Here is a 56589-nt window from a genome sequence, read left to right on the forward strand (position 1 = left end):
TTGGGCCGTCAGTCGCAGCAACAACCAGGATCGCGCCGTCCATCTGCGCAGCACCGGTGATCATGTTTTTAACATAGTCGGCGTGGCCTGGGCAGTCTACGTGTGCGTAGTGGCGAGTCGGGGTGTCATATTCAACGTGGGAAGTGTTGATGGTGATACCACGAGCTTTTTCTTCTGGTGCGTTATCGATCTGGTCGAATGCACGAGCAGAACCACCGTAGGTTTTTGCCAGAACGGTAGTGATTGCAGCAGTCAGGGTAGTTTTACCATGGTCAACGTGGCCGATAGTACCAACGTTGACGTGCGGTTTTGTACGTTCAAATTTTTCTTTAGACACGGCTATATTCCTTACTATAGTGCTCTCCCCTGTGGAGAGAGCACGGGACTTAGGTTTTAATCCTGTGGATTACTTACCACGGGCTTCAATAACGGCCTGAGCAACGTTGTTAGGCGCATCATCATACTTCAGGAATTCCATGGTGTATGATGCACGACCTTTGGTCAGAGAACGCAGCTGAGTTGCATATCCGAACATTTCAGACAGCGGAACTTCAGCGTGGATCTTAACGCCAGTTACTTCGGATTCCTGACCACGCAGCATACCGCGACGACGGCTCAAGTCACCGATAACGTCACCGGTGTTCTCTTCAGGAGTTTCTACTTCAACCTTCATGATTGGCTCAAGCAGAACTGGTTTTGCTTTCTTAAAGCCTTCTTTAAAGGCAATAGACGCAGCCAGTTTAAACGCCAGTTCAGAGGAGTCAACGTCGTGGTAAGAACCGAAGTGCAGACGAACACCCATGTCAACAACCGGATAGCCAGCCAGAGGGCCCGCTTTCAGCTGTTCCTGGATGCCTTTATCAACGGCTGGGATGTATTCGCCAGGAATTACACCACCTTTGATGTCGTTGATGAACTCGTAACCTTTCGGGTTAGAGCCCGGCTCCAGTGGGTACATGTCGATCACAACGTGACCGTACTGACCGCGACCACCAGACTGCTTAGCGTGTTTACCTTCAACATCGGTAACTTTCGCGCGAATCGCTTCGCGGTAAGCAACCTGAGGTTTACCCACGTTCGCTTCAACGTTGAATTCACGCTTCATACGGTCAACGATGATGTCCAGGTGCAGTTCACCCATACCAGCGATGATGGTCTGGTTAGATTCTTCATCAGTCCATACGCGGAATGATGGGTCTTCTTTCGCCAGACGGCCCAGAGCCAGACCCATTTTTTCCTGGTCAGCTTTGGTTTTTGGTTCAACTGCGATGGAGATTACCGGCTCAGGGAATTCCATACGCTCCAGAATGATCGGGTGATCCGGGTCACACAGGGTGTCACCAGTGGTCACGTCTTTCAGACCGATAGCTGCAGCGATGTCGCCCGCGCGAACTTCTTTGATCTCTTCACGTTTGTTAGCGTGCATCTGTACGATACGGCCAAAACGTTCACGCGCCGCTTTCACGGAGTTCAGGATGGTGTCACCGGAGTTAACCACACCAGAGTAAACGCGGAAGAAGGTCAGGTTACCCACGAATGGGTCGGTAGCAATTTTGAACGCCAGTGCAGAGAATGGCTCTTCGTCGCTTGCGTGACGCTCAGCCGGAGTATCTTTACCGTCGTCCAGGATGCCGTTGATCGCAGGAACGTCAACCGGGGATGGCAGGTAGTCAACTACCGCATCCAGCATCGCCTGAACACCTTTGTTCTTGAACGCAGAACCACAGGTTACCAGGATGATTTCGTTGTTCAGAACGCGCTGACGCAGAGCTTTTTTGATCTCTTCTTCAGTCAGTTCTTCACCACCCAGGTATTTCTCCATCAGCTCTTCAGAAGCTTCAGCAGCGGATTCGATCAGGTTCTGGTGCCATTCGTCAGCCAGGTCCTGCATTGCAGCTGGGATATCTTCGTATTCGAAGGTAACGCCCTGGTCTGCATCGTTCCAGTTGATGGCTTTCATTTTCACCAGGTCGATAACGCCGGTGAAGCCTTCTTCAGCACCAATTGCCAGCTGCAGCGGAACAGGGTTCGCGCCCAGACGGGTTTTGATCTGGCCAACAACTTTCAGGAAGTTAGCACCCATACGGTCCATTTTGTTAACGAACGCGATGCGTGGAACTTTATATTTGTTCGCCTGACGCCATACGGTTTCAGACTGTGGCTGAACACCACCAACTGCGCAATAAACCATTACCGCGCCGTCAAGAACACGCATGGAACGTTCTACTTCGATGGTGAAGTCAACGTGCCCTGGGGTGTCGATGATGTTTACGCGATGCGGTTCGTACTGCTTAGCCATACCTGACCAGAATGCAGTAGTCGCTGCGGAGGTGATAGTGATACCACGCTCCTGCTCCTGTTCCATCCAGTCCATGGTGGCAGCGCCGTCATGAACTTCACCGATTTTATGGTTTACACCGGTGTAGAACAGAATACGTTCGGTAGTAGTGGTTTTACCGGCGTCGATGTGCGCACTGATACCGATGTTACGGTAGCGTGCGATGGGTGTTGTACGAGCCATTTGATTCCTCGTTTATATCTTTAGGCGTTCAGTTAAGTTACCCAGAGCGGGCGGCTTCTCTGAAGCGCCCGCCTGGTGACTAAGACTCCGAAGGGATTACCAACGGTAGTGTGCGAACGCCTTGTTGGCTTCTGCCATACGGTGAACGTCTTCACGTTTCTTAACTGCAGTACCTTTGTTGTCTGCAGCATCAGAAAGTTCGTTCGCCAGACGCAGAGCCATGGATTTATCACCGCGTTTACGAGCAGCTTCAACGATCCAACGCATTGCCAGAGCATTACGACGAACCGGACGAACTTCAACTGGAACCTGATAAGTAGAACCACCAACGCGGCGGGACTTAACTTCTACGGTTGGGCGAACGTTGTCGAGAGCGACTTCGAAAGCTTCCAGTTCATTTTTACCAGAACGCTGAGCCAGGGTCTCAAGCGCGCTGTATACGATTGCTTCTGCAGTAGATTTTTTACCATCTACCATCAGGATATTTACAAATTTTGCCAGCAGTTCTGATCCGAATTTCGGATCTGGAAGAATTTTACGCTGACCAATGACGCGACGACGTGGCATGGGAATACTCCGTTGTTAATTCAGGATTGTCCAAAACTCAAAGAGTTTAGTGTGACATTAAGATAAATCAGTTTGGCCTTACTTAACGGAGAACCATTAAGCCTTAGGACGCTTCACGCCGTACTTGGAGCGAGCCTGCTTACGGTCTTTAACACCTGAGCAGTCCAGCGCACCACGAACGGTGTGGTAACGAACACCCGGAAGGTCTTTAACACGACCGCCACGGATCAGGATCACGGAGTGCTCCTGCAGGTTGTGACCTTCACCACCGATGTAGGAAGTCACTTCGAAACCGTTAGTCAAACGCACACGGCATACTTTACGCAGTGCGGAGTTTGGTTTTTTAGGAGTGGTGGTATATACACGAGTACATACGCCACGTTTCTGCGGGCAGGCTTCCAGCGCAGGCACGTTGCTTTTCGCAACTTTGCGTGCACGTGGTTTGCGTACCAGCTGGTTAACTGTTGCCATTAAATAGCTCCTGGTTTTAGCTTTTGCTTCGTAAACACGTAATAAAACGACCTCATACAATATGAGGACGCGAAATTTTAGGGCTACGTCGAAAAGGTGTCAAGAAATATACAGCGATCTCAAATCACCAGTTCATTTGACTGGCGTGCGTCACAGTAAGATTGACGAAATCAGTATAGCCAACCACGTCAATTTTGGCTGAAATTTGACCAGAAAGACCCCGCGCATCCAGATCGTCCTTCAGCGCAGAGACTGTTATGGGGGCATTCGTGAGAATTTCAACGAAACGACTGCCTTCCAGTGCGGCAAGCACGCCATCCTGAATCAGCAGCAGGTCATCACCTTCGCGCAGCATACTCAGTAACGCGTCGATATCACATTGCCACGGTGAATGGCTCAGAGTATGGAGCATGTCAGCCTCAGAAAGTCAGAACGGTGTCGTAGTGGGAAAGGTGCTCGCGCAATGCAGCAGAAGACAGGACTGTCACATCCATCACGAAAGGCGTTGCCTCGTTTAAACCGCGCGCGGCCAGGGAGTCGGCACAGACATAGAAGGTTTCGATATCGTAAAGCGGTAATACTTTGAACGTCGCGATGTAATCACGCGCCAGAATGGCCTGAGGCTGTTGCCCCGCCAGAAGCTGGAATACGCCGTCGCTCAAAAAGAAGACACCGATATCTTCGGTCAATGCTGAGGTCGCGAGCAGCGCATCCAGCCCTTCTCTGCCGGACGCATTGCCGTGCGGTGCGGAGGAAAAAACAAACGCGACACGCTTCATTAGAATTGCACCACTCTGTCGCAGGTTAACGCCGCCTGTGCCAGCGCGCCCAGGCCACTTAACGAAAAGCCGGGCTGCAGGTTAGAACCCGATAAACCAAGACGCGCGGCTTCGGTTGCATCGGTCACGCCACGGCGCAGTGCCGCCGCCACGCAGATGTGCAGTTCTACGCCCTGCTTTTCGTTTAATGCCTGCCAGGCGCGCACCAGATCGAACTCGTCGCTCGCCGGTGACGTAAACTGATTCGCGTTATACACCCCTTCCCGATAGAAGAAGACGCTCGCCAGCTCGTGTCCGGCCGTCAGTAGCGCATGCGCAAACTGCAGCGCGCTGCTGGCCTGCTGAGTGCCGTACGCCGGGCCTGTCACCATTAAAGCAAAACGCATTACTTGTCTTGTCCCAGGAAATCGCCGCTTTTGAACTGGCGAATATAGAGGTAGACCGTGTGCTTGGAGATGTTCAGACGATCGGCCACCTGGTTGATGGCGTCTTTAATATCAAAAATCCCTTTTTCATAAAGATTGAGCACGATCTGACGATTCTTGGCGTTGTTCGAGACGTTGCGATCGGCATTCACCTCTTCAATCGTAAACTCAAGCGTCTGGGTCACCAGATCTTCAACGGAGGAGGCAAAGTTAACAGAAGAGCCAACGTCCGGCGTTTCTGGCGGAATAAAGGTGCTCATGATTTGCGAGAATGGCACATCAAGGTTCATGTTGATGCACAGCAGCCCAATAACACGATGCTCGCGGTTTCGAATCGCGATGGTTTCTGACTTCATCAGCACGCCGCTTTTGGCGCGGGTGAAATAGCATTTTGAGACGCTGCTGTCCGCGCCGGTCATGTCATGCAGCATACGCAATGCAAGGTCGGTAATTGGCGAACCAATTTTACGGCCAGTATGCTCACCATTCGCAATGCGGATGGCGGAACACTTCAGATCTTGCAGGGAGTGCAATACGATTTCGCAGTGGGAGCCAATGAGCATCGCTAACCCGTCCACTACCGCTTCGTAGGATTTCAGAATATCGAAGTCGGTCTGATCGAAAGGACGTTGATCCAGCAAATCAAGTTCACTGGTTTCGTTGGTTAAAAGCGACCTGGACATGAAAAAAACACTCCTTTTCAGGAGCCTGTCGTTAGGTTTTCAGGGCAGGCTCATTATCTACACGGACAACTAAATTAATACAGCGTGCGTAGCGCTTTCCAGTGTTAATTATATCTGCCCCACAATAAAAAAACCGCCGCCTTAAAGGCGGCGGTTTTTTTTCAACATTACTTCTTAGCAGCAGCGGCTTTATCGTCAGCCGGTGCGTCTGCTTTCGCATCCGCTTTCGGTGCCGGTTTGATATCCAGCAGCTCTACGTCAAAGACCAGCGTAGAGTTAGCAGGGATACCCGGAACGCCGGTTTTGCCATAGGCCAGATCCGGTGGGATAACCATCTTGATCTTGCCGCCTTTCTTGATGTTTTTCAGGCCTTCAGTCCAGCCCGGGATCACACCATCCAGACGGAAGGAGAGCGGCTCACCGCGGGTGTAAGAGTTATCGAACTCTTTACCGTCGATCAGCGTACCTTTGTAGTTCACAACAACGGTGTCGCTGTCTTTAGGCGCATCGCCGGTGCCTTCTTTCTCAACTTTGTACACCAGGCCGGTAGAAGAGGTTTTCACACCCTTCTCTTTGGCAAACGTATCGCGGTAGGCTTTGCCTTTCGCTTCGTTGTCTTTCGCGTCCGCGTCCATCTTGGTCTGCGCGGCACCCTTCACGCGCGCTTCGAACGCCTGCAGAGTCTGTTCAATTTCCTGGTCAGACAGCTTGCTCTTATCTGCAAATGCGTCCTGAACGCCCGCTATCAGCTGAGCTTTATCCAGTTTGATGCCCAGTTTCTCTTGTTCTTTCAGAGAGTTTTCCATGTAACGGCCCAGAGATGCGCCCAGTGCATAGGCGGATTTCTGGTCGTCATTTTTGAACGCCGCTTTGCTGTCTGCAGTGGCAGCAGGCTTCGCAGCAGTATCAGCAGCGAATGACAGCGGCGCGTTCAGCGCAACAGCCATCGTCGTCGCCAGCAGCGTTACTTTAAACAGTGATTTCATCCATATCTCCAGGGCCTGGGGACTCTCACCCCAGCGTTAAACGTAAATGAGTTACGTACTATAAAACGTTGCGGAAGAAATCTACAGACAGACACTTCCAATTCTCGCCACTTTTCAGACTATTTTTGTTTAAATAAGTTTCCTGCCAAAGGGATGCAGACTGTACTTAAGGATAAACTCAGTTAAACTGCGCCGCCGCAGGGCCATTATGGCGAATCTGAAATAAACGAGGTGAATGATGAAGGATACAGCAATAGAAGCGAGAATGGCTGAGCTGGAAAGCCGCCTGGCTTTTCAGGACATCACCATCGAAGAGCTAAACCAGACCGTGACCGCACATGAGCTCGAAATGGCAAAACTGCGGGATCATATGCGCCTGCTGACGGAAAAGCTGAAGGCCACGCAGCCGTCAAACATTGCCTCTCAGTCAGAAGAGACGCCACCTCCTCATTATTGAGGCGTAAAAAAAGCGGGATTATTATCCCGCTTTTTTATTTTCCGCATGACGGAATTAGTGGCAACCGCAGCCGCCGTTACCGCAACCACCTTTACCGTGGTCGTGACCATGGTCGTGATCGTGGCCGTGACCACCGCAGCAGCCGTCGTGGCCGTGATCGTGGTCATGGTCGTGACCGTGCGCACCGTGAACGTGGCCATGAGCCAACTCTTCTTCGGTCGCTTCACGGATCGCAACGACTTCTACGTTGAACTTCAGGTTCTGGCCAGCCAGCATGTGGTTACCGTCAACCACGACATGGTCGTCTTCCACTTCGGTGATTTCAACAGGTACCGGGCCCTGGTCAGTTTCAGCCAGGAAGCGCATGCCAACCTGCAGCTCGTCAACGCCCATGAACACGTCTTTAGGAACGCGCTGAACCAGGTTGTCGTCATACTGACCGTAAGCGTCGTTCGCGCCTACAGCAACGTCAAATTTGTCGCCAACTTCATGACCTTCCAGCGCGTTTTCCAGGCCGGAAATCAGGGAACCGTGACCATGCAGGTAGTCAAGCGGCGCACTCACCGGAGACTCATCAACCAACACACCGTCTTCTGTACGTACCTGATAGGCCAGGCTGACCACCAGGTCTTTTGCTACTTTCATGATATCTCCTGAGCGTGGGAAAATTGCTGGCGCAGATTGTAGCGGAAATCTGCACCCGTGTACCCTTTAGCTTAAAAAAACTCAGGGCATATCGCTAGTCCGGATGAAAAATCCCGATAACTTGCTCTTCTTTGCGAACGTGATCACGGGCCTCTTTATCGGCCTCACGCATCTGGTGACCGCACTTAACACACTCAACAACATCAATATTATTTTCCCGCCACATCGCCAGGGTATCTTGCGCCTGGCAGGTCGGGCATTTTGCACCCGCAATAAAGCGTTTACGTACAGCCATCTTTCGTTACCCTTTATTCAAATTCATCCCAGCCATCAAGCTGGCGTCGTTCCTGTTGCATCTCTCGCTGGAAGATCTCCTCCAGCTCGCGACGCGCTTCCCGCACGCGGGAGATCTGCGCCGTATCGGTATGTACCGGCATCAGCTCGCGCAACATCCGCATATCCAGCCGGCGGAAGTGCATCTGGGCGCGCTGCGCCTGATGCGGATGCATGCCGAGCGAGATCAGCGCCTTACGGCCCAGCTCCAGCGCACTGGAGAACGTCTCACGGGAGAAGTATTTCACACCCGCCTGCAACAATTCGTGAGCTTCAACACGTCCCCGCGCACGCGCCAGAATATGCAGATGCGGGAAATGCTGCTGGCACAGCTCCACCAGCTTCATCGTGTCTTCCGGATCGTTACAGGTAATTACGATGGACTCTGCCGCTTCCGCCCCCGCCGAGCGCAGCAGCTCGAGCTGGGTCGCGTCGCCGTAGTAAACCTTGTAGCCATATTTACGCATCAGGTTGACCGCGCTGATATCCCGCTCCAGTACCGTAATGCGCATTTTGTTCGCCATCAGCAAACGCCCGATAACCTGTCCGAAACGGCCAAAGCCCACCACAATCACCTGCGGCTTGTCGTCTTCCACCCACGGCGCTTCGTCTTCATCGTCAGTTGGATTCAGGCGACGCGACAGCAGTTTATCCACCAGCTTCATCAGCAGCGGCGTGGTCATCATAGACAGCGTGACCGTCACCAGCAAAAGCGCCATCTGATCGTCTTTAAACAGCTTCTGGGAAGATGCGGTGGAGAACAGCACAAACGCGAACTCGCCTCCCTGGCTCAACACGCTGGCAAACTGCATGCGTTCCGAACTGCGCAGCCCATAGATACGTGACATGACGTACAGCACCAGCATCTTCACCGCCACCAGGATGGCGACGCTAACAATAACCCACAGCAGATGGGTGTAGAGTACGCCAAGGTTGAGCGCCATCCCCACAGAAATAAAGAACAGGCCTAACAGCAGCCCTTTGAAGGGATCGATGGCAATTTCCAGCTCGTGCCGATACTCGCTCTCCGCCAGCAGCACCCCGGCGATAAAGGTCCCGAGCGCCATCGACAGACCCAGCGCGTCCATAAACAACGCCGATCCCAGCACCAGCAGCAGCGTCGCGGCGGTAAACACCTCGCGAACGCCCGACGCGGCAATAAAGCGGAACACGGGACGTAGCAGGAAACGACCGCCGATCAGCATGCCCGCGAAGGCCAGCACCTTCATGGCGATTTTAGCCCAGTCGAAATGATCGTCCCCGGAGCCCGCCAGCAGCGGCACCAGCGCCAGCGCCGGGATCACCGCCAAATCCTGGAACAGCAGCACCGAGAAACCCAGCTGACCGGCTTCGTTACGGTTCATCCCCTTATCGCGCATCAGCTGCAGCGCCATTGCCGTCGACGACATCGCAAGGCCGATTCCGCCTATCACCGCCGCTTGCCAGGAGAAATTCGTCAGCATTAACAGGCCACCCAGAATCGCGGCGCTGAACAACACCTGCGCGGCGCCCACGCCAAAGATAGAGCGTCTAAGCTGCCACAATTTCGAAGGATTCAGCTCAAGGCCGATGATGAACATCAGGAACACCACGCCCAGCTCGGAGAAATGGAGAATCTCATCCACATCGCTGATGAATCCCAGTCCCCAGGGGCCGATCGCGATCCCCGCCAGCAGATAACCCAATACCGCACCGATACCAATGCGTGCAGCAAGCGGTACCGCGACGACGGCCGCAAATAAAAACAGCACCCCGGCGAGGAGCAAATTCGATCCTTCCATTAACGACCTCCTGCCGGAATCGGTGACGCCAGCCATTCACCGTAGGCTCTGGCGTGGCTTGCCAGTTCTTTCGGATCCTGTCGCCGCGCCCAGTAGACAATAATCGGGCTCATCCAGTGCATACGGCACATCGCCGCCGTCAGCTCGAAAGGCCGCAGGATGTCGCTCATCGGATAGCGGTTCAGCCCGTCGTGACGGTAAGCGCTTTCAGGTTCACCGGTCGTAATCACACTACGCCAGTACTTTCCCGCCAGCTGGTTGCCCCCCACCCCGCTGGAGAAGCCCCGGCTCAGCACGCGGTCCAGCCACTCTTTCAGCAGCGCCGGACAGCTATAGGTATAAAGCGGATGCTGGAACACAATCACGTCATGCTGACGCAGCAGCTCCTGCTCGTAAGGGATATCAATAAAGAAATCAGGATAGTGCGCGTAGAGATCGTGCACCGTCACGTTACTGAGCTGTGTGGCCGGCTTAAGCAGCACCCGGTTTGCCACCGAGTCCTGAGATTCCGGATGGGCATACAGCAGCAGCACTTTTGCTGTCTGAGACATCATTCCCCTCCCGGTCTTGTTTCTGTTTTTGTGTATCGTCGCTGTTTTGGGCTACCATGGCGGCCCGGTGCGGAAAATGGCCCACACCTTACATTATCATAATGACAAATTAACATAGTCGGAACATACGGCGCTTCTATGATTGTTTTCTCCTCGTTACAAATTCGTCGCGGCGTGCGCGTCCTGCTGGATAACGCCACTGCTACCATCAACCCAGGCCAAAAAGTGGGTCTGGTCGGCAAAAACGGCTGCGGTAAATCCACCCTGCTGGCGCTGCTGAAAAACGAGATTAGCGCGGATGGCGGTAACTTTACCTTCCCGGGAAACTGGCAGCTCGCCTGGGTAAACCAGGAGACGCCTGCGCTGAGCGAACCGGCACTCGACTATGTTATCGACGGCGACCGTGAATACCGCAAGCTGGAAGCGGAACTTCATTCTGCTAACGAGCGCAACGACGGTCACGCCATCGCCACCGTTCACGGCAAGCTGGACGCCATCGACGCGTGGACCATTCGCTCCCGCGCCTCCAGCCTGCTGCACGGCCTGGGCTTCAGCAACGAACAGCTGGAACGCCCGGTCAGCGACTTCTCCGGCGGCTGGCGTATGCGTCTTAACCTGGCGCAGGCGCTGATCTGCCGCTCTGACCTGCTGTTGCTTGACGAACCGACCAACCACCTCGATCTCGATGCGGTTATTTGGCTGGAGAAGTGGCTCAAGAGCTATCAGGGCACTCTGATTCTGATCTCCCACGACCGCGACTTCCTTGACCCGGTGGTGGATAAAATTATCCATATCGAACAGCAAACGATGTTCGAGTACACCGGCAACTACAGCTCCTTCGAGCGCCAGCGCGCGACGCGTCTCGCCCAGCAGCAGTCCATGTACGAAAGCCAGCAGCAGCGCGTGGCGCACCTGCAGAGCTTTGTGGATCGCTTTAAGGCCAAAGCCTCAAAAGCCAAGCAGGCCCAGAGCCGCATCAAGATGCTGGAACGCATGGAGATGATTGCCCCGGCGCACGTGGATAACCCGTTCCACTTCAGCTTCCGCGAGCCGGAAAGCCTGCCGAACCCGCTGCTGAAGATGGAGAAGGTCAGCGCGGGCTATGCCGACCGCATTATTCTCGACTCCATCAAGCTCAACCTGGTGCCGGGTTCCCGTATCGGTTTACTTGGGCGCAACGGTGCCGGTAAATCGACGCTGATCAAACTGCTGGCGGGCGAGCTTAACCCGGTCAGCGGCGAAATCGGCCTGGCGAAGGGCATCAAGCTGGGCTACTTCGCCCAGCATCAGCTGGAATTTTTACGCGCGGATGAATCGCCGATTCAGCACCTCGCGCGTCTGGCGCCGCAGGAGATGGAGCAGAAGCTGCGCGACTATCTCGGCGGCTTCGGCTTCCAGGGCGATAAGGTGACTGAAAACACCGAGCGCTTTTCTGGCGGCGAAAAGGCCCGTCTGGTGCTGGCGCTGATCGTCTGGCAGCGCCCGAACCTGCTGCTGCTCGATGAACCGACTAACCACCTGGATCTCGACATGCGTCAGGCGCTGACCGAAGCGCTGATTGAGTTCGAGGGCGCGCTGGTGGTGGTTTCGCACGACCGTCACCTGATCCGCTCCACCACGGACGATCTCTATTTAGTGCACGGCGGCAAAGTCGAACCGTTCGACGGCGATCTCGAAGACTACCAGCAGTGGCTGACGGACGTGCAGAAGCAGGAAAACCAGCCGGAAGAGTCAGCAAAAGACAACGCCAACAGCGCGCAGGCGCGTAAAGATCAGAAGCGCCGTGAAGCGGAACTGCGCACCCAGACGCAGCCGCTGCGTAAAGAGATTACCCGTCTCGAAAAAGAGATGGAAAAACTCAACGCCACGCTGGCTGTCGTTGAAGAGAAGCTCGGCGATAGCGGCCTGTATGACCAGAGCCGCAAGGCTGAGCTGACGGACTGCCTGCAAACCCAGGCGAAGACCAAATCCAGCCTCGAAGAGTGCGAAATGGCGTGGCTCGACGCGCAGGAACAGCTGGAAGCGATACTGCAGGCTGACTGACCTGTTTACCCCGTTTGAAGAACAGAATCCGTACCGGGTTCGGAAATCCAGCTTAAACGGGGTACAATTCGGAAAGTATCGTAAATTTCCGACAAGAATCAGCATCGCGCTTATGACCCAAATCATTCCATCAGACTTCGACATTGCGGCCGAAGACAGCACTGAGTTCGTGCCTATGCTCGGCGTGGCCAATCCCCATTTGCAGACCATGCTGCCGCGACTGATCCGCCGCAAGGTTCAGTTCACCCCGCACTGGCAACGGCTTGACCTGCCAGACGGTGATTTTCTGGATCTCGCCTGGAGCGAAGCGCCGGAACAGGCTCGTCATAAGCCGCGTCTGGTGGTTTTCCACGGTCTGGAAGGCAGCCTTAACAGCCCGTATGCACATGGGCTAATTGAGGCGGCAAAAGCGCGCGGCTGGCTCGGCGTGGTGATGCATTTTCGCGGCTGCAGCGGTGAACCGAATCGCCAGAAACGCATTTATCACTCGGGTGAAACCGAAGACGGGACGTGGTTTTTACACTGGCTGCGGGAAAATTATGGCACCGTGCCAACGGCCGCCGTGGGCTACTCGCTGGGCGGCAACATGCTGGCCTGTCTGCTGGCCAAAGAGGGTGAAAGCGTCCCGCTGGATGCCGCCGTCATTGTCTCCGCCCCGTTTATGCTGGAGCAGTGCAGCTACCACATGGATAAAGGCTTTTCCCGCGTCTATCAGCGCTACCTGCTCAACCTTCTGAAGGCCAACGCGGCGCGTAAGCTGAAGGCCTACCCGGATACCCTGCCGGTAAGCCTGCGCCAGCTGAAAAAGGTGCGCCGTATCCGCGAGTTCGACGACCTGATCACCGCGAAAATCCACGGCTTCGCCGATGCGATTGACTATTATCGTCAGTGCAGCGCCATGCCGCTGCTCAGCAAGATCACGCAGCCAACGCTGATTATTCATGCCAAAGATGACCCGTTTATGGATCATCATTCGATCCCCGCTCAGGAATTCCTGCCCGACAACGTTCACTATCAGTTGACCGAGCATGGCGGCCACGTCGGGTTTATCGGCGGCACGCTGCGCCGCCCGAAAATGTGGCTTGAGGCGCGTATTCCTGACTGGCTAACCCCTTATCTGGACGGTGCAAAATGATTATTCCCTGGCAGGATCTGGCGCCCATTACGCTCGATAATCTGATTGAAAGCTTTGTATTACGCGAAGGCACCGATTATGGTGAACAGGAACGCTCGCTTGAGCAAAAGGTCAACGATGTTAAGCGCCAGCTGAAAAGCGGCGACGTGGTGCTGGTGTGGTCAGAACTGCATGAGACGGTCAATATCATGCCCCGCAACGCGTTTCACGGCTGATCTTCCACCCTTTTCAGTCAGGGAGTTGCTATGTCTGCCAGACATCCGGTTATTGCCGTTACGGGGTCGAGTGGTGCGGGAACCACCACCACCAGCCTCGCATTTCGCAAGATTTTCGCCCAGCTGAATCTCCGTGCGGCGGAGGTCGAAGGCGACAGCTTTCACCGCTACACGCGTCCGGAGATGGACATGGCCATTCGTAAGGCGCGCGATTCGGGTAAACACATCAGCTACTTCGGCCCGGAAGCCAATGACTTCGGCCTGCTGGAACAAACCTTTATAGAGTATGGTAAGAGCGGCAAAGGGCAGTCCCGCAAGTATCTGCACACCTATGATGAAGCCGTACCCTGGAATCAGGTGCCGGGAACCTTTACCCCGTGGCAGCCGCTGCCGGAACCCACCGACGTCCTGTTTTACGAGGGATTGCACGGCGGCGTGGTCACCCCTCAACACGACGTGGCGCGCCATGTGGATCTGCTGGTCGGCGTGGTCCCTATCGTTAACCTGGAGTGGATCCAGAAGCTGACCCGCGACATGAGCGAGCGCGGCCATTCGCGAGAGGCAGTGATGGACTCCGTGGTGCGCTCCATGGAGGATTACATTAACTTCCTGACGCCGCAGTTTTCCCGCACCCATATCAACTTCCAGCGCGTGCCGACGGTGGACACCTCAAACCCGTTTGCCGCTAAAAGCATCCCGTCGCTGGATGAGAGCTTTGTGGTGATCCATTTCCGCAATCTCGAAGGCATTGATTACCCGTGGCTGCTGGCAATGCTGCAGGGCTCGTTTATTTCGCACATGAATACGTTAGTCGTGCCGGGCGGAAAAATGGGGCTGGCGATGGAGCTCATCATGACGCCGCTGGTGGAGCGACTGATGGAAGGGAAACAGATCGCGTGAGCATGTTCCCTCTCCCTGTGGGAGAGGGTTAGGGTGAGGGCATCAACACGCACGATGCCCCATCAATCACGCCTCGATCACTTCATACGAGTGCGTGATTTTTACCGCTTTCTCCAGCATCAACGCCACAGAACAGTACTTCTCCGCAGACAGGTCCACCGCACGCGAGACCGCCGCGTCTTTCAGCTCTTTACCGGTGACCACAAAGTGCAGGTTAATATGGGTGAACAGGCGTGGCGCCTCTTCGCGACGTTCTGACGTGAGTTTAACCTCACAATCCGTCACGTCATGACGACCTTTCTGCAGAATCGACACTACGTCAATCGCGCTGCATCCGCCTGCCGCCATCAGCACCATTTCCATTGGGCTTGGCGCTTTATCGCCGGAGTTACCGTCCATCAAAATCTGGTGTCCTGACGCGGACTCGCCCAGGAACGTTAAACCTTCAACCCATTTCACGCGCGCTTGCATATTCATTAACTCCAACGTTGCATTTTTGGTGACAGATTACGCGTGCGTTACATTTCTCGCAATGGAAGGCGACCTGCATCATGCTGAAGCGAGACACCAGGAGACACGCGGCGAAAGCTATGCTAAAACACTCAGGATGCTACAGTAATACATTGACGTTACACATGTATGCAGAGGACATCAAACTTTACTGGCTGCGAAACGTTACGGTAGCCGACTTCCCAGGGTATGGGTAAGAATTCGATTGCAACCCCAGAGTCCGGATGCATCTGATGACTCTGGTGACAGCTTATAACAGAGGATAACAGCGCATGGTGCTTGGCAAACCGCAAACAGACCCGACTCTCGAATGGTTCTTGTCTCATTGCCACATTCATAAGTACCCATCGAAGAGCACGCTGATTCACCAGGGTGAAAAAGCGGAAACGTTGTATTACATCGTTAAAGGCTCGGTGGCAGTGCTGATCAAAGATGAAGAAGGGAAAGAGATGATCCTTTCTTATCTGAACCAGGGCGATTTCATCGGTGAACTGGGCCTGTTTGAAGAGGGCCAGGAACGTAGCGCCTGGGTTCGTGCAAAGACAGCATGTGAAGTGGCTGAAATTTCTTACAAGAAGTTCCGTCAGCTGATTCAGGTTAACCCTGACATCCTGATGCGTCTTTCTTCCCAGATGGCGCGCCGTCTGCAGGTGACGTCAGAGAAAGTGGGTAACCTCGCCTTCCTGGACGTTACCGGCCGTATCGCGCAAACCCTGCTGAACCTGGCGAAACAGCCAGACGCCATGACCCACCCGGACGGCATGCAAATAAAAATTACCCGTCAGGAAATTGGTCAGATCGTCGGTTGCTCCCGTGAAACAGTGGGCCGTATCCTGAAAATGCTGGAAGATCAAAACCTGATCTCCGCCCACGGTAAAACCATCGTGGTCTACGGAACGCGTTAATTCCGCTTAAACGGCGTGCCATCGCAAGGTGTCACGCCGTTTTTGTCTCTACTCCCCATGTGGCGCAGGCTGATCTATCACCCGGAAGTTAACTACGCACTGCGACAAACGCTGGTGTTGTGTCTTCCTGTGGCCATAGGCCTGATCCTCGGACATCTTCAGCAAGGTCTGCTGTTCTCCCTCGTGCCCGCCTGCTGCAATATTGCCGGTCTTGACACGCCGCATAAGCGCTTTTTCAAACGCCTGATTATCGGCGGCTGCCTGTTTGCCGGGTGTAGCCTCGCCGTGCAGCTTCTGCTTGCCCGGGATATCCCGCTGCCGCTGATCCTGACCGTGCTGGCGATGACCCTTGGCGTCACGGCGGAAATCAGTTCGCTGCATGCCCGCCTGCTTCCCGCTTCGCTGATTGCGGCCATTTTCACGCTGAGCCTCGCCGGGAACATGCCGGTGTGGGAGCCGCTGCTGATCTACGCCCTGGGGACATTATGGTACGGGCTGTTTAACTGGTTTTGGTTCTGGCTGTGGCGGGAGCAGCCGCTGCGTGAATCCCTGAGCCTGCTCTATGTGCAGCTTGCGGATTACTGCGAAGCCAAATACACCCTGCTCACCCAGCATACCGATCCGGAAAAATCCTTACCGCCGCTGCTGACGCGCCAGCAGAAGGTAGTGGATCTCATAAGCCAGTGCTATCAGCAGCTGCATATGCTCGCCGCCAACAAGAACCACGAGTACAAGCGGCTGCTGCGCACCTTCCAGGTCGGGCTGGATCTACAGGAGCACATCTCCGTAAGCCTTCACCACCCGCAGGAGGTGCAAAAGCTGGTCGAGCGCAGCCACGCCGAAGCGGTGATCCGCTGGAACGCACAAACTGTGTCCGCACGTCTGCGCGTGCTGGCCGATGATATTCTCTACCACCGCTACCCGACGCGCTTTAACATGGACAAGCAGCTGGGCGCGCTGGAGAAAATCGCCCGCCAGCATCCCGATAACCCAGTCGGCCAGTTTGCCGCCTGGCACTTCAGCCGCATTGCCCGCGTGTTGCGCACGCAGCGCCCGCTTTATCCCCGCGACCTGATGGCGGATAAGCAGAAACGGCTGCCGTTATTGCCCGCGCTCAAAAGCTATCTTTCTCTTAAATCGTCCGCCCTGCGCAACGCCGCAAGGATCAGCGTGATGCTCAGTACCGCCAGCCTGATGGGCATGGCGCTGCACCTGCCGAAACCGTACTGGATCTTAATGACCGTGCTGTTTGTCACCCAGAACGGCTACGGCGCCACGCGGGTGCGTATTCTGCATCGGGCCGGCGGAACGATGGCCGGGCTGATCATCGCGGGCGTGACGCTGCACTTCCACGTGCCGGAAGGCTATACCCTTGCAGGGATGCTGGCGATTACGCTGGTAAGCTATCTGATTATCCGCAAAAACTACGGCTGGGCGATGGTGGGCTTTACGGTGACGGCGGTATACACCCTGCAGCTGCTTACGCTGAACGGCGAACAGTTTATTGTCGCCAGGCTGATTGATACCCTGATCGGCTGCCTGATTGCCTTTGGCGGAATGGTCTGGCTGTGGCCGCAGTGGCAGAGCGGGCTGCTGAGGCAAAACGCCCACGACGCGCTGGAAGCCGACCAGCAGGCCATTCGCCTGATCCTGAGCGACGACCCGCAACCCTCCCCGCTGGCCTATCAGCGGATGAAGGTCAACCAGGCGCACAACGCCCTGTTTAACTCGCTCAACCAGGCGATGCAGGAGCCGGGCTTTAACTCGCACTATCTGGCAGACATGAAGCTCTGGGTGACGCACAGCCAGTTTATCGTCGAGCATATTAACGCCATGACCACGCTGGCGCGCGAGCACACGATGCTGACGCCGGATCTGGCGCAGCGCTATTTGCAGTCGTGTGAAATTGCGTTGCAGAGGTGTCAGCAGCGTCTGGAGTATGACGCGCCGGGCGAGTCGGGTGACTCAAACATTCTGGAAGCGCCGGAGACGTTGACCCACGGGCCAATGAGCACCCTGGAGCAGCATTTGCAGCGCATTCTGGGGCATCTGAACACCATGCACACCATTTCGTCGGTGGCATGGCGTCAGCGTCCGCATCACGGGATTTGGCTAACCCGCAGGTTAAAGCGAACCGAGTATTAGCCTTTAACGATCTTCGCGACCGCGGCGGCAAAGCGGGTTAACCCGTCTTCGATGTCTTTGTCTTCTACCACCAGCGACGGCGCAAAGCGCATCACGTCCGGTCCGGCGTTGAGCACCATCACACCTTCGTGCGCGGCGGCGTGCAGGAAATCACGCGCGCGGCCTTTGTACTGCGGCTTCAGCTCGGCGCCAATCAGCAGCCCCATCCCACGGATCTCGCTGAACACGTCGTACTGCTCATCAATCTTCTGCAGGTGTTTTACGAACAGCTCGCGCTTCGCGCTAACGCTGTTCAACACCTCTGGCGTGTTGATGATGTCGAACGCAGCGCCCGCCACGGCGCTCGCCAGCGGGTTACCGCCGTAGGTTGAGCCGTGAGAACCGACGTGGAACGCGGAGGCGATCTCCTGCGTCGTCAGGACCGCACTCACCGGGAAACCGCCGCCGAGCGCTTTGGCGCTGGTCAGAATATCCGGCGTCACGCCGTAATGCATATACGCGAACAGATCGCCGGTGCGCCCCATCCCGCACTGCACTTCATCAAAGACCAGCAGCGCCTGATGCTCATCGCACAGCGCGCGCAGCCCTTTCAGGAATTCCGGGGTTGCCGCGGTCACGCCGCCTTCACCCTGAATCGGCTCGACCACCACCGCGCAGGTGTGGTCGTCCATCACCGCTTTCACCGCGTGCAGATCGTTAAACGGCACGTGGACGATGTCGGCCGGTTTCGGGCCAAACCCGTCGGAATACTTCGGCTGGCCGCCAACGGAGACGGTAAAGAAGGAGCGTCCGTGGAAGGCATTGTGGAAGGCGATGATTTTGGTTTTGTACGGGCTGTGGCGCGTTGTCGCGTAGTAGCGCGCCAGCTTAAACGCAGTTTCGTTGGCTTCAGTGCCGGAGTTCATAAACAGCACGCGCTCGGCAAAGGTCGCATCAATGATCTTGCGGCCCAGGCGCAGCGCCGGTTCGTTGGTGAACACGTTGCTGGTATGCCACAGGTTTTCGCCCTGGGTTTTCAGCGCCTCAACCAGCGCGGGATGGCAATGACCCAGCGCCGTGACCGCAATACCGCCCGCGAAATCCACATACTCTTTACCCTGCTGATCCCAGACGCGGCTGCCTTTCCCCTTCACCGGGATAAACTCAGCCGGTGCATAAATCGGCAGGATCACTTCATCAAATGTCGCGCGGGTAATTGCTGGTTGTTCAGTTGCCATGTCATGACCATCCATTTTTATGTCACAGTGATTGTGAAAATATAATCACAAAATATGCATAAAAAATCACAGCAAGGCAACAGATATTCAGCGATTGAGAAAATTTGCCAGCAGCGCGTGCCCCTGCTCGCTGAGGATGCTTTCCGGGTGGAACTGCACGCCTTCGAGATCCCATTCGCGATGGCGAATCCCCATGATCTCCTGCGTATCGCTCCAGGCGGTCACCTCAAAGCAGTCGGGCAGCGTAGACGGGTCAATCACCAGGGAATGGTATCGCGTCACGGTTAACGGATTATTGAGCCCCGTAAATACCCCGGTACCGGTGTGTGTTACCAGAGAAGTTTTACCGTGCATCACTTTCGCGGCGCGCACGATGGTGGCACCAAACGCCTGGGCAATCGCCTGATGGCCCAGACAGACGCCGAGGATTGGCAGCTTGCCGGCATAGTGCTGGATAACATCCAGAGAAATACCCGATTCCGACGGCGTACACGGCCCCGGAGAAATCACGATTTTCTGCGGAGCCAGCGTCCCGATATCGTCCAGTCCGATCTCGTCGTTACGGCGGACAACCACCTCTGCACCCAGTTCACAAAAATACTGGTAAAGGTTCCAGGTGAAGGAATCGTAGTTATCAATCAGCAGAATCATGGCGGCTCCCGAAAAAAATGCCGCCCTATTCTACTCAGATTCCCGCGCTTCGCTCACTACTTTGGCAAAGATAGCGTTTAGCGCGGTTAAATCTCCCGTTGCGCCGCTTCGGTTAGCCGCCACCCACTGGTCGGGATCGATATCGCGCCAGTCCAGCGAGTAGCCCGCGTGGAGCGCCAGCTGCTCGAAGAAAACGCGTTGGGCAATACCGTTGCCGCGCATAAACGGATGCAGCATGTTGATTTCGCAGTAATAGTGGCTAACCCGGTCAACAAACGCCGCTTTCTCAAGACCCACGAGATACTTTTCACTTTCCAGCGCCGCCATCAGCTCGTTACCCATCTTCTCGATGTATTCGAAATGACAGAAAGGAATGTCGCCCTTAAAAATATCGTCGGTACGTAACTCGCCTGCCCGCTTCATCTCGCTGCGGTACAAATGGCGATGAATAAGGCACAGATGGGGCAACCCGGGCGCGGAAGGCCCAAGCTCCAGCGTCTCAATATGGGGCTCTGAGGGACCCTTACCTTTTTCAAGGAGACAACTGGCCTGTAAATTGACGTTACGCTGCTGCTCCCAGAGACGGGATTTTTGCTTGTCGGTGAGTTTTTTCACTTAACGCCTCCCTGAATAGTCCGTTTGCCACAAGTATAAGCAGCAAAACGCGCTTTCGCAGGGAGGGTGACATCACGCGGGCAGGAGAAGCCCGCGTTGAGAAGAATTACGGCAGAACTTTTGCGGAGAGGATCACGACAGGTTTTGACGGCACATTCTGATACGGACCGACGTCGTGAGTAGGCACCTGAGAAATCTTGTCGGCCACGTCCATGCCTTTCACGATTTTACCGAAAACCGCATAGCCAAAGTCACGCTGGCCGTGGTCGAGGAAGGCGTTATCCGCCACGTTCAGGAAGAACTGGCTGGTTGCGCTATCTTTGTCCGCGGTACGCGCCATGGAGATGGTGCCGCGCTTGTTCAGCAGGCCGTTGTCCGCTTCGTTTTTAATAGGCGGGTTCGGCTGTTTCTGCTGCATCTGCTCGTTGAAACCACCACCCTGAATCATGAAGCCTGGGATCACGCGGTGGAAGGTGGTGTTGTTATAGAAACCACTGTTCACGTAGTCGAGGAAGTTTTTCACGGAAACAGGGGCTTTCTGGCTATTCAGTTCCAGCTCAATATTCCCGGCAGAGGTGGTCAGCAGTACGTGAGGGTCCCCTTTGGCTGCCAGCGCAGCAGGGGAAACGGCAGAAAGAGCAAACACAGCTGCGACAGCCGCCAGTGTTGATTTGAGCATGAGAATTCCTTAACAAAGCGCAGTATAAAAAGCGAATGGCTTGATTCTAAAGAGCAGTATGAACGGAGACCAGCCTTTTACCTAATTTTACGAAGTTGAAACAATTATTACTACGCAAACGATTGGTTATGCCGCCAATTAATGTGATTTAGATCACACTAAAACCTGCAATGACGTAATCATTGCCATTAAAAGATAGGAATAGATCACTTTAACGACTAAAATCTGCCCGCTCTCAGCGCCCCCTGGGCGCTTTTCTTTTTCTGAACAGGCCAGACATGACTAACAGCAATCGCATCAAGCTCACATGGATCAGCTTCTTCTCCTACGCCCTGACCGGCGCGTTGGTGATCGTCACCGGGATGGTGATGGGAAATATCGCAGACTACTTCCAGCTGCCCGTTTCCAGCATGAGTAACACCTTCACCTTCCTCAACGCGGGGATCCTGATCTCTATCTTCCTGAACGCCTGGCTGATGGAAATCGTCCCACTGAAAACCCAGCTGCGCTTTGGCTTTGTGCTGATGGTTGCCGCCGTGGCGGGACTGATGCTGAGCCACAGCATCGCCCTGTTCTCCGCAGCCATGTTCGTGCTCGGTCTGGTCAGCGGGATCACCATGTCGATCGGTACGTTCCTGATTACCCATATGTATGAAGGCCGCCAGCGCGGCGCGCGTCTGCTGTTTACCGACTCCTTCTTCAGCATGGCCGGAATGATTTTCCCGATGGTCGCGGCGGTTCTGCTGGCGCGCAGCATCGAGTGGTACTGGGTCTATGCCTGCATCGGCCTGGTCTACGTGGCGATCTTTATTCTGACCTTCGGCTGCGAGTTCCCGGTGCTGGGCAAGAAAGCGCAAACCACCGCAGAACCCGTTGCGAAAGAAAAGTGGGGCATCGGCGTGCTGTTCCTCTCCATCGCCGCGCTGTGCTATATCCTGGGCCAGCTGGGCTTTATCTCCTGGGTACCGGAGTACGCCAAAGGTCTGGGCATGAGCCTGAACGACGCGGGTAAACTGGTGAGCGATTTCTGGATGTCTTACATGTTCGGCATGTGGGCGTTTAGCTTCATCCTGCGCTTCTTCGACCTGCAGCGCATTCTGACCGTGCTGGCGGGGCTGGCGACCGTGCTGATGTACCTGTTCATCAACGGTTCACCGGAGCATATGCCGTGGTTCATTCTGACCCTGGGCTTCTTCTCCAGCGCCATTTATACCTCGATCATCACCCTGGGCTCCCTGCAGACCAAAGTGGCCTCGCCGAAGCTGGTTAACTTCGTCCTGACCTGCGGCACCATCGGCACCATGCTGACCTTCGTGGTCACCGGCCCGATCGTCGCCCACAGCGGTCCGCTGGCGGCGCTGCACACCGCGAACGGTCTGTATGCCGTGGTGTTCATCATGTGCTTCGTTCTGGGCTTCGTGACCCGCCACCGCCAGCACAACGCGGCAGCGGCGTCTCACTAACCCCTACGCCCCTTTGCGCTCGGCAGAGGGGCTGTTTCTGGCAAAGCTTACCTCTTCTCCTCCGGTATCCATCTGGATCCAGGTCTGCGCCAGCTGCGTGGTGGCGATAATCCGCCCCTGACGAATCGACCAGCGCACCGGCACCTGACAGCGCACCGCTTCAAACCCGCTCTCCGCAGGCAGAATAATCAGGTTCGCCGGGTTCCCCGTGGCAATACCGTAATCGCTCAGGCCGAAGGTACGGGCGCTGTTATGGGTGATGAGATTCAGGCCGCTGTCGATTTGCGGATAGCCCATCATCTGGCAGACGTGCAGCCCCATATGCAGCACCTGCAGCATGTTGCCGGTGCCGAGTGGGTACCACGGGTCGAAGACGTCATCATGGCCGAAGCAGACGTTAATGCCCGCTTCCTGGAGCTCTTTTACCCGGGTGATGCCGCGGCGCTTCGGATAGTCATCAAAGCGTCCCTGCAGATGGATATTGACCAGCGGGTTGGCGACGAAATTAATCCCCGACATTTTCAGCAGACGGAAGAGCCGCGAGGTGTAAGCGCCGTTGTAGGAGTGCATGGCGGTGGTGTGGCTGGCCGACACGCGCGGGCCGATGCCGGCCTCATACGCCAGCGTTGCCACCGTCTCGACAAACCGCGACTGTTCGTCGTCGATTTCATCGCAGTGGATATCCAGCGGACGGTCATACTTCTTCGCCAGTTCAAAAGCGATATGCAGCGACTGCACGCCATACTCGCGGGTGAACTCGAAGTGTGGGATCGCCCCCACCACGTCGGCCCCCAGCCTTAACGCCTCTTCCAGCAGCGCCGCGCCGTTCGGGTAAGAGAGAATACCTTCCTGCGGGAACGCGACGATTTGCAGCGTCACCCACGGGGCAACCTCCTGCTTCACCTCCAGCATCGCCTTAAGGGCGGTGAGCGTCGGGTCGGAGACATCCACATGGGTACGGACAAACTGGATGCCGTTGGCAATTTGCCACTTCAGCGTTTTCCAGGCGCGCGCTTTAACATCCTCATGGCTGAGCAACGCCTTGCGCTCCGCCCAGCGCTCAATGCCCTCAAACAGCGTGCCGGACTGGTTCCAGTTCGGCTCACCCGCGGTCTGGGTCGTATCAAGATGGATATGCGGCTCAATGAACGGCGGAATAGCCAGCCCGCCGCGCGCGTTCAATACTTCATAACTTTCGGCGTGGGTGTCGTCCATCGGGGTGATGTCACCAAATCGCCCGTTCTCAATGGCGAGCTGCCACAGCCCTTCCTGACCCGGTAAACGAACATTCTGAACAAGCCATAACGGTGTCGTAGACATACCCTTCCCCTAAAAAACGCCGCTGATATGCAGGCGTATCGATTTTGGCAAAACCGCCCCTGATTTGTACACAAATTCAACGAGCGCGAAAAGCCTGCGATTTCCGCCACTTATAAAAATCCTGACAAATCAGTCGCATACCACCTAAGGAGTAGGCGAAGACGTATTTGATTTGCATCAATAAGCGCCCCTGCTGAATCGTTAAGGTAGGCAATAATAGAAAAGAAATCGAGGCAATAATGAGCAAAGTCAGACTCGCTATCATCGGTAACGGCATGGTCGGCCACCGCTTTATCGAGGATCTTCTCGATAAGGCCGATGCTGAGCAGTTCGATATTACCGTGTTCTGTGAAGAACCCCGCAAGGCGTACGACCGTGTGCACCTGTCTTCCTACTTCTCCCATCATACCGCCGAAGAGCTCTCTCTGGTGCGCGAAGGTTTCTACGAGAAGCATGGCGTAAAAGTGCTGGTGGGCGAACGCGCTATCACCATCAACCGTCAGGAAAAAGTGATCCACTCCAGCGCCGGGCGTACGGTTTTTTACGACAAGCTGATCATGGCGACGGGCTCCTATCCGTGGATCCCGCCGATCAAAGGCTCGGAAACTCAGGATTGCTTCGTCTACCGTACCATTGAAGACCTCAACGCCATTGAGTCCTGCGCGCGCAGAAGCAAACGCGGTGCGGTTGTCGGCGGCGGTCTGCTGGGTCTGGAAGCGGCAGGCGCGCTGAAAAACCTCGGCGTTGAAACCCACGTCATCGAATTTGCACCGATGCTGATGGCCGAACAGCTGGACCACATGGGCGGTGACCAGCTGCGCCGTAAAATCGAAAGTATGGGCGTGAAGGTTCATACCAGCAAAAACACCAAAGAGATCGTTCAGGAAGGTACTGAAGCGCGCAAAACCATGCGCTTTGCCGACGGCAGCGAGCTGGAAGTGGACTTCATCGTCTTCTCAACCGGTATTCGCCCGCGCGACAAGCTGGCGACCCAGTGCGGTCTGGCCGTGGCGCAGCGCGGCGGGATCATGATCAACGACACCTGCCAGACCTCCGATCCGGATATCTACGCGATTGGCGAATGCGCCAGCTGGAACAACCGCGTATACGGCCTGGTGGCACCGGGCTACAAAATGGCGCAGGTCGCCGTGGACCATATCCTCGGCAGCGAAAACGCGTTTACCGGTGCAGACATGAGCGCCAAGCTGAAGCTGCTGGGCGTGGACGTGGGCGGTATTGGCGATGCGCATGGCCGCACCCCGAATTCCCGCAGCTATGTCTATCTCGACGAAAGCAAAGAAGTCTACAAACGTCTTATCGTCAGCCAGGACAACAAAACCCTGCTCGGCGCGGTGCTGGTGGGCGATACCAGCGATTTCGGCAACCTGCTCCAGCTGGTGCTGAACGCCATCGAACTGCCGGAAAACCCGGACGCGCTGATCCTCCCGGCTCATGCCTCCAGCGGCAAGCCGTCTATCGGCGTGGATAAACTGCCGGACAGCGCGCAGATTTGCTCCTGCTTCGACGTCACCAAAGGCATGCTGATCTCCGCCATCAACAAAGGCTGCCACACAGTTGCAGCCCTGAAAGCCGAAACCAAAGCCGGTACCGGCTGCGGCGGCTGTATTCCGCTGGTCACTCAGGTGCTGAACGCCGAACTGGCGAAACAGGGCATCGAAGTGAACAACAACCTGTGCGAGCACTTCGCGTATTCTCGCCAGGAGCTGTATCACCTGATCCGCGTGGAAGGCATCAAGTCCTTTGACGAGCTGCTGGCGAAGCACGGCCAGGGCTATGGCTGCGAAGTGTGTAAACCGACCGTCGGCTCCCTGCTGGCCTCCTGCTGGAACGAGTACGTGCTCAAGCCGGAACACACGCCGCTGCAGGACACCAACGACAACTTCCTGGCGAACATCCAGAAAGACGGGACCTACTCCGTTATTCCACGTTCCGCCGGGGGCGAAATCACGCCGGAAGGGCTGGTCGCCGTGGGGCGTATTGCGCGTGAATTTAACCTGTACACCAAAATCACCGGCTCCCAGCGTATCGGCCTGTTCGGCGCGCAAAAGGATGACCTGCCGGAAATCTGGCGTCAGCTGATTGAAGCCGGCTTCGAAACCGGCCACGCTTACGCCAAAGCGCTGCGTATGGCAAAAACCTGCGTGGGCAGCACCTGGTGCCGCTACGGCGTGGGCGACAGCGTGGGCTTCGGCGTGGAGCTGGAAAACCGCTACAAAGGCATCCGCACCCCGCACAAAATGAAGTTTGGCGTCTCCGGCTGTACCCGCGAATGTGCGGAAGCGCAGGGTAAAGACGTGGGTATTATCGCCACCGAAAAAGGCTGGAACCTGTACGTCTGCGGCAACGGCGGGATGAAACCACGCCACGCGGACCTGCTGGCGGCGGATCTCGATCGCGACACGCTGATTCAGTATCTCGACCGCTTCATGATGTTCTATATCCGCACCGCCGATAAGCTGACCCGTACCGCCTCCTGGCTCGATAACCTGGAAGGCGGCATCGACTACCTGAAAGCGGTGATCATCGACGACAAGCTGGGCCTGAACGAGCATCTGGAAGCCGAGATGGCGCGCCTGCGCGAGGCGGTGATCTGCGAATGGACGGAAACCGTCAACACCCCGGCGGCGCAGACGCGCTTCAAACACTTCATCAACAGCGCCCAGCGCGACCCGAACGTACAGGTCGTGTCGGAGCGTGAACAGCATCGTCCGGCGACACCGTATGAACGTATTCCGGTCACGCTGGTGGAGGAAAACGCATGAGCCAGTGGATAAACATTTGCGATATTAACGACATCATCCCGGCCACCGGCGTATGCGCGCTGCTGGGCAGCGAGCAGGTTGCGATTTTCCGCCCTCGCCACGATGAAGAGGTCTTTGCCATCAGCAATATCGACCCGTTCTTCGAGGCCAGCGTGCTCTCCCGCGGACTGATTGCCGAGCACCAGGGCGAACTGTGGGTCGCCAGCCCGCTGAAAAAACAGCGTTTCCGCTTAAGCGACGGCTACTGCATGGAAGATGAGAGTCATTCAGTAAAGCACTATGACGTTCGCGTGAAGGACGGCAAGGTGCAGCTGAAAGGCTAATCCCCCGCCTTTTCAATACGAAAAGCTTATGACCCCTTATGGGTAACGGCAGGAAAAACCGTATGTTTTGTACGATTCCTGCTGTTATCCTGACGTCAATTCTTACCCCCTCCATGAATGCTGCGAGGTAACGTCGTGGATCACCTGCCGATTTTTTGTCAATTACGCAACCGCGACTGCCTGCTCGTGGGCGGCGGCGATGTGGCTGAACGCAAAGCGCGCCTGCTGTTAGAGGCTGGCGCCCGACTGACCGTTAACGCCATTGCCTTCGCCCCACAGTTTGAGGTCTGGGCTCAGGAAGGGATGCTCACGCTGGAACAGGGAGAATTTGATGAGTCCCTGCTGGATACCTGCTGGCTGACCATTGCCGCGACGGATGACGATGAAGTGAACCAGCGCGTGAGCGATGCCTGCGAAGCGCGCCGTATCTTTTGCAACGTGGTCGATGCGCCGAAAGAGGCCAGCTTTATCATGCCGTCGATTATCGACCGCTCGCCGCTGATGATTGCGGTATCGTCCGGCGGACGCTCGCCGGTTCTCGCCCGCCTGCTGCGGGAAAAACTGGAGGCCGTGCTGCCGCAGCACCTTGGTCAGATTGCGCATTACGCCGGGCAGCTCCGCTCCCGCGTGAAGCAAACCTTCTCGACCGTTGGCGAGCGTCGTCGCTTCTGGGAAAAATTCTTTGTGAACGACAGGCTGGCGCAGTCGCTGGCGAATCAGGACACCAAGGCCGTTGAAGAGACGACCGAACAGCTGCTGAGCGAGCCGCTGGACCATCGCGGCGAAGTGGTGCTGGTGGGCGCAGGCCCCGGCGATGCGGGCTTGCTGACGCTGAAAGGGCTACAGCAGATCCAGCAGGCCGATACCGTGGTTTACGATCGCCTGGTCTCCGATGACATCATGAACCTGGTACGCCGCGATGCCGACCGCGTCTTCGTGGGTAAACGGGCGGGCTACCACTGCGTGCCGCAGGAGGAGATTAACCAGATCCTGCTGCGCGAGGCGCAGAAAGGTAAGCGCGTGGTGCGCCTTAAGGGTGGCGATCCGTTTATCTTTGGTCGCGGCGGCGAGGAGTTGGAAACGCTGTGTGACGCGGGGATCCCGTTCTCCGTGGTGCCGGGCATTACGGCGGCATCCGGCTGCTCGGCTTACTCTGGCATTCCGCTGACCCACCGCGACTATGCCCAGAGCGTGCGTCTGGTGACGGGCCACCTGAAAACCGGCTGCGAGCTGGACTGGCATAACCTGGCCGCGGAAAAGCAGACGCTGGTCTTCTACATGGGGCTGAACCAGGCCGCGACGATTCAGGCGAAGCTGCTGGAGCACGGCATGGAGGCTGATATGCCGGTTGCGCTGGTGGAAAACGGTACGTCCATCAAGCAACGCGTGGTGAATGGTGTACTGACGCAGCTCGGCGAGCTGGCGCAGCAGGTCGAAAGCCCGGCGCTGATTGTGGTAGGTCGCGTGGTTGAGCTGCGCGATAAGCTGAACTGGTTCTCGAATCACTAACGCATATTCTTCCTTTGCGGAGTAGTCCTTATGCGGACTACTCCCCTCTTACCGCTGTCGATAACATACCGCCCCGAAGTGGAATTTCTCCCTTTATTCCCTTGAGTTACATCCAACTTTCGTTTTTAAGACAAGGAATGCGTATGTTCAAACTGGCAAAAGCCGCCGTTCTGGTTGGCCTGTTATCGACTCTGACTGCCTGTACCGGTCATGTACAGAACACCAAAAATAACTGCAGCTACGATTACCTGCTGCACCCGGCGATCTCCATTTCGAAGATCATCGGCGGTTGCGGCCCGGCGGCGGAGCAGTAAGCGTTTATCAGGCGTAAAAAAACCGGGATATCCCGGTTTTTTAATTTGGAGAGTGTGGTTTTTAGTCGGGTGGCGCTAACGCTTACCGGGCAAGCAGACTCAAGGCTTCGCAACAAACCCAATCGCTTCGTACACCGCTTTCAGGGTTTCGGACGCGCGCGCGCTGGCTTTTTCCGCGCCGTCTTTCATCACCTTCTGCAGGAAAGCTTCGTCGTTACGGTAGCGGTGATAACGCTCCTGCAGCTCGGTCAGCATGCCGGAAACGGCATCTGCCACTTCACCTTTCAGGTGGCCGTACATCTTGCCTTCGAAGTGTTTTTCCAGCTCAGGGATGCTCTGGCCGGTCACGCCGGAGAGGATATCCAGCAGGTTGGAAACGCCCGCTTTGTTCTGCACGTCGTAGCGCACCACAGGCGGCTCGTCGGAGTCGGTGACCGCGCGCTTGAGCTTTTTGACGACGGATTTCGGATCTTCCAGCAGGCCGATAACGTTGTTGCGGTTATCGTCAGACTTGGACATCTTCTTGGTCGGCTCCAGCAGCGACATCACGCGCGCGCCGGACTTCGGAATGAACGGCTCCGGCACTTTGAACACATCGCCGTAAATCGCGTTAAAGCGCTGGGCGATATCGCGGCTCAACTCCAGATGCTGCTTCTGGTCTTCACCTACCGGCACCTGGTTGGTTTGATACAGCAGGATGTCTGCAGCCATCAGCACCGGATAGTCGAACAGACCGGCGTTGATGTTTTCAGAGTAGCGCGCGGATTTATCCTTGAACTGGGTCATGCGGCTCAGCTCGCCGAAATAGGTGTAGCAGTTCAGCGCCCAGCCCAGCTGCGCGTGCTCCGGCACGTGAGACTGAACGAAAATGGTGCTCTTCTCAGGATCGATGCCGCAGGCCAGGTACAGCGCCAGGGTGTCCAGCGTGGCTTTACGCAGCTTCTCAGGATCCTGACGCGCGGTAATCGCATGGAGATCGACGATGCAGTAAATGCAATGGTACTCATCCTGCATACTGACCCACTGACGTAACGCACCCATGTAGTTACCAATGGTCAATTCACCTGAAGGCTGTGCGCCACTAAAAACGATGGGCTTAGTCATTATTCAATTCCTGATGTTCACTGTGCGAAAGCCCGAGTGCGGGCAACAAATCTTTGAAGTGGTCGAAGACCACATCCGGCTCACTTAGCGTGATGGCTTCACCGTAGTTGTAGCCATAGGTTAATCCGACGGAAGGACACCCAGCCGCTCGGGCAGCCAGAATATCATTGCGTGAATCCCCGACAAAGAGCAGCTCTGCAGGCGTTAAGGATAATTTTCCTGCCACCAACAACAGCGGTTCCGGATGCGGTTTTTTGTTCTGCACATCGTCGCCGCCCACAATCACGGAGAAATACTTCGCGATATCAAGCGCTTCAAGCAGCGGTGCAACGAACGGCGTTGGTTTGTTGGTCACCAGCCCCAGCGGGATGCCCTTCGCGTGCAGCGCGCTCAGCGTTTCCTGAACGTCCGGGAACAGGAAACTGCCCTCCTCGACGGTCTCTTCATAGAAACGATCGAACAGTTTGCGCAGAATCCGCAGTTGCTCATCCTTAGGGATGTCAGCGTGGTCAACGCTCGGTTTACCCTGCGCGGAACGCTGCGACGCGCGCTCCTGACGCGCCCACGTCAACGCGCGCTCCATCAGAACATCGGCGCCGTTGCCAATCCACGTTACCACGCGCTCTTCACCCGCAACGGGGAGTTCAAGCGCGTACAGCGCCTGGTCTACGGCGCTCGTTAAGCCCGGCGCGCTGTCGACCAGCGTGCCGTCGAGGTCAAATGCGATACCCCGAATTGCCTGCAATTTATCCATGACTTACCTTCGCCAGCTCACGGCGCATTTCATCAATGACTTTTTTGTAATCCGGTTGGTCGAAAATTGCCGAACCTGCAACGAACATATCCGCGCCGGCTGCCGCAATTTCACCAATGTTATTCACTTTCACACCGCCGTCCACTTCCAGGCGAATATCGTAACCTGACTCATCAATGCGACGGCGCACTTCACGTAGCTTATCCAGCGTGTGGGGAATGAACGACTGACCGCCAAAGCCCGGGTTAACGGACATCAGCAGAATCACGTCCAGCTTGTCCATCACGTAATCGAGATAGCTCAGCGGCGTGGCCGGGTTAAACACCAGGCCCGCCTTACAGCCGTTCTCTTTGATCAGCTGCAGCGTGCGGTCCACGTGTTCAGAGGCTTCCGGATGGAAAGTGATGATGCTGGCACCCGCTGCGGCGAAGTCAGGCACGATGCGATCAACAGGCTTCACCATCAGGTGAACGTCGATCGGGGCGGTAATGCCATAGTTACGTAATGCCTTGAGCACCATTGGGCCAATGGTCAGGTTAGGGACGTAGTGGTTGTCCATAACGTCGAAATGGACGACATCTGCGCCAGCCGCGAGAGCTTTGGCGGTGTCTTCACCCAGGCGGGCAAAATCGGCCGACAGAATTGAGGGAGCAATCAAAAACTGTTTCATCCGCTTCTCCTTGAAATGTGTTTACCGGCGGGCAAAACGGCTCAGGGGCGATAAAGAGCCAGAAGTTCGTCCACCTTTTTACGTGTGCCGCCGTTGCTGCTAATGCTACGCCGCACTTTGACCTGAAAATGCTTCGCGGCTTTGTACCATTCGCGCGTATCAGGCGTGTCGTGATTCGAAATTAACACCGGAATTCTTTTGCTGACCAGCTTTTCCGCCATCTCCGCCAGACGGGCCTGTTCGGCCGGACTGAAGCTGTTGGTGTGATAAGCGGTGAAATTCGCCGTTGCAGACAGTGGTGCGTAAGGCGGGTCACAGTAAACCACCGAGTTTACGCCTGCCAGCTCCATACACTCTTCATAGGAGAGGCAATGAAACTCTGCGTTCTGCGCTTTTTCGGCAAAGTGATACAGCTCGTCCTGCGGGAAATACGGACGCTTATAGCGACCAAACGGCACGTTAAACTCCCCGCGCAGGTTATAGCGGCACAGGCCGTTGTAACCATGACGGTTGAGATAGAGGAACAGCAGCGCTCTGCGGAACGGATCCTGACTCTGATTAAACTCAGTGCGAAACTGGTAGTAAACGTCCGGCTGATTATTCTCCGGCGTAAACAGTTTGCGCGCCTCTGCAACATACTCTTCGGTACGCAGCTTAACGATGTTATAGAGGCTGATTAGGTCGTTGTTGATATCCGCCAGGATATAACGAGAAAAATCGGTGTTCAGGAACACCGATCCTGCGCCCACGAAAGGCTCGATTAGACACTCGCCTTTTGGCAGGTGCTTTTTAATATCATCGAGCAGGGGGTATTTCCCCCCTGCCCATTTCAGAAAAGCGCGATTTTTTTTCATGCTGACTAACTGATTACACCTTCTCCGGCTGTGGAGAAAGCTCCGACAGCATCCTGCGCTTTAAACATTACTTCAGATCGGCCTGAACCTGATGAATCGGCTTCGCCCAGGGATTTTTTGCCTGAACATCCGCTGGCAGTGCCGCTACGGCACGTTTCGCTTCATCTTTGGACGAATAAACGCCGCTGACCAGCACATACCACGGTTGACCATTACGGGTCGTCTGATAAACAACATAGTCTTTCAGATTTGATTTCTTCGCCCAACTGTTGAGGTTGTCATAGTTAGACGAACTGCTCAGCTGCAGCGTGTAGTTGCTGGATGGCGCAGACTTCATCGAACCAACGTTACCTGCAGTTTTACCTGCGGCGCTGCTGGAGGCTGTTGCCGTGGCTGCTGGAGCCGTTGCTGCAGGTGCCGCTGTGGTCGCCGTTGCTTTCGGCGCAGTCTGCGTGACTGGCGCTTTAGCTGGCTCGCTCACGGCAGCCGTTTCGGTGCGTTTCGGCTGTGCCGGTACGGCTTTCACTTCAGGCGCTTTTACGACTGCCTGAGGTTTGGTTTCACGCTTAGGCTCAATCACCGCCTGCTTACGTTCAGGACGCGTCGCAGTTTGCGTCTGGCGCGGTTTTGTTTCTGTCGCAGCCGTTTGTGGCTGAGCGTTGTTACCACCGCGAATCGGGGCAACGGTTGCCGGCTCAGTTGGCAGCGTGGAGTTAACCACGACGTTATCAACCTGCTGCTGGTTCTGCGGCTGCGTCAGCGCATTGTTCAGATCTCCCTGAACTTCTACGCGCTGCTGGCCTTCAGGCGTAGCAGGTGCCTGACCCTGAGCAGGGGTTGAAGAAACGGGCGGCAGAGAAACATCCTGCTGCGCTGTAGTGTTACCTGCGGTCTGCTCTGCGGAAGTCGCTCCCGGTGCAGGCTGTGCGCCATTCGCCTGATTGGTCGCATCGTTACCGGACAGGTTGATGCTCTTCTCAGCGGAAGCTGTTTGCTCGGTTGAGTTCGTTGAAGGTGCTTTGAGCGCGGAGCCAATGCCGACAATCAGCAGCACAAGTACCAAAACGCCAAGGCCCATCATGATGTACTGGCGGGAAGCCGGTTTCGGCGCAGCGGCTTTTTTACGTTTACGCGGGCGACGCTCTACAGGCTGTTCGTCCATTGAATCTTCTTCGGACTCATAATCCTCTTCTGCTCGCTCTTCGTGCGCGTTGCGGCTGCGCGAAGGGCGACGATCGTCTGCATCCAGATCAACATCGTCAAAGTTGATCTGCGGCTCGTTATCACGTTCTGAAGATTGACGAGAACGACCAGTACGACGATCGCTGGGATCGGGTTTCAGCTCGTCTTCTGGTTTGAATTCATCCATTTAACACCCCACTCAAAGGCTTATGCCAACGACTTTGCATTTCACCTGAAGCTAAACGACCACCTGCGACAGTGGCCTGACCTTTCTAGTTGTTACGCCTGCTGACAATCAGCGATAGCGCCAAGAACGACATCGTGCGGCACTCCGCCGCGCACTTCACTCTTCCCTATTGCAAGCGGGAGTACAAGACGCATCTCACCTGCCAATACTTTTTTATCGCGCATCATGTGGGGTAAATACGCTTGCGCCGACATCTCCTGCGGCCCGGTTACCGGCAAACCTGCACGTTCAAGCAGCGCAATGATGCGCGCCGTCTCTTCAGGTTTAAACTGCCCCAGACGTTCAGAGGTGCGGGCTGCCATGACCATACCGGCCGCGACGGCTTCACCGTGCAGCCAGTTGCCGTAACCCATCTCGGCTTCAATGGCGTGGCCAAACGTATGCCCAAGATTCAGTAAAGCACGTAAGCCCGTTTCACGCTCGTCTGCTGCGACAACTTCTGCTTTCAGCTCACAGCAACGACGAATGCAGTATGCCAGTGTAGCCTCATTCAGGCACAGCAGCGCATCCATATTCGCTTCAAGCCAGCTAAAGAACTCGCCATCAAGAATAATGCCGTATTTGATCACTTCCGCCAGACCCGAAGCCAGTTCGCGCTTCGGCAGCGTTTTCAGACAGTCGAGATCCACCACCACCGATGCGGGCTGGTAGAACGCGCCAATCATGTTTTTACCGAGCGGATGGTTGACTGCCGTTTTGCCACCCACAGAGGAGTCGACCTGGGACAGCAGCGTGGTTGGGATTTGAATAAAACGGACGCCACGCTGATAGCTTGCGGCCGCAAAGCCGGTCAGATCGCCCACAACACCGCCGCCCAGGGCAAGCAGTGTTGTATCGCGACCATGCGGTTTTTGCAGCAATGCGGTAAAGACGGTATCCAGTACCGTCAGGCTTTTATACTGCTCGCCATCGGGGAGAATCACACTGTCGACTTTTACGCCCGCCTGCTCAAGCAGGTGGCGTACGCGGTCGAGATAAAGCGGAGCCAGCGTCTCATTGGTGACCAGCATCGCCTGATCACCCGCTTTCAGTGGTAAAAAGGAAGCTGGGTCGTTAAACAAACCAGCCGCGATGGTGATAGGGTAACTACGTTCCCCGAGAGTAACTGTAATCCTCTCCATGACGCGACATCCACCTTTAATGCTTTTACCCGCAGGCGAGTGTATATAAAGCCAGAATCAGTTGCTTTCCAGCATATGAATAATCTGGTTTGCAACCACTTTAGCGCTCTGGTCGTCAGTACGAATGGTCACGTCGGCAATCTCTTCATACAGCGGATTGCGTTCATCGGCCAACGCTTCCAGAACTTCGCGTGGTGGCGTTTCAACCTGCAGCAGCGGGCGCTTTTTATCGCGCTGCGTACGTGCGAGCTGTTTCTCAATGGTCGTCTCAAGATAGACCACTACGCCACGGGCGGAGAGACGGTTACGGGTTTCGCGAGATTTCACAGAACCGCCGCCTGTTGCCAGGACGATGCCCTGTTTTTCCGTGAGTTCGTTGATCACTTTTTCTTCTCGGTCACGGAAACCTTCTTCGCCTTCTACATCGAAAACCCAGCCCACATCAGCTCCGGTTCGTTTCTCAATCTCTTGATCAGAATCGTAAAATTCCATATTGAGTTGTTGAGCTAACTGACGCCCAATAGTGCTTTTGCCGGCACCCATAGGCCCAACCAGAAAGATATTGCGTTTCTCTGCCATTTTATCGGTACTACTAAGACTATTCGTTAATGGTAATCCCCGCTTCGCAGACACCCGGCGTAGCAGGACATGAACTGAAACCTCATATGCAATAGAGCGAGAGTCAGACTAAAAATTATCTCAATACTCCGGCTTGTTTGGCAACTGATTAAATCACCGCGTCGGGCGCATAAGGTAATAAGACGTAAGTCCAACTCAAATCGGTACTCCTTGTATGCTAATTCATGCCCCACGTCAAACATCTGCAACAAACTGAATGCAAAATCATTGCGGGGATCGTTACCCGTCAGCGAATACCGACCAGACGTGGTGTAATAAACACCACTAGCTCGCGGCGTTCATTATCCTTACCATCGTGGCGAAAAAGCTGTCCAAGCCAGGGGATTTTCCCCAGCCCCGGCACGCTATCGCTGCCGGTTTTGTTCTTCTGCGAAAAAATTCCGCCCAACGCCAGCGTTTCTCCACTTTTTACCTCCACCTGGGTTTCTATCTCCTGTTTATCGATCGCCAGCGTTTCGCCGTCAGCCTGCTGCAGAACCTGTCCCGGCATATTTTCGCTAATGTGCAATTTCAGGCGCACGCGCCCTCCCGGTAAGACCACCGGTGTGACCTCCATTCCTAACACCGCCTCCTTAAACTCAACGGAGGTTGCGCCGCTTTCACCGCTTGAGACCTGATACGGGATTTCACTCCCCTGCTTGATGCTGGCCGGTTGCATATGCGAGGCCAGCAGCCGCGGGCTGGCGATGATATCGACCTGCTGTTTTTGCTCCAGCGCAGAAAGTTCCAGATCCAGCAGCCGACCATTGATCCGTCCGATGTTAAAACCCACGTGGCTGGTGGCGCTGGCGACGGAAAGATCGCTGCCCAGCGTGGTGAGCTGGCCAACCTTTCCCGCGTCGGCGGCGTCGGCGAGACTCCACTTCACCCCCAGCTCACGCAGGCTTTTTTCATTAATGGTCACAATATGCGCCGCCAGCTCGACCTGTTCGACGGGAATATCCATCTGAGCGGCCCAGCGCTGCAGCGTCTCCACCACCGTCTGGTTATCCCGAATCAGCAGCCGGTTGGTGCGTTTGTCGAGAGACAAACTTCCCTTGGGGCTCAGGAGCTTTTCCGCGTCTTTTAGCAGCTCACCGGCATCGGCATAGGAAAAAGCGATGCTGTGAGACACCAGCGGCGCATCAAGCTGTCGGCGCGTCCGCTCCTGTTCTGAGCGCTCCTGCTGTTCACGCTGCCAGGCCGCGGTGTGCACATAAAAAATGCCGCCCTCCTCTCGCAAAACGAGGCCAGCACTGGTGACAACCGTCTGTAGCGCCTGCCGCCAGGGGACGCGCGTCAGGTTGAGCGAAAGCGAGCCGCCGACATCAGGCGATACCACCAGATTTCGGTTCTCCTGTGCGGCCAGGCTCTGCAGCACCTGGACTACAGGTACGTCATCCACCACCAGCGTGACCGGTTTTGGCGCGGCGGCCCACAGCGGATGGCTGAACGCCAGCAGCCACAGCATTATCCGTAAATTCATTCTTATCCGTTCCTTCTCGTTGCCACGTCCATTTTCCTGGTGCACATGTGTTACCCACATCAACAACCAGTTCCGTTTCATTGATGGCTGTTATTGTCCAGCCTGCCGGGAAGCGCTCATGCGTTTTCAGCCGGTACCAGCGCTTTTGCCCATCCTGTAAAATGCCGATAGCCTGCTGTCCTACCACCATGCCGCGATAGCGCCACTGCGCCAGCTCGCCAATGGCGCAGGGATCGACCGGCGGGCGAAACGGATCGCGCATGCCGGTCAATAGCAGCGCTGAGCAAACCAGCAAATATCGCGCGCTATTTCGCATGTTCCAGCTCCAGCCGCAGGCGCAACGCTGTACCCTGTGGTGCAATCGCGAAAGCGGCGATCTGCACATCCCGCTGCGCCAGCCGGGAAAAAAGCGCCGGAAGCGCCTGCCACTCCACCTCCAGCATCAGTTCCCCTCCGTTCTGCAGCGGCTTCCAGTGAACCAGCGTCGCGTTATCGCCCTGAAAATCGAGCGGGGAAAACGGCGTCAGCGCCCGTGCTTCCGCTGTTTCCGTAAGAAACGGCACCTTTCTGACGGCAGGCCATAACGCCGCGTTCGTCCTCGCGTCCTGAATCAGCTGGCGCTGTCGTTCAGCACATTGCCTGTCCAGCGGTCTGAGCAAGGTGCCCCACGCGGCCAGTCCTGCCAGCAGACTCCCCAGACACCAGAAAAGCACCCGATACCAGGGACGGCTCTCGCACCAGCGTTCTAACAGGGTATCCATGCGTTACCCCTCGCTTTTAAGATGGAGGGTGAACATCCAGCGCCCCTGGCTATCCTGGCGAAGCTCACCCGCCGTTCCGGGCGTAAAACCCGCTATTTGGCCCAGCGCATCGCGCAGAGCAGACAGGGCCGGCAGGGTTAGGGCATACCCGGTCAACATCAGAGCAGGAGGCTGATAGCGAAGCTCTGTCAGCCAGACCTGTGAAGGTGTGGCGCGGGAAAGGGATTCCAGCACCGGTTGCCATGCGCGTCGTTGACGTGTCTGCGCTGGCCTCTGCGCCTGTGAGGTGAGCGTCTGCCGGGAGGCAAGCGCGTGCTGCACGGTCTGCATTCCCGTCAGCTCCGTTTGCAGCGCGTGCAGCCTCATAACAGGGTTTATCCGCAGGCAGAAAATGACCGCGAACATTAACAGCACGGTGCCGACACACATTGCGCCCCAGAAGCGCAGGCATCGCGCGCACCGCTGCTGTCGCCAGGGCAGAAAGTTCATGATGCTCATCCGGGCACCTCGCTCATGGCCAACGCCAGCGCAACGGTATAATCAGCGCTGCAGTCCGGTAACGGGGCATGGCAGCGTTCCAGGATTTCCCACGGGTCACGTCGGCTATCAAACAGCGCGATGTCATCCGGACCAAGCGCCAGCAGCGCCGCCAGCTCGGCCACGCTTTCGGCTTCTGTGGTAAAGCGGCGTCCCCACTGGTGACGCATCGCCCACAGCCACTGCCGATCGTCGCGCCAGGCGACGCACGTCGCTGGCGCCACCGCGGGAAGAAGATTCGCCAGCGCGCTGGCATCCGGCGTAATGGCCACCAGCCGCAAACGCAGCGTTTTCGCCAGCGCCAGTAGGGTATCAACCTCGTTGTTTTGCGCGGCGGTCACGTGAAAGGTATTGCTGAAGGTATCCTGCGCGTAATCGAAACAGAGCGTATCGGCAGACATCTCCAGTTCGCGCGCGAGCGCCGCGCCAAGCCATGAGAGCTGCTCGCTGTCGCGCAGCGCAACGGTCGGACGGGGGAGCGACCGTTGCAGAGTGCGTGCTGCCGGGAAAGAGAGGAACACCCGATGGTAGTGCGGCAGCGTTTTCCGCCAGTCGCGTAACGCATCAACCAGCTGTTCTGGCTGACAAATTTTGCCGTCACGAATGATGCCCTCGTCCAGAGGAATCGCCCACCAGCGGCGCAAGCACCAGCCCGACTTCCCCCGGGCCAGGGCGACGATCAGCACCCTATCCTGTTGAATATGAACGCCCGTTTGCCATGTTTTGAAAGCCATGCTTCACGATCTCCTTATCGCCCGTCGCCTTGACGGCTATATCAATGAATCAGGCTTGCCTTTATACTACCGCGCGATTGTTTAGAAACTGCCCAAGTGAAACCAAATGGGAAATCTCCGGTGAAGTTCGTAAAGTATTTATTCATCCTTGCAGTCTGTTGCATTCTGCTGGGAGCAGGCTCGATTTACGGTTTATACAAATATATTGAGCCACTGCTACCTGATGTCGCCACGCTTCGCGATGTGCGCCTCCAGATCCCGATGCAAGTCTATAGCGCCGATGGCGAGCTGATGGCGCAGTATGGCGAGAAGCGTCGTATTCCGCTGACCTTAAACCAAATTCCACCCGTGATGGTGAAAGCCTTTATCGCCACGGAGGACAGCCGTTTTTACGAGCACCACGGTGTCGATCCGGTGGGGATTTTCCGTGCCGCGAGCATTGCGTTGTTCTCTGGTCACGCCTCTCAGGGGGCGAGCACCATTACGCAGCAGCTGGCGCGTAACTTCTTCCTCAGCCCTGAAAAGACGCTGATACGTAAGATCAAAGAGGTATTCCTCGCGATCCGTATTGAGCAGCTGCTGAGCAAAGACGAGATCCTTGAGCTGTACCTCAACAAAATTTACCTGGGCTACCGCGCCTATGGCGTGGGGGCTGCCGCACAGGTGTACTTCGGTAAGCCCGTTGAGCAGCTCACCTTAAGCGAAATGGCAACCATCGCCGGTCTGCCGAAAGCGCCGTCCACCTTTAACCCGCTCTACTCGCTCGATCGCGCCACCGCGCGCCGTAACGTCGTCCTGTCACGTATGCTGAGCGAAGGCTACATCAGCCAGAGCGAGTACGACCAGGCGCGTAACGACGTTATTGACGCTAACTACCACGCCCCTGAAATCGCCTTCGCATCTCCTTACCTGACCGAAATGGTTCGCCAGGAGATGGTGAATCGCTATGGTGACAAGGCCTATGAAGATGGCTATCGCGTGTACACCACCGTCACCCGTAAAGTCCAGCAGGCGGCTCAGGAAGCGGTGCGGAACAACGTGATGGACTACGATATGCGTCACGGCTATCGCGGCCCGTCAAACGTGCTCTGGAAAGTGGGCGAAAGCGCGTGGGACAGCAAAAAAATCACCAGTACGCTGAAGGCGCTGCCAACCTATGGTCCGCTCCTTCCTGCCGTGGTCACGCAGGCCGATCCTCAGGAAGCCGTTGCGACGCTCGCGGACGGTACCTCCGTCTCCCTGCGTATGGACGGTATCCGCTGGGCGCGTCCTTACCGCTCGGATACGCTGCAGGGCGCAACGCCGCGTAAAGTGACCGATGCCGTCCAGACCGGGCAGCAAATCTGGGTGCGCAAGGTAGGCGAAGCCTGGTGGCTGGCACAGGTGCCGGACGTAAACTCGGCCCTGGTCTCTATTAACCCACAGAACGGTGCCATACTGGCTCTGGTCGGCGGGTTTGATTTCAACCAGAGCAAATTTAACCGCGCCACCCAGGCGCTGCGTCAGGTCGGTTCCAATATCAAACCGTTCCTCTACACCGCAGCGATGGATAAGGGCTTGACCCTCGCCAGCATCCTTAACGACGTGCCAATCTCCCGCTGGGATGCCGGTGCCGGTTCCGACTGGCAGCCGAAGAACTCCCCTGCGGAGTATGCCGGCCCTATTCGTCTCCGTCAGGGTCTGGGACAGTCGAAAAACGTGGTAATGGTGCGCGCCATGCGCGCGATGGGCGTCGACTATGCCGCAGAGTATCTGCAGCGCTTCGGTTTCCCGGCGCAGAACATCGTTCGCACCGAGTCGCTGGCGTTAGGCTCCGCCTCGTTTACGCCGCTTCAGGTCGCACGCGGGTACTCGGTGATGGCCAACGGCGGCTTCCTGATTGACCCGTACTTCATCAGCAAGATTGAAAACGATCAGGGCGGCGTGCTGTTTGAAGCGAAGCCGAAGATTGCCTGTCCTGACTGCGATATTCCGGTCATTTATGGCAATACGCCAAAATCCGAGGTGCTTGAGAATAAGGACATGGAAGACCCTGCCGTGTCTCAGGAGCAGCAGAACGGCGTCGTGCCGCAGCCGCAGCTTGAGCAGGCTAACCAGTCGCTGGTGGCACAGACCGGCGCGCCGGAGTATGCCCCACATGTGATCAACACGCCGCTGTCGTTCCTGATCAAAAGCGCGCTGAACACCAACATCTTCGGTGAACCAGGCTGGCAGGGCACAGGCTGGCGCGCAGGACGTGATTTGCAGCGCCATGATATCGGCGGTAAAACGGGGACAACCAACAGCTCGAAAGACGCGTGGTTCTCCGGCTACGGCCCGGGCGTGGTGACCTCGGTCTGGATCGGTTTCGACGATCACCGCCGTGACTTAGGTCGTACAACGGCCTCCGGCGCGATAAAGGATCAGATTTCCGGCTACGAAGGCGGTGCGAAGAGCGCGCAGCCGGCCTGGGACGCCTACATGAAGTCCGTTCTTGAAGGCGTGCCGGAGCAGCCGTTAACGCCACCGCCGGGCGTGGTGACGGTTAATATCGACCGCAGCACCGGTCAGCTCGCCAACGGCGGTAATAGCCGCGAAGAGTATTTCATCGAGGGCACGCAGCCAACCACGCAGGCGGTGCACGAGGTGGGGACAGAGATTATTGATAACGGCGAGACGCACGAGCTGTTCTGACAACAAAGCAAAACGGCAACCTCTGGTTGCCGTTTTTGTGTTTGCTCCCTCTTCCCGTGGGAGAGGGTTGGGGTGAGGGCATCAGGCCACTACAGCCGCCCCTGCCCCTTCAGCCATTCCCGTACCAGGAACAGCGCGCTCACGTTGCGGGCCTCATTAAAGTCAGGGTCTTCCAGCAGATCCATCAGGTGCGCTAGCGGCCAGCGAACCTGCGGCAACGGCTCCGGCTCATCCCCTTCCAGCGATTCAGGATAGAGGTCTTCAGCCACCACGATATTCATTTTGCTGGAAAAATAGGACGGCGCCATGCTCAGCTTTTTCAGGAATGAAAGCTCATTCGCACCAAAGCCCACCTCTTCTTTTAGCTCGCGGTTTGCCGCTTCAAAGACGGTTTCACCCGGATCGATAAGTCCTTTCGAGAACCCAAGCTCGTAAGATTCCGTTCCCACAGCGTATTCGCGGATCAAAATCAGATGATCGTCGACAATGGGAACAATCATCACCGCTTCGCGCGAAGAGGGGCGCATACGTTCATAAACGCGACGCACACCGTTGCTGAACTCCAGGTCCACACTTTCGACATTAAACAGGCGCGATTTGGCGACAGTTTCAACATTCAGAATAGTGGGTTTTTGTAGTGGTTTGCTCATCTTGATGGGTCTTAGCAGTGAGAACTGGCGTTATTGTGCGATACGCTGCACGGTTTCGGCAATGTCAATTGTTCTTTATTTACATTTATGCAACGTATTTGGGATCAATCCTCAATTCAAAACAAATGTCAAGAGGTTGAAATGTTTCCAGGAATTTGCTGATATCGCGCCATAACAGGCTTTGCTATCATCACCGGTCACTGGGATGCGCTTCAGAATGCTCAAGTTCGACTCCATACTTGCCGATAGCCAGCCACAGACTCTCATTCAATGTAAAGGTGCTACTGACTTTACCCTAAATAAATCGAGTTGTATGAAGGCGGCGACGCAGCGAATCCTCAGGAGCGTACATTAGTACGTGACTGAGGTGAGCGAGGAAAGCCAACGCACAGACAACTCGAAGTATGACGGGTATACACCTGTAAGAAGATAAGTAAGATGGGGAAAGCATGAGCACCATTTTGATTGTTCTCGCTGCTATGCTGGCCGGCGCGTTTGTTGCAGGGTGGTTGTACAGGCGCCGCGTACAGCGCCGTTATCGTCTGCCTTTTTTAAATGCATTTGCGGGTGCGAGCACGCGTAAACTCACGCAGGACGAGCGCGATGCGGTTGAAAACTATCTCGAAATCCTGAACCGTACTCAGTTAACGCCTGGGCCAACGGGAGCCACCGCTGCGCCCGTCGCGCTCAAGCTTAATGCGCAAAGTGATACCGTGCTCTGCGTGACGCGCTCCATCACGCGCTACGGCATCACGACTGATGACCCCAACAAATGGCGCTATTACCTTGATTCCGTCGAAGTGCATCTGCCCCCGTCCTGGGAGCAATATATTAATGACGAAAACAGCGTTGAGCTGATTCACACCGATTCGTTGCCCCTGGTTATCTCGCTTAACGGCCATACGCTAAATGAATACCTTCAGGAAGCCCCGCGTTTTGCGCTGGAACGCGCAAGTTCAACGCAGGCGTCCATTCGTGGCGAAGAGACAGAGCAGATCGAACTGCTGAACATTCGCCAGGAAACGCATGAAGAGTATGCCCTGAGCCGCCCGGACGGCATTCGTGAAGCCATTCTGATCGTTGCTGCCTTCCTGCTCTTTTTTATCTGCCTGCTCACGCCGGATGTGTTTGTCCCCTGGCTGGCTGGCGGCGCGGTGCTGCTGCTGGCCGGTGGGCTTTGGGGTCTCTTTGCTCCACCGGCTAAAACCTCGTTACGCGAGATCCACTGCCTGCGCGGGACGCCAAAGCGCTGGGGTCTGTTCGGTGAAAACGATCAGGAACATCTCAACAATATTTCGCTCGGTATTATCGACCTGATCTACCCGCGCCACTGGCAGCCGTGGATCGCACAGGACCTAGGGCAGAAAACCGACATTGATATCTACCTTGACCGCCACGTTGTGCGTCAGGGACGCTTCCTGTCTCTGCATGATGAAGTGAAAAATTTCCCGCTTCAGCACTGGCTGCGCAGTACGGTCATTGCCGGCGGCGCCGCGCTGGTCTTAGCCATGCTGCTGCTTTTCGTGCCGCTGGATATGCCCATTAAATTCACCCTGTCGTGGATCAAAGGGGCGCAAACCATTGAAGCGACCAGCGTCAACAAACTGGATGAAGCCGGTGTACGCGTGGGGGACACGCTGCGCCTGAAGGGGACCGGGATGTGTAATATTCACACCCCGGGGGCGTGGAACACGCGTCAGAGCTCGCCGTTCATGCCGTTCGATTGTTCACAAATTATCTGGAACGACGCGCCGCCGCTGCCGCTGCCGGAATCCGAAGTGGTGAACAAAGCCACAGCTCTCACCCAGACGGTTAACCGCCAGCTGCACCCGAAACCGGACGATGATTCGCGCGTCAGCCCCGCACTGCGCTCGGCCATTCAGAAATCAGGCATGGTTCTGCTGGATGATTTTGGTGACATCGTCCTGAAAACGCAGGATTTATGCTCCTCTCAGGATGAGTGCATACGCCTTAAAAACGCCCTGGTAAACCTGGGGAACAGTAAAGACTGGGACTCGCTGGTGAAACGCGCCGAAGCGGGACGGCTGGACGGCGTCAACGTGCTGCTGCGTCCGGTGAGCGCTGAATCTCTGGATAACCTGGTCGCCACCTCGACGTCGCCGTTCATGATGCGCGAGACTACCCGTGCGGCTCAGGCGCTGAACAGCCCGGCTCCGGGCGGCTTTGTGATAGCAAGCGATGAAGGCAGCGACCTGGTCGATCAGCCCTACCCGCAGGTCGCGCTTTATGATTACCCGGCGCAGGAACAGTGGAGCCAGTTCCAGCGCCTGGCGCAGATGCTGATGCAAACGCCGTTCAGCGCCGAAGGGATTGTCACGAGTATTTATACCGACGCCAACGGCACTCGCCATATCGGCCTGCACCGAATGCCGGACAGCGCAGGACTGTGGCGCTACATCGGCACCTCTCTGCTGATGACCGCGATGCTTGCCGCCATTTTCTGGAACGGCTTTATGGCCCTGCGCCGCTACCAGCGCTCGCGCACACGGCTTGCCGACATTCAGCAGTATTATGAAAACTGCCTTAATCCAAAGCTGATCCCCTCGTCTGAGAGCCTGATCTGATAACGTCGTTGCGCGACAAGATGTGCTACCCTGTCGCGCACGTTTCTTCTGGCTGGAGTTCCCCCTTATGCATCTTGATATCGCCTGGCAGGAGGTTGATACCGTTCTGCTGGATATGGACGGCACGCTGCTCGATCTCGCCTTTGATAACTATTTCTGGCAAACGCTGGTTCCTGAAACCTATGGCGAGCAGCAGGGGATCTCCCCGGCAGAAGCGCAGGCATTCATTCGTGCGCAATATAGCGCGGTGCAACATACGCTAAACTGGTACTGTCTTGACTACTGGAGCGAGCGCCTCGGTTTGGATATATGTGCCATGACCACCGCCCAGGGCCCGCGCGCCGTTCTGCGCGAGGATACCGTGCCCTTTCTGGATGCGCTGAAAGCCAGCGGCAAGCGCCGTATTTTGCTGACCAACGCGCATCCACATAATCTGGCGGTGAAGCTGGAGCATACCGGTCTGGCGTCGCACCTTGATTTATTACTTTCCACCCACACATTTGGTTATCCGAAAGAGGATCAGCGGTTGTGGCATGCGGTGAAGGAAGAGACGGGTTTGCAGCCAGAACGTACGCTGTTCATTGATGACAGCGAGCCCATTCTGGATTCTGCCGCAAGGTTTGGCATTCGCTACTGTCTGGGCGTGACCAATCCTGACTCTGGCCTGGCTGAAAAAAGCTATCTGCGCCACCCGGGACTGAACGACTACCGCCAGATGATCCCCTCACTGACCGTGAAGGAGACGCCATGAAAGAAAAACCCTCTGACGGGGTAAGACTGGATAAATGGCTGTGGGCAGCGCGTTTTTATAAAACACGCGCCCTTGCCCGCGAGATGGTTGACGGCGGAAAAGTGCATTACAACGGCCAGCGCAGCAAACCGAGCAAGCTGGTTGAGCTTAATGCCACCTTAACGCTGCGTCAGGGCAACGATGAACGTACGGTAGTGATCAAAGCCATTACCGAACAGCGTCGACCCGCAGCGGAAGCCGTACTGCTTTATGAAGAGACGGCGGAGAGCATTGAAAAGCGCGAGAAGACCGCGCTGGCGCGCAAAATGAACGCGCTGACGATGCCCCACCCGGACCGGCGACCGGATAAAAAAGAGCGCCGCGATCTGATGAAATTTAAACACGGTGAGACTGATTAACCTCACCCGCACGAGAGATGAAAATGGCCCAACACGACCAATTACACCGCTATCTGTTTGAACAATTCGCCGTGCGCGGCGAGCTGGTCACCGTATCCGAAACCTGGAAACAGATTCTGGAAAACCACAATTACCCGCTGCCGGTGAAGACCCTGTTGGGCGAACTGCTGGTTGCCACCAGCCTGCTGACGGCGACGCTGAAGTTTGCCGGTGATATCACCGTGCAGCTGCAGGGTGACGGCCCGATGACGCTGGCGGTGATCAACGGCAATAACCAGCAGCAGATGCGCGGCGTGGCGCGCGTTCAGGGCGACGTGCCTGAAAATGCGGACCTCAAAACGCTGGTGGGTAATGGCTACCTGGTGATCACCATCTCCCCTGAGGAAGGTGAGCGCTATCAGGGCGTGGTGGGTCTGGAAGGCGATACCCTGGCAGCCTGCCTGGAAGATTACTTCATGCGTTCTGAACAGCTGCCGACGCGCCTTTTCATCCGCACCGGTGAAGTGGACGGTCAGCCTGCTGCGGGCGGCATGCTGCTGCAGGTTCTGCCTGCGCAGGACGCGCAGACCAATGACTTTGAGCACCTGGCGACGCTGACCGAAACCATCAAAGCGGAAGAGCTGTTCAACCTGTCGGCGACCGACGTGCTGTGGCGTCTGTACCACGAAGAAGAAGTGACGGTTTACGACCCGCAGTCCGTGGAATTTAAGTGCACCTGCTCACGCGAGCGCTGTGCTGGCGCGCTGAAAACCCTGCCGGACGAAGAGATCGACAGCATCATGGCGGAAGACGGCGAAATTGATATGCACTGTGACTACTGCGGTACGCACTACGTGTTCAATTCGATGGATATCGCTGAGATCCGCAACAACGCCTCCCCGGCGGATCCGCAGGTTCACTAAACCTCTTTCCCTCACCCTAACCCTCTCCCCTTTGGGAGAGGCCGGGGTGAGGGACAAAAAACCCCGCTTAAGCTGAATCGTTTTCCCAATGTAACTCTTACGTAATTTTCTTACGTGTATGCGATTACATTCACATTCTTTCCGATAAAATCACCAGCCCTTAACCTTTTCGGAACATTTTCCCCAACCAAAAAGCGATTCCTGCGATAATCCGCCTGCGCTGTGACTGGAGTCGCAGCGTTTTCCGTTAGTAAGGGTTTTGTCCAGATGCGTAAATCTATGAGCCCCGTCGCGGTTAACAACCTCAGAAAAACCCTACAATTTCAGGCAGTACATATTGGCTAAGGAGCAGTGATATGCGTGTTACTGGTTTAACCCCGCAAGATCTCAAGGCTTATGGTATTCACGACGTCCAGGAAATCGTCTACAACCCCGACTACGATACGCTGTATCAGGAAGAGCTCAATCCAGCACTGGAAGGATACGAGCGTGGTGTGTTGACGAATCTTGGTGCTATCGCCGTCGATACCGGTATCTTTACCGGTCGTTCGCCGAAAGATAAGTATATCGTCCGAGACGAAACCACCCGCGATACGCTGTGGTGGGCTGACAAGGGCAAAGGGAAGAACGACAACAAACCGCTCTCTCCGGAAACCTGGCAGCACCTGAAAGGGCTCGTCACCCAACAACTTTCCGGCAAGCGTCTGTTCATTGTCGACGCTTTCTGCGGCGCTAACGCCGATACCCGTCTCTCCGTACGTTTTATCACCGAAGTGGCCTGGCAGGCGCACTTCGTGAAAAACATGTTTATTCGTCCAACCGACGAAGAGCTGCAGGACTTCACCCCTGATTTCATCGTGATGAACGGTGCGAAATGCACGAACCCACAGTGGAAAGAGCAGGGTCTGAACTCCGAAAACTTTGTGGCCTTCAACCTGACCGAGCGTATCCAGCTGATCGGCGGTACCTGGTACGGCGGCGAAATGAAGAAAGGGATGTTCTCGGTCATGAACTACCTGCTGCCGCTGCGGGGCATCGCCTCCATGCACTGCTCGGCTAACGTCGGTGAAAAAGGCGACGTGGCGGTATTCTTCGGCCTGTCCGGCACCGGGAAAACCACCCTGTCCACCGATCCAAAACGTCGCCTGATTGGTGATGACGAACACGGCTGGGATGACGACGGCGTATTCAACTTTGAAGGCGGCTGCTACGCGAAGACCATTCGCCTGTCTGAAGAGGCCGAGCCGGATATCTTCCACGCGATCCGTCGCGATGCGCTGCTGGAAAACGTCACCGTGCGTGCCGACGGCTCCATCGACTTCGACGATGCGTCGAAAACGGAAAACACCCGCGTCTCTTACCCGATCTACCACATCGACAATATCGTGAAGCCGGTGTCAAAAGCGGGTCATGCCACGAAGGTCATTTTCCTGACCGCGGATGCGTTCGGCGTGCTGCCCCCGGTGTCTCGCCTGACGGCCAGCCAGACGCAGTACCATTTCCTCTCCGGCTTCACCGCCAAGCTGGCGGGTACCGAGCGCGGCGTGACGGAGCCAACCCCAACCTTCTCCGCCTGCTTCGGCGCGGCTTTCCTGTCGCTGCACCCGACGCAGTACGCTGAAGTGCTGGTGAAACGCATGCAGGCATCCGGCGCGCAGGCCTACCTGGTGAACACCGGCTGGAACGGTACCGGCAAACGTATCTCTATCAAAGATACCCGTGCCATTATCGACGCCATTCTGGATGGTTCTCTGGACGACGCCGAAACCTTCACGCTGCCGATGTTTGACCTGGCGATCCCAACGTCGCTGCCGGGCGTGGATACGCATATCCTCGACCCGCGCAACACGTACGGTTCTCCGGAGCAGTGGCGCGAGAAAGCGGAATCTCTGGCGAAGCTGTTTATTGAGAACTTCGAGAAGTATACCGATACCCCGGCGGGTGCTGCGCTGGTGAGCGCTGGACCGAAGCTGTAGGTAAAAACAAAAAGGCAACGAAAGTTGCCTTTTTTAATGTTTTCTCCCTCTCCCAGTGGGAGAGGGTCGGGGTGAGGGCATTAGGCCACCCTTTTTTTAACTCTCTTTCACCTGCCCTCGCGTCACCGGTACCGGCAGCCAGGCGCGAATGCTCAGCCCACCCCGCTCGCTGGTGCCAATCTCCAGCAGTCCGTTGTGGTTATCGATAATACGCTGAACAATCGCCAGGCCTAAGCCCGTGCCGCTGGTGCTGCGCGCGCTGTCGCCGCGCACAAACGGCTGGAACAGATGCTTACGCTGCTCGGGCTTGATGCCCGGACCGTCGTCTTCCACCTGGAACCAGGCGCGGTTGAGTTCAGACCCGCTGCTGACTTTAATCCAGCCGTTGCCGTAGCGTGCCGCGTTGACCACCATGTTCGCCACTGCACGTTTGATGGAGAGCGGGTGCATACGAACCTGAATTTCACCGGCCTGAAGGTCGGTATCAATTTCACGCTCGTAGCCGCTTTCCGCCGCCACCACCTCGCCCAGGACCGCGTTCAGATCCGCCATCTCCATTGGCATTTCCTGCCCGGTGCGCAGGTAGTCAATAAACTGCTCGATGATGGCGTTACACTCTTCGATGTCCTTATTGATGGACTCGGCAAGGTAACCGTCCTCTTCCCCCATCATCTCCGTCGCCAGGCGAATACGCGTTAGCGGCGTGCGCAGGTCATGGCTGACGCCCGCCATCAGCAGCGTACGGTCATCCGCCAGCTGCTTCACGCCAGCCGCCATATGGTTAAACGCGCGCGTCACCGAACGGACTTCCGAGGCGCCATACTCACGTAGCGGAGGAGGAATAATCCCTTTACCGACCTGCAGCGCAGCGTGCTCCAGGTCGACCAGCGGTCGGTTCTGTATACGGATAAACAGCCACGCGCCACCTATCGCCAGCAGCATAATCGCCAGGGTGTAGCGGAACAACGGCGAGAAGTCGCCCTGATGGATTTCGGTCAGCGGAACGCGCACCCAGATGTTGGGTGAAAGCCAGGTTTTCAGCCAGACGACGGGCGAGCTTTTATTGACCTCAACGCGCACTTCCGTTGGGCCGCCAAGCTGCTGCGCCATCTGCTGGCTGAGGAATTCGTAGTGCTGCGCCCAGCGCAGGCCAGCGTCTTCCGCCGCCTCGTTGGAGTAGAGCGAAATGCCCAGTTCACGGTAGATTTCACGGCGAAACGCCGGGGGAACGACGAGCTGCGTACCGTCCTCCAGCTGCAGTTTATCGGTCATCAGCATACGGACTTCGTAGGCCAGGACCTTATTAAACTGCTGGAGGCTCGGCAGGATCGCAAAGTTCAGCACTACCAGATAGGTCGTCACCAGGCTGACGAACAGCAGGGTGACGATCAGTAACAGGGTGCGGGCAAACGAGCTACGCGGCGAGAAGCGCATTCGCCTCATGCTTTAGAGCCGTCCGGGACAAACACGTAGCCCAGACCCCATACGGTCTGAATATAACGAGGATGCGCAGGATCTTCTTCCACCATGCGGCGCAGGCGGGAGATCTGCACGTCAATGGAGCGTTCCATTGCGGAGTATTCGCGACCGCGCGCCAGGTTCATCAGCTTGTCGCGGGAAAGCGGTTCACGCGGGTGGCTGACCAGCGCTTTAAGAACCGCAAACTCGCCGCTGGTGAGCGGCATTGGCTCATCTTCACGGAACATCTCGCGCGTGCCGAGGTTCAGCTTGAACTTGCCGAAGGCGATGACGGCTTCTTCCTGAGAGGGCGCGCCAGGCAGTTCGTTCGCCTGACGGCGGAGAACAGCGCGAATACGCGCCAGCAGTTCACGCGGGTTAAACGGTTTTGGAATGTAGTCGTCCGCGCCGATTTCGAGGCCCACGATACGGTCAACTTCCTCACCCTTCGCCGTCACCATGATGATCGGCATCGGGTTGCTCTGGCTGCGCAGACGGCGGCAAATAGAAAGCCCGTCTTCGCCAGGCAGCATCAGGTCGAGAACCATCAGGTGGAAAGATTCACGGGTCAGCAGACGGTCCATCTGCTCAGCGTTCGCGACGCTACGAACCTGGAAGCCCTGCTCGGTCAGATAACGTTCCAGCAGCGCGCGCAGGCGCATGTCGTCATCCACGACCAGAATTTTGTAGTTCTCTTGCATTGTGTGTACTCCCAAAGGTTCGGATAGTCTTTGTAACAGCGTATTCTAAAAAAGTGCACGTATTCGACCAGTTAATTCTGGTATAAATTCTAGTCGAAATTGTTACAAAGCATATTTAACAGCAGCTTATCTGCTCATTTCATCACATAAATCATTATTAATCCTGTCTGTTACACTGTGTGGTACGTATTGTGCGCAAGACAGTTAACCAGCAGGCAGCAAAGGCTTTACCATGAAAACGCCCCTGATCACCCGCGAAGGGTACGAAAAGCTCAAAAAAGAGATGGATTACCTCTGGCGCGAAGAGCGTCCTGAAGTCACCAAAAAGGTGACCTGGGCGGCAAGCCTGGGCGATCGCAGCGAAAACGCTGACTACCAGTACAACAAAAAGCGGCTGCGCGAAATTGACCGCCGGGTTCGCTATCTGACGAAGTGCCTCGAGAATCTCAAAATTGTCGATTACTCCCCGCAGCAGGAGGGCAAAGTGTTCTTCGGCGCGTGGGTGGAGATTGAAAACGACGATGGCGACACCCTGCGCTTTCGCATTGTCGGCTACGATGAAATTTTTGGTCGTAAGGATTACATCTCCATCGACTCCCCGATGGCCCGCGCGCTGCTGAAAAAGGAAGTGGGCGATCTGGCCGTCGTTCAGACCCCTGGTGGTGAAGCCAGCTGGTACGTCAATGAGATCGTCTACGTAAAATAGTCCGAGAGCGCCCTCCCCGGCTGGCATTTTGCCGTGTCAGCCCGTATAACTATCCCCTGATTTTTTCGACTCAACAGATGATAAAGCCATGATGAAAGATTCGCTCTGCCGCATTATTGCGGGTGATATTCAGGCCAGAGCCGAACAGGTAGAAGCTGCCGTTCGCCTGCTTGATGAAGGGAACACCGTGCCGTTTATTGCACGCTATCGTAAGGAAGTCACCGGCGGTCTGGATGACACGCAGCTGCGTAACCTGGAGACCCGTCTGGGTTATCTGCGCGAGCTGGAAGAACGTCGTCAGGCGATCCTCAAATCCATCGGCGAACAGGGCAAGCTGACCAGCGAGCTTGAAAGCGCCATCAACGGCACCCTGAGCAAAACCGAACTCGAAGATCTCTATCTGCCGTACAAGCCGAAGCGCCGCACGCGCGGGCAGATTGCGATTGAAGCGGGTCTTGAGCCGCTGGCCGACCTGCTGTGGAACGAACCATCCCACGATCCGGAAACCGAAGCCGCCAAATTTATCGACGCCGACAAAGGCGTGGCGGACACTAAGGCCGCCCTCGACGGCGCGCGCTACATTCTGATGGAGCGCTTCGCCGAAGACGCCGCCCTGCTGGCTAAAGTGCGCGATTACCTGTGGAAGAATGCCCACATCGTCTCTACCGTCGTCGCGGGTAAAGAGGAAGAAGGCGCGAAATTCCGTGACTACTTCGATCACCACGAACCGATCTCTACCGCGCCGTCTCACCGCGCGCTGGCAATGTTCCGCGGCCGCAACGAAGGCGTGCTCCAGCTCTCCCTGAACGCCGACCCGCAGTTCGACGAGCCGCCGAAAGAGAGTCACTGCGAGCAGATCATCATCGACCATCTCGGCCTGCGCCTGAACAACGCCCCGGCGGACAGCTGGCGTAAAGGCGTGGTGAGCTGGACCTGGCGCATCAAGGTGCTGATGCACCTCGAAACCGAGCTGATGGGCACCGTGCGCGAGCGTGCCGAAGATGAAGCGATTAACGTCTTCGCCCGTAACCTGCACGACCTGCTGATGGCCGCTCCTGCCGGCCTGCGCGCGACCATGGGTCTCGATCCGGGTCTGCGTACCGGCGTGAAGGTCGCTGTCGTTGACGGCACCGGCAAGCTGGTCGCCACCGACACTATCTATCCGCACACCGGCCAGGCAGCGAAAGCGGCCGTCGTGGTGGCGGCGCTGTGCGAAAAATACAACGTTGAGCTGGTTGCCATCGGCAACGGTACGGCGTCCCGTGAAACCGAGCGTTTCTATCTCGACGTGCAGAAGCAGTTCCCGAAAGTAACGGCGCAGAAAGTGATCGTCAGCGAAGCGGGGGCATCCGTCTATTCCGCTTCCGAGCTGGCGGCCCAGGAGTTCCCGGACCTGGACGTTTCCCTGCGCGGCGCGGTCTCTATCGCTCGCCGCCTGCAGGATCCGCTGGCGGAGCTGGTGAAGATCGACCCGAAATCCATCGGCGTGGGCCAGTATCAGCACGACGTGAGCCAGACTCAGCTGGCGCGCAAGCTGGATGCGGTGGTGGAAGACTGCGTAAACGCCGTCGGCGTTGACCTGAACACCGCCTCCGTTCCCCTGCTGACCCGCGTGGCGGGCTTAACCCGCATGATGGCGCAGAACATCGTCGCCTGGCGCGATGAGAACGGCCAATTCCAGAACCGTCAGCAGCTGCTGAAGGTGAGCCGTCTGGGGCCGAAAGCCTTTGAGCAGTGCGCGGGCTTCCTGCGTATCAACCACGGCGATAACCCGCTTGATGCCTCTACCGTTCACCCGGAAGCCTACCCTGTGGTGCAGCGCATTCTGGCCGCGACCCAGCAGGCGCTGAAAGAGCTGATGGGCGACAGCAGCGCGCTGCGTAACCTGAAAGCATCGGATTTCACCGACGAGCAGTTTGGCGTGCCGACGGTTAGCGACATCATCAAAGAGCTGGAAAAACCGGGCCGCGATCCGCGCCCTGAGTTTAAAACCGCGACCTTTGCTGACGGCGTGGAGACCATGAACGACCTGCTGCCCGGCATGGTGCTGGAAGGTGCGGTCACCAACGTCACCAACTTTGGCGCGTTTGTGGATATCGGCGTGCATCAGGACGGTCTGGTCCACATCTCTTCCCTCGCCGACAAGTTCGTTGAAGACCCGCATACCGTGGTCAAAGCGGGCGACATCGTGAAGGTGAAAGTGCTGGAAGTGGATCTGCAGCGCAAGCGTATCGCCCTGACCATGCGTCTGGACGAGCAGCCGGGCGACACCAACGCGCGCCGTGGCGGCAATGGCGGAGGCCGCGAACAGCAGCGTCCGGCCGCGAAAGCCGCGAAGCCGCGCGGACGTGATGCTCAGCCTGCTGGCAACAGCGCGATGATGGATGCGCTGGCGGCAGCGATGGGTAAGAAACGCTAAGGTTGTCAATGCCCGGTGGCGCTGCGCTTACCGGGCCTACGGTTTTGTAGGCCGGGCAAACGCAGTGCCGCCCGGCAAGCAGGGCGCAGCGAATTAAAATAAAAAGAATGTAGCCATATTTAAACCACGAATTATCACCCCGTTAACAAATACTCTTCTTTTCGTTTCCAGGCCATTCAGCAAATATTGAGCCAGGTCAAACAGGTCGTAAATTAATACCGCAAACAACATTCCGTCACAGTTTTAATATTGCTGATAAAAACTATTCTCATTATCATCCCATAGTAGATAATTTAACCTTTCGTGGAATCAGGCGTTATGCAATTCACTCCAGACAGTGCATGGAAAATTACCGGTTTTACCCGCGAAATTAGCCCAGCCTATCGGCAAAAGCTGCTGTCGCTGGGCATGCTGCCCGGCTCGTCATTTCAGGTCGTGCGCGTGGCGCCGCTGGGCGATCCGGTTCATATTGAAACCCGCCGCGTGAATCTGGTCCTGCGTAAGAAAGACCTCGCGTTAATAGAAGTTGAAGCCTTATCCCGATAACAAGCCAGCGGTTTCAGTGAGTCTAAAAAAATGAAAAAGTTAACTATTGGCTTAATTGGCAATCCTAATTCCGGCAAGACTACGCTTTTTAACCAGCTGACCGGAGCACGCCAGCGCGTGGGCAACTGGGCGGGCGTGACGGTTGAGCGTAAAGAGGGTCAGTTCACCACAACGGACAACCAGGTGACGCTGGTTGACCTTCCCGGTACCTACTCCTTAACCACCATTTCGTCGCAAACCTCGCTCGATGAGCAGATTGCCTGTCACTATATTCTTGGCGGCGACGCGGACCTGCTGATCAACGTGGTCGACGCCTCCAATCTCGAGCGTAACCTGTATCTGACGCTGCAGCTGCTGGAGCTGGGTATCCCCTGCATCGTGGCGCTCAACATGCTCGACATTGCGGAGAAACAAAAGCTGCGCATCGACGTCGATGCCCTCTCCGCGCGCCTGGGTTGCCCGGTCGTTCCGCTGGTTTCGACGCGCGCTCGCGGTATTGATGCGCTGAAGCTGGCCATTGACCGTCACCAGGGAAATCATGACATTGAGCTGGTGCATTACGCGCAGCCTCTCCTGCGCGAAGCCAACGTGCTGGCGCAGGAGATGGACAACAGCATGCCTGCAAAACAGCGCCTGTGGCTCGGCCTGCAGATGCTGGAAGGGGATATCTACAGCCGCGCCTACGCCGGGCATGCGGCAGATAAGCTGGACGCGACGGTGGCCCGTCTTAGCGACGAGCTGGACGACCCGGCGCTGCACATCGCCGATGCGCGTTATCAGGCCATCGCCTCGATTTGCGACGTTGTCAGCAACGCCCTCACGGCAGAGCCCAGCCGCTTTACGGCGGCGGTGGATAAAGTTGTGCTTAACCGCTTCCTCGGTTTGCCCATCTTCCTGCTGGTCATGTACGTGATGTTCCTGCTCGCCATTAACATCGGCGGCGCACTCCAGCCCGTTTTCGACGCCGGTTCCGTCGCGGTCTTCGTCCACGGAATTCAGTGGGTCGGTTACACCCTGCACTTCCCGGAATGGTTAACCATCTTCCTCGCACAGGGGATCGGCGGCGGTATCAACACCGTTCTGCCTCTGGTGCCACAGATCGGTATGATGTACCTGTTCCTCTCGTTCCTGGAAGATTCCGGTTATATGGCGCGCGCGGCGTTCGTGATGGATCGTCTGATGCAGGCGCTGGGTCTGCCGGGTAAATCCTTCGTCCCGCTGATTGTCGGCTTCGGCTGTAACGTACCGTCGGTAATGGGCGCACGCACCCTGGATGCGCCGCGTGAACGTCTGATGACCATCATGATGGCGCCGTTTATGTCCTGCGGTGCCCGTCTGGCCATCTTTGCGGTCTTTGCGGCTGCCTTCTTTGGTCAGCAGGGCGCGCTGGCGGTCTTTTCGCTGTATGTGCTGGGCATCGTGATGGCTATTCTTACCGGTTTGATGCTGAAGCACACCATCATGCGCGGTGAAGCGTCACCGTTTGTGATGGAGCTGCCGGTGTATCACGTACCGCACCTGAAAAGCCTGGCAATCCAGACCTGGCAGCGCCTGAAGGGCTTTGTGCTGCGCGCCGGTAAGGTGATTGTCATCGTCAGCATTTTCCTGAGCGCGCTGAACAGCTTCACCCTCAGCGGGCAGGCGGCAGATAACATCAACGACTCTGCCCTCGCTTCCGTCAGCCGCATCATCACGCCGGTCTTCAAGCCGATTGGCGTGCATGAGGATAACTGGCAGGCGACCGTCGGGCTGTTCACCGGAGCGATGGCGAAAGAGGTGGTTGTCGGCACCCTGAACACGCTTTACACCGCCGAGAACATTCAGGAGCAG

55 protein-coding genes and 2 pseudogenes (1 of these 57 only partly in view) are annotated in these 56589 nt (G+C 56.4%); 22 read left to right on the forward strand and 35 right to left on the reverse strand.

What is annotated here, in order from left to right:
- The 9 genes from NUX24_RS13715 to fkpA form a co-directional block, all read right to left on the reverse strand.
- A partial coding sequence (locus NUX24_RS13715) for a GTP-binding protein (RefSeq protein WP_019725119.1) occupies nucleotides 1–337 on the reverse strand: 337 nt, incomplete at its 3' end.
- A gap of 69 nt (nucleotides 338–406) precedes the next feature.
- Nucleotides 407–2521: an elongation factor G gene (gene fusA / locus NUX24_RS13720; protein WP_033146789.1), complete on the reverse strand. Its 2115-nt coding sequence runs from the start codon at nucleotides 2519–2521 to the stop codon at nucleotides 407–409.
- 96 nt (nucleotides 2522–2617) lie between these two features.
- Nucleotides 2618–3088, reverse strand: a complete 471-nt coding sequence (gene rpsG / locus NUX24_RS13725) for a 30S ribosomal protein S7 (protein ID WP_004106370.1) — start codon at nucleotides 3086–3088, stop codon at nucleotides 2618–2620.
- Between the two features lie 96 nt (nucleotides 3089–3184).
- Nucleotides 3185–3559, reverse strand: a complete 375-nt coding sequence (gene rpsL / locus NUX24_RS13730; protein ID WP_000246815.1) for a 30S ribosomal protein S12 — start codon at nucleotides 3557–3559, stop codon at nucleotides 3185–3187.
- Nucleotides 3560–3683: 124 nt separating this feature from the next.
- Complete coding sequence (tusB, locus tag NUX24_RS13735) at nucleotides 3684–3971, reverse strand: sulfurtransferase complex subunit TusB (protein ID WP_024907951.1); 288 nt, start codon at nucleotides 3969–3971, stop codon at nucleotides 3684–3686.
- Between the two features lie 7 nt (nucleotides 3972–3978).
- On the reverse strand, nucleotides 3979–4338 hold the full coding sequence (tusC, locus tag NUX24_RS13740) for a sulfurtransferase complex subunit TusC (RefSeq protein WP_257832209.1): 360 nt from the start codon (nucleotides 4336–4338) through the stop codon (nucleotides 3979–3981).
- On the reverse strand, nucleotides 4338–4724 hold the full coding sequence (gene tusD / locus NUX24_RS13745) for a sulfurtransferase complex subunit TusD (protein ID WP_047652863.1): 387 nt from the start codon (nucleotides 4722–4724) through the stop codon (nucleotides 4338–4340). Before tusD ends, tusC begins: the two co-directional genes overlap by 1 nt.
- Nucleotides 4724–5446, reverse strand: coding sequence for a transcriptional regulator (locus tag NUX24_RS13750; RefSeq protein WP_003861697.1), 723 nt, complete (start codon nucleotides 5444–5446; stop codon nucleotides 4724–4726). The genes tusD and NUX24_RS13750 overlap by 1 nt, the downstream gene beginning before the upstream one ends.
- A 167-nt stretch (nucleotides 5447–5613) precedes the next feature.
- Nucleotides 5614–6432: an FKBP-type peptidyl-prolyl cis-trans isomerase gene (gene fkpA / locus NUX24_RS13755; RefSeq protein ID WP_023309460.1), complete on the reverse strand. Its 819-nt coding sequence runs from the start codon at nucleotides 6430–6432 to the stop codon at nucleotides 5614–5616.
- Between the two features lie 238 nt (nucleotides 6433–6670).
- Here fkpA and NUX24_RS13760 point away from each other — a divergent pair, with 238 nt between their 5' ends.
- A complete protein-coding gene (locus NUX24_RS13760; protein WP_023309461.1) occupies nucleotides 6671–6889 on the forward strand; it encodes a protein SlyX in 219 nt (72 codons plus the stop codon).
- Nucleotides 6890–6943: 54 nt separating this feature from the next.
- Here the strand turns inward: NUX24_RS13760 and slyD are convergent, their stop codons facing one another.
- The 4 genes from slyD to kefG all read right to left on the reverse strand — a co-directional run bounded on the left by slyD (nucleotide 6944) and on the right by kefG (nucleotide 10202).
- Nucleotides 6944–7534, reverse strand: a complete 591-nt coding sequence (gene slyD / locus NUX24_RS13765) for a peptidylprolyl isomerase (protein ID WP_014833521.1) — start codon at nucleotides 7532–7534, stop codon at nucleotides 6944–6946.
- A gap of 94 nt (nucleotides 7535–7628) precedes the next feature.
- Nucleotides 7629–7829, reverse strand: a complete 201-nt coding sequence (locus tag NUX24_RS13770; protein WP_010436300.1) for a YheV family putative zinc ribbon protein — start codon at nucleotides 7827–7829, stop codon at nucleotides 7629–7631.
- Between the two features lie 13 nt (nucleotides 7830–7842).
- A complete protein-coding gene (gene kefB / locus NUX24_RS13775) occupies nucleotides 7843–9648 on the reverse strand; it encodes a glutathione-regulated potassium-efflux system protein KefB (protein WP_257832214.1) in 1806 nt (601 codons plus the stop codon).
- Nucleotides 9648–10202 carry a glutathione-regulated potassium-efflux system ancillary protein KefG gene (gene kefG, locus NUX24_RS13780; RefSeq protein ID WP_021242220.1) on the reverse strand — a complete coding sequence of 185 codons (555 nt, stop codon included), beginning with the start codon at nucleotides 10200–10202 and terminating at the stop codon, nucleotides 9648–9650. Before kefG ends, kefB begins: the two co-directional genes overlap by 1 nt.
- A gap of 135 nt (nucleotides 10203–10337) precedes the next feature.
- On the opposite strand from kefG, the gene NUX24_RS13785 reads away from it, so the two are divergent.
- From NUX24_RS13785 to NUX24_RS13800, 4 genes are all read left to right on the forward strand, one after another.
- Nucleotides 10338–12242 (forward strand): ABC transporter ATP-binding protein, encoded by a 1905-nt coding sequence (locus NUX24_RS13785; protein ID WP_257832216.1) that lies wholly within the window; start codon nucleotides 10338–10340, stop codon nucleotides 12240–12242.
- A gap of 112 nt (nucleotides 12243–12354) precedes the next feature.
- Complete coding sequence (locus NUX24_RS13790; RefSeq protein WP_257832218.1) at nucleotides 12355–13377, forward strand: hydrolase; 1023 nt, start codon at nucleotides 12355–12357, stop codon at nucleotides 13375–13377.
- Nucleotides 13374–13592, forward strand: coding sequence for a YheU family protein (locus NUX24_RS13795; protein ID WP_047652866.1), 219 nt, complete (start codon nucleotides 13374–13376; stop codon nucleotides 13590–13592). Before NUX24_RS13790 ends, NUX24_RS13795 begins: the two co-directional genes overlap by 4 nt.
- A 30-nt stretch (nucleotides 13593–13622) precedes the next feature.
- Nucleotides 13623–14492: a phosphoribulokinase gene (locus tag NUX24_RS13800; RefSeq protein ID WP_023309465.1), complete on the forward strand. Its 870-nt coding sequence runs from the start codon at nucleotides 13623–13625 to the stop codon at nucleotides 14490–14492.
- Between the two features lie 66 nt (nucleotides 14493–14558).
- Here the strand turns inward: NUX24_RS13800 and NUX24_RS13805 are convergent, their stop codons facing one another.
- Entirely contained in the window at nucleotides 14559–14963 is a 405-nt protein-coding gene (locus NUX24_RS13805; RefSeq protein ID WP_008503018.1) for an OsmC family protein, read from the reverse strand.
- Between the two features lie 311 nt (nucleotides 14964–15274).
- On the opposite strand from NUX24_RS13805, the gene crp reads away from it, so the two are divergent.
- Both crp and NUX24_RS13815 read left to right on the forward strand, forming a co-directional pair.
- Complete coding sequence (crp, locus tag NUX24_RS13810; RefSeq protein ID WP_000242758.1) at nucleotides 15275–15907, forward strand: cAMP-activated global transcriptional regulator CRP; 633 nt, start codon at nucleotides 15275–15277, stop codon at nucleotides 15905–15907.
- A 57-nt stretch (nucleotides 15908–15964) separates the two neighbouring features.
- On the forward strand, nucleotides 15965–18052 hold the full coding sequence (locus NUX24_RS13815; RefSeq protein WP_126330690.1) for a YccS/YhfK family putative transporter: 2088 nt from the start codon (nucleotides 15965–15967) through the stop codon (nucleotides 18050–18052).
- On the opposite strand, the gene NUX24_RS13820 is transcribed toward NUX24_RS13815, so the two are convergent.
- The 5 genes and pseudogenes from NUX24_RS13820 to ppiA all read right to left on the reverse strand — a co-directional run bounded on the left by NUX24_RS13820 (nucleotide 18049) and on the right by ppiA (nucleotide 21214).
- Nucleotides 18049–19269, reverse strand: coding sequence for an aspartate aminotransferase family protein (locus NUX24_RS13820; RefSeq protein WP_257832222.1), 1221 nt, complete (start codon nucleotides 19267–19269; stop codon nucleotides 18049–18051). The genes NUX24_RS13815 and NUX24_RS13820 overlap by 4 nt on opposite strands.
- A gap of 87 nt (nucleotides 19270–19356) precedes the next feature.
- Nucleotides 19357–19920, reverse strand: coding sequence for an aminodeoxychorismate synthase component 2 (gene pabA, locus NUX24_RS13825; RefSeq protein WP_214577418.1), 564 nt, complete (start codon nucleotides 19918–19920; stop codon nucleotides 19357–19359).
- 30 nt (nucleotides 19921–19950) lie between these two features.
- Nucleotides 19951–20418, reverse strand: a pseudogene (locus NUX24_RS13830) (putative adenosine monophosphate-protein transferase Fic); the annotation flags it as partial.
- 45 nt (nucleotides 20419–20463) lie between these two features.
- Nucleotides 20464–20535, reverse strand: a pseudogene (locus tag NUX24_RS21850) (YhfG family protein); the annotation flags it as partial.
- 106 nt (nucleotides 20536–20641) lie between these two features.
- Entirely contained in the window at nucleotides 20642–21214 is a 573-nt protein-coding gene (gene ppiA, locus NUX24_RS13835) for a peptidylprolyl isomerase A (protein ID WP_014885514.1), read from the reverse strand.
- Between the two features lie 278 nt (nucleotides 21215–21492).
- Here ppiA and tsgA point away from each other — a divergent pair, with 278 nt between their 5' ends.
- Nucleotides 21493–22677 (forward strand): MFS transporter TsgA, encoded by a 1185-nt coding sequence (gene tsgA, locus NUX24_RS13840; RefSeq protein ID WP_039263090.1) that lies wholly within the window; start codon nucleotides 21493–21495, stop codon nucleotides 22675–22677.
- A 3-nt stretch (nucleotides 22678–22680) separates the two neighbouring features.
- Here tsgA and NUX24_RS13845 read toward each other — a convergent pair whose 3' ends face one another.
- Nucleotides 22681–23997 (reverse strand): cytosine deaminase, encoded by a 1317-nt coding sequence (locus NUX24_RS13845; protein ID WP_257832227.1) that lies wholly within the window; start codon nucleotides 23995–23997, stop codon nucleotides 22681–22683.
- Between the two features lie 239 nt (nucleotides 23998–24236).
- Here NUX24_RS13845 and nirB point away from each other — a divergent pair, with 239 nt between their 5' ends.
- The 4 genes from nirB (at nucleotide 24237) to NUX24_RS13865 (ending at nucleotide 28926) form a co-directional block, all read left to right on the forward strand.
- On the forward strand, nucleotides 24237–26780 hold the full coding sequence (gene nirB, locus NUX24_RS13850) for a nitrite reductase large subunit NirB (RefSeq protein ID WP_257832229.1): 2544 nt from the start codon (nucleotides 24237–24239) through the stop codon (nucleotides 26778–26780).
- On the forward strand, nucleotides 26777–27103 hold the full coding sequence (nirD, locus tag NUX24_RS13855) for a nitrite reductase small subunit NirD (protein ID WP_126330663.1): 327 nt from the start codon (nucleotides 26777–26779) through the stop codon (nucleotides 27101–27103). The genes nirB and nirD overlap by 4 nt, the downstream gene beginning before the upstream one ends.
- A 135-nt stretch (nucleotides 27104–27238) precedes the next feature.
- On the forward strand, nucleotides 27239–28612 hold the full coding sequence (gene cysG, locus NUX24_RS13860) for a siroheme synthase CysG (RefSeq protein WP_257832232.1): 1374 nt from the start codon (nucleotides 27239–27241) through the stop codon (nucleotides 28610–28612).
- Nucleotides 28613–28755: 143 nt separating this feature from the next.
- Nucleotides 28756–28926, forward strand: coding sequence for a YhfL family protein (locus tag NUX24_RS13865; RefSeq protein WP_047646835.1), 171 nt, complete (start codon nucleotides 28756–28758; stop codon nucleotides 28924–28926).
- 99 nt (nucleotides 28927–29025) lie between these two features.
- Here NUX24_RS13865 and trpS read toward each other — a convergent pair whose 3' ends face one another.
- From trpS to NUX24_RS13925, 12 genes are all read right to left on the reverse strand, one after another.
- On the reverse strand, nucleotides 29026–30030 hold the full coding sequence (gene trpS, locus NUX24_RS13870) for a tryptophan--tRNA ligase (RefSeq protein WP_032662284.1): 1005 nt from the start codon (nucleotides 30028–30030) through the stop codon (nucleotides 29026–29028).
- A complete protein-coding gene (gene gph, locus NUX24_RS13875) occupies nucleotides 30023–30784 on the reverse strand; it encodes a phosphoglycolate phosphatase (RefSeq protein ID WP_033146807.1) in 762 nt (253 codons plus the stop codon). Before gph ends, trpS begins: the two co-directional genes overlap by 8 nt.
- Nucleotides 30777–31454, reverse strand: a complete 678-nt coding sequence (rpe, locus tag NUX24_RS13880; protein ID WP_024907923.1) for a ribulose-phosphate 3-epimerase — start codon at nucleotides 31452–31454, stop codon at nucleotides 30777–30779. The genes gph and rpe overlap by 8 nt, the downstream gene beginning before the upstream one ends.
- 41 nt (nucleotides 31455–31495) lie before the next feature.
- Nucleotides 31496–32308 carry an adenine-specific DNA-methyltransferase gene (gene dam / locus NUX24_RS13885; RefSeq protein WP_033146808.1) on the reverse strand — a complete coding sequence of 271 codons (813 nt, stop codon included), beginning with the start codon at nucleotides 32306–32308 and terminating at the stop codon, nucleotides 31496–31498.
- 67 nt (nucleotides 32309–32375) lie between these two features.
- Nucleotides 32376–33677: a cell division protein DamX gene (gene damX / locus NUX24_RS13890; RefSeq protein ID WP_257832238.1), complete on the reverse strand. Its 1302-nt coding sequence runs from the start codon at nucleotides 33675–33677 to the stop codon at nucleotides 32376–32378.
- A 92-nt stretch (nucleotides 33678–33769) separates the two neighbouring features.
- Nucleotides 33770–34858, reverse strand: coding sequence for a 3-dehydroquinate synthase (aroB, locus tag NUX24_RS13895; RefSeq protein ID WP_257832240.1), 1089 nt, complete (start codon nucleotides 34856–34858; stop codon nucleotides 33770–33772).
- A 57-nt stretch (nucleotides 34859–34915) separates the two neighbouring features.
- The gene (aroK, locus tag NUX24_RS13900; protein WP_003861630.1) at nucleotides 34916–35437 is read right to left on the reverse strand and encodes a shikimate kinase AroK; all 522 of its coding nucleotides are present in this window, start codon (nucleotides 35435–35437) and stop codon (nucleotides 34916–34918) included.
- Between the two features lie 286 nt (nucleotides 35438–35723).
- Entirely contained in the window at nucleotides 35724–36947 is a 1224-nt protein-coding gene (gene hofQ, locus NUX24_RS13905) for a DNA uptake porin HofQ (protein ID WP_257832368.1), read from the reverse strand.
- Nucleotides 36874–37278, reverse strand: coding sequence for a DUF2531 family protein (locus tag NUX24_RS13910; RefSeq protein WP_257832242.1), 405 nt, complete (start codon nucleotides 37276–37278; stop codon nucleotides 36874–36876). Before NUX24_RS13910 ends, hofQ begins: the two co-directional genes overlap by 74 nt.
- A complete protein-coding gene (locus tag NUX24_RS13915) occupies nucleotides 37268–37723 on the reverse strand; it encodes a hypothetical protein (protein WP_047652882.1) in 456 nt (151 codons plus the stop codon). Before NUX24_RS13915 ends, NUX24_RS13910 begins: the two co-directional genes overlap by 11 nt.
- Nucleotides 37724–37726: 3 nt before the next feature.
- Nucleotides 37727–38221 carry a PilN domain-containing protein gene (locus NUX24_RS13920; RefSeq protein ID WP_214577429.1) on the reverse strand — a complete coding sequence of 165 codons (495 nt, stop codon included), beginning with the start codon at nucleotides 38219–38221 and terminating at the stop codon, nucleotides 37727–37729.
- Nucleotides 38218–38994: a DNA utilization protein HofM gene (locus NUX24_RS13925; protein WP_214577430.1), complete on the reverse strand. Its 777-nt coding sequence runs from the start codon at nucleotides 38992–38994 to the stop codon at nucleotides 38218–38220. The genes NUX24_RS13920 and NUX24_RS13925 overlap by 4 nt, the downstream gene beginning before the upstream one ends.
- Before the next feature lie 120 nt (nucleotides 38995–39114).
- On the opposite strand from NUX24_RS13925, the gene mrcA reads away from it, so the two are divergent.
- Nucleotides 39115–41667, forward strand: coding sequence for a peptidoglycan glycosyltransferase/peptidoglycan DD-transpeptidase MrcA (gene mrcA, locus NUX24_RS13930; RefSeq protein WP_257832246.1), 2553 nt, complete (start codon nucleotides 39115–39117; stop codon nucleotides 41665–41667).
- A gap of 89 nt (nucleotides 41668–41756) precedes the next feature.
- Here mrcA and nudE read toward each other — a convergent pair whose 3' ends face one another.
- On the reverse strand, nucleotides 41757–42317 hold the full coding sequence (gene nudE / locus NUX24_RS13935) for an ADP compounds hydrolase NudE (RefSeq protein WP_008503041.1): 561 nt from the start codon (nucleotides 42315–42317) through the stop codon (nucleotides 41757–41759).
- Nucleotides 42318–42766: 449 nt separating this feature from the next.
- Here nudE and NUX24_RS13940 point away from each other — a divergent pair, with 449 nt between their 5' ends.
- From NUX24_RS13940 to pckA, 5 genes are all read left to right on the forward strand, one after another.
- Nucleotides 42767–44902, forward strand: coding sequence for an intracellular growth attenuator family protein (locus NUX24_RS13940; protein ID WP_257832249.1), 2136 nt, complete (start codon nucleotides 42767–42769; stop codon nucleotides 44900–44902).
- A gap of 67 nt (nucleotides 44903–44969) precedes the next feature.
- Complete coding sequence (gene yrfG / locus NUX24_RS13945) at nucleotides 44970–45653, forward strand: GMP/IMP nucleotidase (RefSeq protein ID WP_214577433.1); 684 nt, start codon at nucleotides 44970–44972, stop codon at nucleotides 45651–45653.
- Nucleotides 45650–46051, forward strand: coding sequence for a ribosome-associated heat shock protein Hsp15 (gene hslR / locus NUX24_RS13950; RefSeq protein ID WP_029740483.1), 402 nt, complete (start codon nucleotides 45650–45652; stop codon nucleotides 46049–46051). Before yrfG ends, hslR begins: the two co-directional genes overlap by 4 nt.
- Before the next feature lie 17 nt (nucleotides 46052–46068).
- Nucleotides 46069–46953, forward strand: a complete 885-nt coding sequence (gene hslO / locus NUX24_RS13955; RefSeq protein ID WP_161495995.1) for an Hsp33 family molecular chaperone HslO — start codon at nucleotides 46069–46071, stop codon at nucleotides 46951–46953.
- Nucleotides 46954–47309: 356 nt separating this feature from the next.
- Nucleotides 47310–48929 (forward strand): phosphoenolpyruvate carboxykinase (ATP), encoded by a 1620-nt coding sequence (pckA, locus tag NUX24_RS13960; RefSeq protein WP_047652888.1) that lies wholly within the window; start codon nucleotides 47310–47312, stop codon nucleotides 48927–48929.
- 96 nt (nucleotides 48930–49025) lie between these two features.
- On the opposite strand, the gene envZ is transcribed toward pckA, so the two are convergent.
- Nucleotides 49026–50372 (reverse strand): two-component system sensor histidine kinase EnvZ, encoded by a 1347-nt coding sequence (gene envZ / locus NUX24_RS13965; RefSeq protein ID WP_023309494.1) that lies wholly within the window; start codon nucleotides 50370–50372, stop codon nucleotides 49026–49028.
- On the reverse strand, nucleotides 50369–51088 hold the full coding sequence (ompR, locus tag NUX24_RS13970) for a two-component system response regulator OmpR (RefSeq protein ID WP_001157751.1): 720 nt from the start codon (nucleotides 51086–51088) through the stop codon (nucleotides 50369–50371). The genes envZ and ompR overlap by 4 nt, the downstream gene beginning before the upstream one ends.
- Before the next feature lie 232 nt (nucleotides 51089–51320).
- Between ompR and greB the strand changes: the two genes are divergently transcribed.
- From greB to feoB, 4 genes are all read left to right on the forward strand, one after another.
- Nucleotides 51321–51794: a transcription elongation factor GreB gene (gene greB / locus NUX24_RS13975; RefSeq protein ID WP_023309495.1), complete on the forward strand. Its 474-nt coding sequence runs from the start codon at nucleotides 51321–51323 to the stop codon at nucleotides 51792–51794.
- An 88-nt stretch (nucleotides 51795–51882) separates the two neighbouring features.
- Nucleotides 51883–54213: a Tex family protein gene (locus NUX24_RS13980; RefSeq protein ID WP_257832255.1), complete on the forward strand. Its 2331-nt coding sequence runs from the start codon at nucleotides 51883–51885 to the stop codon at nucleotides 54211–54213.
- A 318-nt stretch (nucleotides 54214–54531) separates the two neighbouring features.
- Nucleotides 54532–54759, forward strand: coding sequence for a ferrous iron transporter A (gene feoA, locus NUX24_RS13985; RefSeq protein WP_008503050.1), 228 nt, complete (start codon nucleotides 54532–54534; stop codon nucleotides 54757–54759).
- A 30-nt stretch (nucleotides 54760–54789) separates the two neighbouring features.
- Nucleotides 54790–56589, forward strand: the 5' portion of a protein-coding gene (gene feoB, locus NUX24_RS13990) for a Fe(2+) transporter permease subunit FeoB (RefSeq protein ID WP_257832258.1). The gene runs 519 nt beyond the window's last position; the window shows 1800 of its 2319 coding nt (coding positions 1–1800); its start codon is at nucleotides 54790–54792; its stop codon lies off the right edge, out of view.

It is taken from the genome of Enterobacter sp. HG048, assembly GCF_024702055.1.
Classification (GTDB): domain Bacteria; phylum Pseudomonadota; class Gammaproteobacteria; order Enterobacterales; family Enterobacteriaceae; genus Enterobacter; species Enterobacter dykesii.

Excerpts from the sequence above, each read along its gene's own strand:
- ompR (WP_001157751.1), bottom strand. The coding sequence starts at position 51,088 with ATGCAAGAGAACTACAAAATTCTGGTCGTGGATGACGACATGCGCCTG.
- NUX24_RS13795 (WP_047652866.1), top strand. The coding sequence starts at position 13,374 with ATGATTATTCCCTGGCAGGATCTGGCGCCCATTACGCTCGATAATCTG.
- NUX24_RS13805 (WP_008503018.1), bottom strand. The coding sequence starts at position 14,963 with ATGCAAGCGCGCGTGAAATGGGTTGAAGGTTTAACGTTCCTGGGCGAG.
- pckA (WP_047652888.1), top strand. The coding sequence starts at position 47,310 with ATGCGTGTTACTGGTTTAACCCCGCAAGATCTCAAGGCTTATGGTATT.
- nudE (WP_008503041.1), bottom strand. The coding sequence starts at position 42,317 with ATGAGCAAACCACTACAAAAACCCACTATTCTGAATGTTGAAACTGTC.
- ppiA (WP_014885514.1), bottom strand. The coding sequence starts at position 21,214 with ATGCTCAAATCAACACTGGCGGCTGTCGCAGCTGTGTTTGCTCTTTCT.
- aroK (WP_003861630.1), bottom strand. The coding sequence starts at position 35,437 with ATGGCAGAGAAACGCAATATCTTTCTGGTTGGGCCTATGGGTGCCGGC.
- NUX24_RS13910 (WP_257832242.1), bottom strand. The coding sequence starts at position 37,278 with ATGCGAAATAGCGCGCGATATTTGCTGGTTTGCTCAGCGCTGCTATTG.
- NUX24_RS13760 (WP_023309461.1), top strand. The coding sequence starts at position 6,671 with ATGAAGGATACAGCAATAGAAGCGAGAATGGCTGAGCTGGAAAGCCGC.
- NUX24_RS13785 (WP_257832216.1), top strand. The coding sequence starts at position 10,338 with ATGATTGTTTTCTCCTCGTTACAAATTCGTCGCGGCGTGCGCGTCCTG.
- yrfG (WP_214577433.1), top strand. The coding sequence starts at position 44,970 with ATGCATCTTGATATCGCCTGGCAGGAGGTTGATACCGTTCTGCTGGAT.
- rpe (WP_024907923.1), bottom strand. The coding sequence starts at position 31,454 with ATGAAACAGTTTTTGATTGCTCCCTCAATTCTGTCGGCCGATTTTGCC.
- NUX24_RS13845 (WP_257832227.1), bottom strand. The coding sequence starts at position 23,997 with ATGTCTACGACACCGTTATGGCTTGTTCAGAATGTTCGTTTACCGGGT.
- damX (WP_257832238.1), bottom strand. The coding sequence starts at position 33,677 with ATGGATGAATTCAAACCAGAAGACGAGCTGAAACCCGATCCCAGCGAT.
- fkpA (WP_023309460.1), bottom strand. The coding sequence starts at position 6,432 with ATGAAATCACTGTTTAAAGTAACGCTGCTGGCGACGACGATGGCTGTT.
- kefG (WP_021242220.1), bottom strand. The coding sequence starts at position 10,202 with ATGATGTCTCAGACAGCAAAAGTGCTGCTGCTGTATGCCCATCCGGAA.
- rpsG (WP_004106370.1), bottom strand. The coding sequence starts at position 3,088 with ATGCCACGTCGTCGCGTCATTGGTCAGCGTAAAATTCTTCCAGATCCG.
- NUX24_RS13915 (WP_047652882.1), bottom strand. The coding sequence starts at position 37,723 with ATGGATACCCTGTTAGAACGCTGGTGCGAGAGCCGTCCCTGGTATCGG.
- hslO (WP_161495995.1), top strand. The coding sequence starts at position 46,069 with ATGAAAATGGCCCAACACGACCAATTACACCGCTATCTGTTTGAACAA.
- aroB (WP_257832240.1), bottom strand. The coding sequence starts at position 34,858 with ATGGAGAGGATTACAGTTACTCTCGGGGAACGTAGTTACCCTATCACC.
- NUX24_RS13800 (WP_023309465.1), top strand. The coding sequence starts at position 13,623 with ATGTCTGCCAGACATCCGGTTATTGCCGTTACGGGGTCGAGTGGTGCG.
- NUX24_RS13920 (WP_214577429.1), bottom strand. The coding sequence starts at position 38,221 with ATGAGCATCATGAACTTTCTGCCCTGGCGACAGCAGCGGTGCGCGCGA.
- fusA (WP_033146789.1), bottom strand. The coding sequence starts at position 2,521 with ATGGCTCGTACAACACCCATCGCACGCTACCGTAACATCGGTATCAGT.
- NUX24_RS13925 (WP_214577430.1), bottom strand. The coding sequence starts at position 38,994 with ATGGCTTTCAAAACATGGCAAACGGGCGTTCATATTCAACAGGATAGG.
- kefB (WP_257832214.1), bottom strand. The coding sequence starts at position 9,648 with ATGGAAGGATCGAATTTGCTCCTCGCCGGGGTGCTGTTTTTATTTGCG.
- nirD (WP_126330663.1), top strand. The coding sequence starts at position 26,777 with ATGAGCCAGTGGATAAACATTTGCGATATTAACGACATCATCCCGGCC.
- NUX24_RS13815 (WP_126330690.1), top strand. The coding sequence starts at position 15,965 with ATGTGGCGCAGGCTGATCTATCACCCGGAAGTTAACTACGCACTGCGA.
- tusB (WP_024907951.1), bottom strand. The coding sequence starts at position 3,971 with ATGCTCCATACTCTGAGCCATTCACCGTGGCAATGTGATATCGACGCG.
- hslR (WP_029740483.1), top strand. The coding sequence starts at position 45,650 with ATGAAAGAAAAACCCTCTGACGGGGTAAGACTGGATAAATGGCTGTGG.
- gph (WP_033146807.1), bottom strand. The coding sequence starts at position 30,784 with ATGGATAAATTGCAGGCAATTCGGGGTATCGCATTTGACCTCGACGGC.
- NUX24_RS13790 (WP_257832218.1), top strand. The coding sequence starts at position 12,355 with ATGACCCAAATCATTCCATCAGACTTCGACATTGCGGCCGAAGACAGC.
- slyD (WP_014833521.1), bottom strand. The coding sequence starts at position 7,534 with ATGAAAGTAGCAAAAGACCTGGTGGTCAGCCTGGCCTATCAGGTACGT.
- nirB (WP_257832229.1), top strand. The coding sequence starts at position 24,237 with ATGAGCAAAGTCAGACTCGCTATCATCGGTAACGGCATGGTCGGCCAC.
- NUX24_RS13770 (WP_010436300.1), bottom strand. The coding sequence starts at position 7,829 with ATGGCTGTACGTAAACGCTTTATTGCGGGTGCAAAATGCCCGACCTGC.
- dam (WP_033146808.1), bottom strand. The coding sequence starts at position 32,308 with ATGAAAAAAAATCGCGCTTTTCTGAAATGGGCAGGGGGGAAATACCCC.
- envZ (WP_023309494.1), bottom strand. The coding sequence starts at position 50,372 with ATGAGGCGAATGCGCTTCTCGCCGCGTAGCTCGTTTGCCCGCACCCTG.
- NUX24_RS13865 (WP_047646835.1), top strand. The coding sequence starts at position 28,756 with ATGTTCAAACTGGCAAAAGCCGCCGTTCTGGTTGGCCTGTTATCGACT.
- rpsL (WP_000246815.1), bottom strand. The coding sequence starts at position 3,559 with ATGGCAACAGTTAACCAGCTGGTACGCAAACCACGTGCACGCAAAGTT.
- greB (WP_023309495.1), top strand. The coding sequence starts at position 51,321 with ATGAAAACGCCCCTGATCACCCGCGAAGGGTACGAAAAGCTCAAAAAA.
- tusD (WP_047652863.1), bottom strand. The coding sequence starts at position 4,724 with ATGCGTTTTGCTTTAATGGTGACAGGCCCGGCGTACGGCACTCAGCAG.
- tusC (WP_257832209.1), bottom strand. The coding sequence starts at position 4,338 with ATGAAGCGTGTCGCGTTTGTTTTTTCCTCCGCACCGCACGGCAATGCG.
- NUX24_RS13750 (WP_003861697.1), bottom strand. The coding sequence starts at position 5,446 with ATGTCCAGGTCGCTTTTAACCAACGAAACCAGTGAACTTGATTTGCTG.
- NUX24_RS13820 (WP_257832222.1), bottom strand. The coding sequence starts at position 19,269 with ATGGCAACTGAACAACCAGCAATTACCCGCGCGACATTTGATGAAGTG.
- NUX24_RS13940 (WP_257832249.1), top strand. The coding sequence starts at position 42,767 with ATGAGCACCATTTTGATTGTTCTCGCTGCTATGCTGGCCGGCGCGTTT.
- feoA (WP_008503050.1), top strand. The coding sequence starts at position 54,532 with ATGCAATTCACTCCAGACAGTGCATGGAAAATTACCGGTTTTACCCGC.
- hofQ (WP_257832368.1), bottom strand. The coding sequence starts at position 36,947 with ATGCTGTGGCTGCTGGCGTTCAGCCATCCGCTGTGGGCCGCCGCGCCA.
- pabA (WP_214577418.1), bottom strand. The coding sequence starts at position 19,920 with ATGATTCTGCTGATTGATAACTACGATTCCTTCACCTGGAACCTTTAC.
- NUX24_RS13980 (WP_257832255.1), top strand. The coding sequence starts at position 51,883 with ATGATGAAAGATTCGCTCTGCCGCATTATTGCGGGTGATATTCAGGCC.
- crp (WP_000242758.1), top strand. The coding sequence starts at position 15,275 with ATGGTGCTTGGCAAACCGCAAACAGACCCGACTCTCGAATGGTTCTTG.
- tsgA (WP_039263090.1), top strand. The coding sequence starts at position 21,493 with ATGACTAACAGCAATCGCATCAAGCTCACATGGATCAGCTTCTTCTCC.
- trpS (WP_032662284.1), bottom strand. The coding sequence starts at position 30,030 with ATGACTAAGCCCATCGTTTTTAGTGGCGCACAGCCTTCAGGTGAATTG.